At 32.6% G+C, this 57,671-nt stretch carries 64 protein-coding genes, 3 tRNA genes and 1 other RNA gene (1 of these 68 running past the window's edge); 19 read left to right on the top strand and 49 right to left on the bottom strand.

Features of this window, described 5'->3' with window-relative positions; genetic code table 11:
• The first annotated feature begins 154 nt into the window (after window positions 1–154).
• The 3 genes from Gromo_RS02610 (at window position 155) to Gromo_RS02600 (ending at window position 3,464) form a co-directional block, all read left to right on the top strand.
• Entirely contained in the window at window positions 155–1,762 is a 1,608-nt protein-coding gene (locus tag Gromo_RS02610; protein WP_231158904.1) for an NAD(P)H-dependent flavin oxidoreductase, read from the top strand.
• A gap of 292 nt (window positions 1,763–2,054) precedes the next feature.
• Window positions 2,055–3,116, top strand: a complete 1,062-nt coding sequence (locus tag Gromo_RS02605; protein WP_231158903.1) for an amino acid kinase family protein — start codon at window positions 2,055–2,057, stop codon at window positions 3,114–3,116.
• 30 nt (window positions 3,117–3,146) lie between these two features.
• Window positions 3,147–3,464 carry a ribosome-binding factor A gene (locus Gromo_RS02600; RefSeq protein WP_231158902.1) on the top strand — a complete coding sequence of 106 codons (318 nt, stop codon included), beginning with the start codon at window positions 3,147–3,149 and terminating at the stop codon, window positions 3,462–3,464.
• 24 nt (window positions 3,465–3,488) lie between these two features.
• Here Gromo_RS02600 and Gromo_RS02595 read toward each other — a convergent pair whose 3' ends face one another.
• Window positions 3,489–4,286, bottom strand: a complete 798-nt coding sequence (locus tag Gromo_RS02595) for an undecaprenyl-diphosphate phosphatase (protein WP_231158901.1) — start codon at window positions 4,284–4,286, stop codon at window positions 3,489–3,491.
• Window positions 4,287–4,318: 32 nt separating this feature from the next.
• Between Gromo_RS02595 and Gromo_RS02590 the strand changes: the two genes are divergently transcribed.
• Complete coding sequence (locus Gromo_RS02590) at window positions 4,319–5,008, top strand: glutathione S-transferase family protein (protein ID WP_231158900.1); 690 nt, start codon at window positions 4,319–4,321, stop codon at window positions 5,006–5,008.
• A gap of 12 nt (window positions 5,009–5,020) precedes the next feature.
• Here Gromo_RS02590 and Gromo_RS02585 read toward each other — a convergent pair whose 3' ends face one another.
• Window positions 5,021–5,299, bottom strand: a complete 279-nt coding sequence (locus Gromo_RS02585; RefSeq protein ID WP_231158899.1) for an HU family DNA-binding protein — start codon at window positions 5,297–5,299, stop codon at window positions 5,021–5,023.
• 195 nt (window positions 5,300–5,494) lie between these two features.
• Here Gromo_RS02585 and lipB point away from each other — a divergent pair, with 195 nt between their 5' ends.
• The 3 genes from lipB (at window position 5,495) to Gromo_RS02570 (ending at window position 8,207) form a co-directional block, all read left to right on the top strand.
• Window positions 5,495–6,064, top strand: coding sequence for a lipoyl(octanoyl) transferase LipB (gene lipB, locus Gromo_RS02580; RefSeq protein ID WP_231158898.1), 570 nt, complete (start codon window positions 5,495–5,497; stop codon window positions 6,062–6,064).
• 152 nt (window positions 6,065–6,216) lie between these two features.
• Window positions 6,217–7,497 carry an MFS transporter gene (locus Gromo_RS02575; RefSeq protein ID WP_231158897.1) on the top strand — a complete coding sequence of 427 codons (1,281 nt, stop codon included), beginning with the start codon at window positions 6,217–6,219 and terminating at the stop codon, window positions 7,495–7,497.
• A gap of 455 nt (window positions 7,498–7,952) precedes the next feature.
• Complete coding sequence (locus tag Gromo_RS02570; protein ID WP_231158896.1) at window positions 7,953–8,207, top strand: hypothetical protein; 255 nt, start codon at window positions 7,953–7,955, stop codon at window positions 8,205–8,207.
• A 396-nt stretch (window positions 8,208–8,603) separates the two neighbouring features.
• Here the strand turns inward: Gromo_RS02570 and Gromo_RS02565 are convergent, their stop codons facing one another.
• The 4 genes from Gromo_RS02565 to Gromo_RS02550 all read right to left on the bottom strand — a co-directional run bounded on the left by Gromo_RS02565 (window position 8,604) and on the right by Gromo_RS02550 (window position 12,381).
• Window positions 8,604–10,442 (bottom strand): polyribonucleotide nucleotidyltransferase, encoded by a 1,839-nt coding sequence (locus tag Gromo_RS02565; protein WP_231158895.1) that lies wholly within the window; start codon window positions 10,440–10,442, stop codon window positions 8,604–8,606.
• 225 nt (window positions 10,443–10,667) lie between these two features.
• On the bottom strand, window positions 10,668–10,937 hold the full coding sequence (rpsO, locus tag Gromo_RS02560; protein WP_231158894.1) for a 30S ribosomal protein S15: 270 nt from the start codon (window positions 10,935–10,937) through the stop codon (window positions 10,668–10,670).
• A gap of 8 nt (window positions 10,938–10,945) precedes the next feature.
• Window positions 10,946–11,164, bottom strand: coding sequence for a hypothetical protein (locus tag Gromo_RS02555; RefSeq protein ID WP_231158893.1), 219 nt, complete (start codon window positions 11,162–11,164; stop codon window positions 10,946–10,948).
• Between the two features lie 446 nt (window positions 11,165–11,610).
• Window positions 11,611–12,381 carry a response regulator transcription factor gene (locus tag Gromo_RS02550; protein WP_231158892.1) on the bottom strand — a complete coding sequence of 257 codons (771 nt, stop codon included), beginning with the start codon at window positions 12,379–12,381 and terminating at the stop codon, window positions 11,611–11,613.
• Between the two features lie 430 nt (window positions 12,382–12,811).
• Here Gromo_RS02550 and Gromo_RS02545 point away from each other — a divergent pair, with 430 nt between their 5' ends.
• On the top strand, window positions 12,812–14,140 hold the full coding sequence (locus Gromo_RS02545) for a trigger factor (RefSeq protein WP_231158891.1): 1,329 nt from the start codon (window positions 12,812–12,814) through the stop codon (window positions 14,138–14,140).
• A 166-nt stretch (window positions 14,141–14,306) separates the two neighbouring features.
• A tRNA-Ser gene (locus Gromo_RS02540) sits at window positions 14,307–14,393 on the top strand.
• Window positions 14,394–15,211: 818 nt separating this feature from the next.
• Here Gromo_RS02540 and Gromo_RS02535 read toward each other — a convergent pair.
• Entirely contained in the window at window positions 15,212–15,709 is a 498-nt protein-coding gene (locus Gromo_RS02535) for a hypothetical protein (protein WP_231158890.1), read from the bottom strand.
• Window positions 15,710–15,822: 113 nt separating this feature from the next.
• Between Gromo_RS02535 and Gromo_RS02530 the strand changes: the two genes are divergently transcribed.
• Window positions 15,823–16,131 carry an HU family DNA-binding protein gene (locus tag Gromo_RS02530; protein WP_231158889.1) on the top strand — a complete coding sequence of 103 codons (309 nt, stop codon included), beginning with the start codon at window positions 15,823–15,825 and terminating at the stop codon, window positions 16,129–16,131.
• A gap of 5 nt (window positions 16,132–16,136) precedes the next feature.
• On the opposite strand, the gene Gromo_RS02525 is transcribed toward Gromo_RS02530, so the two are convergent.
• Window positions 16,137–16,210 (bottom strand) — tRNA-Met (locus tag Gromo_RS02525).
• 170 nt (window positions 16,211–16,380) lie between these two features.
• Here Gromo_RS02525 and Gromo_RS02520 point away from each other — a divergent pair.
• The 5 genes from Gromo_RS02520 to Gromo_RS02500 all read left to right on the top strand — a co-directional run bounded on the left by Gromo_RS02520 (window position 16,381) and on the right by Gromo_RS02500 (window position 21,839).
• On the top strand, window positions 16,381–19,350 hold the full coding sequence (locus tag Gromo_RS02520) for a hypothetical protein (RefSeq protein ID WP_231158888.1): 2,970 nt from the start codon (window positions 16,381–16,383) through the stop codon (window positions 19,348–19,350).
• Window positions 19,351–19,377: 27 nt separating this feature from the next.
• Window positions 19,378–19,476: signal recognition particle sRNA small type (gene ffs / locus Gromo_RS02515), an RNA gene on the top strand.
• Between the two features lie 19 nt (window positions 19,477–19,495).
• Window positions 19,496–20,611, top strand: a complete 1,116-nt coding sequence (gene dnaX / locus Gromo_RS02510; RefSeq protein ID WP_231158887.1) for a DNA polymerase III subunit gamma/tau — start codon at window positions 19,496–19,498, stop codon at window positions 20,609–20,611.
• Window positions 20,612–20,679: 68 nt separating this feature from the next.
• The gene (locus Gromo_RS02505) at window positions 20,680–21,051 is read left to right on the top strand and encodes a hypothetical protein (RefSeq protein ID WP_231158886.1); all 372 of its coding nucleotides are present in this window, start codon (window positions 20,680–20,682) and stop codon (window positions 21,049–21,051) included.
• 101 nt (window positions 21,052–21,152) lie between these two features.
• Window positions 21,153–21,839: a ribonuclease D gene (locus Gromo_RS02500; RefSeq protein WP_338015379.1), complete on the top strand. Its 687-nt coding sequence runs from the start codon at window positions 21,153–21,155 to the stop codon at window positions 21,837–21,839.
• Window positions 21,840–22,067: 228 nt separating this feature from the next.
• Here Gromo_RS02500 and Gromo_RS02495 read toward each other — a convergent pair whose 3' ends face one another.
• The 7 genes from Gromo_RS02495 to Gromo_RS02465 form a co-directional block, all read right to left on the bottom strand.
• On the bottom strand, window positions 22,068–23,036 hold the full coding sequence (locus Gromo_RS02495; RefSeq protein WP_231158885.1) for a beta-ketoacyl-ACP synthase III: 969 nt from the start codon (window positions 23,034–23,036) through the stop codon (window positions 22,068–22,070).
• A 2-nt stretch (window positions 23,037–23,038) separates the two neighbouring features.
• Window positions 23,039–24,214 (bottom strand): cation:dicarboxylate symporter family transporter, encoded by a 1,176-nt coding sequence (locus Gromo_RS02490; RefSeq protein WP_231158884.1) that lies wholly within the window; start codon window positions 24,212–24,214, stop codon window positions 23,039–23,041.
• A 61-nt stretch (window positions 24,215–24,275) separates the two neighbouring features.
• Window positions 24,276–25,547 (bottom strand): aminotransferase class I/II-fold pyridoxal phosphate-dependent enzyme, encoded by a 1,272-nt coding sequence (locus Gromo_RS02485; RefSeq protein WP_231158883.1) that lies wholly within the window; start codon window positions 25,545–25,547, stop codon window positions 24,276–24,278.
• 98 nt (window positions 25,548–25,645) lie between these two features.
• Window positions 25,646–26,065, bottom strand: a complete 420-nt coding sequence (locus Gromo_RS02480; RefSeq protein ID WP_231158882.1) for an Hsp20 family protein — start codon at window positions 26,063–26,065, stop codon at window positions 25,646–25,648.
• Between the two features lie 612 nt (window positions 26,066–26,677).
• Window positions 26,678–27,874, bottom strand: a complete 1,197-nt coding sequence (locus Gromo_RS02475; protein ID WP_231158881.1) for an alanine racemase — start codon at window positions 27,872–27,874, stop codon at window positions 26,678–26,680.
• An 18-nt stretch (window positions 27,875–27,892) separates the two neighbouring features.
• Window positions 27,893–30,487: a DNA mismatch repair protein MutS gene (gene mutS / locus Gromo_RS02470; RefSeq protein ID WP_231158880.1), complete on the bottom strand. Its 2,595-nt coding sequence runs from the start codon at window positions 30,485–30,487 to the stop codon at window positions 27,893–27,895.
• A 73-nt stretch (window positions 30,488–30,560) separates the two neighbouring features.
• A tRNA-Glu gene (locus Gromo_RS02465) sits at window positions 30,561–30,633 on the bottom strand.
• A gap of 113 nt (window positions 30,634–30,746) precedes the next feature.
• Here Gromo_RS02465 and Gromo_RS02460 point away from each other — a divergent pair.
• A complete protein-coding gene (locus Gromo_RS02460; protein WP_231158879.1) occupies window positions 30,747–32,663 on the top strand; it encodes a single-stranded-DNA-specific exonuclease RecJ in 1,917 nt (638 codons plus the stop codon).
• A gap of 84 nt (window positions 32,664–32,747) precedes the next feature.
• Here the strand turns inward: Gromo_RS02460 and rpsI are convergent, their stop codons facing one another.
• From rpsI to Gromo_RS02425, 7 genes are all read right to left on the bottom strand, one after another.
• The gene (rpsI, locus tag Gromo_RS02455; RefSeq protein WP_231158878.1) at window positions 32,748–33,149 is read right to left on the bottom strand and encodes a 30S ribosomal protein S9; all 402 of its coding nucleotides are present in this window, start codon (window positions 33,147–33,149) and stop codon (window positions 32,748–32,750) included.
• The gene (gene rplM / locus Gromo_RS02450) at window positions 33,149–33,598 is read right to left on the bottom strand and encodes a 50S ribosomal protein L13 (protein WP_231158877.1); all 450 of its coding nucleotides are present in this window, start codon (window positions 33,596–33,598) and stop codon (window positions 33,149–33,151) included. The genes rpsI and rplM overlap by 1 nt, the downstream gene beginning before the upstream one ends.
• A 101-nt stretch (window positions 33,599–33,699) precedes the next feature.
• Window positions 33,700–35,460: an aspartate--tRNA ligase gene (gene aspS, locus Gromo_RS02445; protein WP_231158876.1), complete on the bottom strand. Its 1,761-nt coding sequence runs from the start codon at window positions 35,458–35,460 to the stop codon at window positions 33,700–33,702.
• Between the two features lie 45 nt (window positions 35,461–35,505).
• On the bottom strand, window positions 35,506–36,588 hold the full coding sequence (locus Gromo_RS02440; RefSeq protein ID WP_231158875.1) for an aspartate-semialdehyde dehydrogenase: 1,083 nt from the start codon (window positions 36,586–36,588) through the stop codon (window positions 35,506–35,508).
• Window positions 36,589–36,686: 98 nt separating this feature from the next.
• The gene (locus Gromo_RS02435; protein WP_231158874.1) at window positions 36,687–37,265 is read right to left on the bottom strand and encodes a hypothetical protein; all 579 of its coding nucleotides are present in this window, start codon (window positions 37,263–37,265) and stop codon (window positions 36,687–36,689) included.
• A 3-nt stretch (window positions 37,266–37,268) separates the two neighbouring features.
• Window positions 37,269–37,940 (bottom strand): hypothetical protein, encoded by a 672-nt coding sequence (locus Gromo_RS02430; RefSeq protein WP_231158873.1) that lies wholly within the window; start codon window positions 37,938–37,940, stop codon window positions 37,269–37,271.
• On the bottom strand, window positions 37,933–38,199 hold the full coding sequence (locus Gromo_RS02425; RefSeq protein ID WP_231158872.1) for a GapR family DNA-binding domain-containing protein: 267 nt from the start codon (window positions 38,197–38,199) through the stop codon (window positions 37,933–37,935). The genes Gromo_RS02430 and Gromo_RS02425 overlap by 8 nt, the downstream gene beginning before the upstream one ends.
• Before the next feature lie 89 nt (window positions 38,200–38,288).
• Here Gromo_RS02425 and Gromo_RS02420 point away from each other — a divergent pair, with 89 nt between their 5' ends.
• A complete protein-coding gene (locus Gromo_RS02420) occupies window positions 38,289–39,020 on the top strand; it encodes a pseudouridine synthase (RefSeq protein WP_231158871.1) in 732 nt (243 codons plus the stop codon).
• A 58-nt stretch (window positions 39,021–39,078) separates the two neighbouring features.
• On the opposite strand, the gene tyrS is transcribed toward Gromo_RS02420, so the two are convergent.
• Together tyrS and xseB are read right to left on the bottom strand one after the other, a co-directional pair.
• A complete protein-coding gene (tyrS, locus tag Gromo_RS02415) occupies window positions 39,079–40,317 on the bottom strand; it encodes a tyrosine--tRNA ligase (RefSeq protein WP_231158870.1) in 1,239 nt (412 codons plus the stop codon).
• Window positions 40,318–40,399: 82 nt separating this feature from the next.
• Window positions 40,400–40,648 carry an exodeoxyribonuclease VII small subunit gene (xseB, locus tag Gromo_RS02410; protein WP_231158869.1) on the bottom strand — a complete coding sequence of 83 codons (249 nt, stop codon included), beginning with the start codon at window positions 40,646–40,648 and terminating at the stop codon, window positions 40,400–40,402.
• A gap of 71 nt (window positions 40,649–40,719) precedes the next feature.
• On the opposite strand from xseB, the gene Gromo_RS02405 reads away from it, so the two are divergent.
• Window positions 40,720–41,556 carry a TatD family hydrolase gene (locus tag Gromo_RS02405; protein ID WP_231158868.1) on the top strand — a complete coding sequence of 279 codons (837 nt, stop codon included), beginning with the start codon at window positions 40,720–40,722 and terminating at the stop codon, window positions 41,554–41,556.
• Window positions 41,557–41,601: 45 nt separating this feature from the next.
• On the top strand, window positions 41,602–42,405 hold the full coding sequence (locus Gromo_RS02400; protein ID WP_231158867.1) for an MBL fold metallo-hydrolase: 804 nt from the start codon (window positions 41,602–41,604) through the stop codon (window positions 42,403–42,405).
• A gap of 163 nt (window positions 42,406–42,568) precedes the next feature.
• Here Gromo_RS02400 and Gromo_RS02395 read toward each other — a convergent pair whose 3' ends face one another.
• The 25 genes from Gromo_RS02395 to rpsG form a co-directional block, all read right to left on the bottom strand.
• Window positions 42,569–43,216, bottom strand: a complete 648-nt coding sequence (locus Gromo_RS02395) for an adenylate kinase family protein (protein ID WP_231158866.1) — start codon at window positions 43,214–43,216, stop codon at window positions 42,569–42,571.
• Between the two features lie 457 nt (window positions 43,217–43,673).
• A complete protein-coding gene (gene secY, locus Gromo_RS02390) occupies window positions 43,674–45,014 on the bottom strand; it encodes a preprotein translocase subunit SecY (protein ID WP_231158865.1) in 1,341 nt (446 codons plus the stop codon).
• 1 nt (window position 45,015) lies between these two features.
• Window positions 45,016–45,471: a 50S ribosomal protein L15 gene (gene rplO / locus Gromo_RS02385; RefSeq protein WP_231158864.1), complete on the bottom strand. Its 456-nt coding sequence runs from the start codon at window positions 45,469–45,471 to the stop codon at window positions 45,016–45,018.
• Entirely contained in the window at window positions 45,455–45,967 is a 513-nt protein-coding gene (gene rpsE / locus Gromo_RS02380; RefSeq protein ID WP_231158863.1) for a 30S ribosomal protein S5, read from the bottom strand. The genes rplO and rpsE overlap by 17 nt, the downstream gene beginning before the upstream one ends.
• Before the next feature lie 22 nt (window positions 45,968–45,989).
• Entirely contained in the window at window positions 45,990–46,376 is a 387-nt protein-coding gene (gene rplR / locus Gromo_RS02375) for a 50S ribosomal protein L18 (protein WP_231158862.1), read from the bottom strand.
• Window positions 46,373–46,969, bottom strand: a complete 597-nt coding sequence (locus tag Gromo_RS02370) for a 50S ribosomal protein L6 (RefSeq protein WP_231158861.1) — start codon at window positions 46,967–46,969, stop codon at window positions 46,373–46,375. Before Gromo_RS02370 ends, rplR begins: the two co-directional genes overlap by 4 nt.
• A complete protein-coding gene (gene rpsH, locus Gromo_RS02365) occupies window positions 46,959–47,342 on the bottom strand; it encodes a 30S ribosomal protein S8 (protein ID WP_231158860.1) in 384 nt (127 codons plus the stop codon). The genes Gromo_RS02370 and rpsH overlap by 11 nt, the downstream gene beginning before the upstream one ends.
• A 15-nt stretch (window positions 47,343–47,357) precedes the next feature.
• Window positions 47,358–47,663, bottom strand: a complete 306-nt coding sequence (gene rpsN, locus Gromo_RS02360) for a 30S ribosomal protein S14 (RefSeq protein ID WP_231158859.1) — start codon at window positions 47,661–47,663, stop codon at window positions 47,358–47,360.
• Entirely contained in the window at window positions 47,656–48,219 is a 564-nt protein-coding gene (gene rplE / locus Gromo_RS02355; RefSeq protein WP_231158858.1) for a 50S ribosomal protein L5, read from the bottom strand. Before rplE ends, rpsN begins: the two co-directional genes overlap by 8 nt.
• On the bottom strand, window positions 48,209–48,538 hold the full coding sequence (gene rplX, locus Gromo_RS02350; protein ID WP_231158857.1) for a 50S ribosomal protein L24: 330 nt from the start codon (window positions 48,536–48,538) through the stop codon (window positions 48,209–48,211). Before rplX ends, rplE begins: the two co-directional genes overlap by 11 nt.
• Entirely contained in the window at window positions 48,535–48,894 is a 360-nt protein-coding gene (gene rplN / locus Gromo_RS02345) for a 50S ribosomal protein L14 (protein ID WP_231158856.1), read from the bottom strand. Before rplN ends, rplX begins: the two co-directional genes overlap by 4 nt.
• The gene (gene rpsQ, locus Gromo_RS02340; protein WP_231158855.1) at window positions 48,891–49,139 is read right to left on the bottom strand and encodes a 30S ribosomal protein S17; all 249 of its coding nucleotides are present in this window, start codon (window positions 49,137–49,139) and stop codon (window positions 48,891–48,893) included. Before rpsQ ends, rplN begins: the two co-directional genes overlap by 4 nt.
• Window positions 49,132–49,314, bottom strand: coding sequence for a 50S ribosomal protein L29 (rpmC, locus tag Gromo_RS02335; RefSeq protein ID WP_231158854.1), 183 nt, complete (start codon window positions 49,312–49,314; stop codon window positions 49,132–49,134). The genes rpsQ and rpmC overlap by 8 nt, the downstream gene beginning before the upstream one ends.
• Before the next feature lie 11 nt (window positions 49,315–49,325).
• The gene (rplP, locus tag Gromo_RS02330) at window positions 49,326–49,778 is read right to left on the bottom strand and encodes a 50S ribosomal protein L16 (protein ID WP_231158853.1); all 453 of its coding nucleotides are present in this window, start codon (window positions 49,776–49,778) and stop codon (window positions 49,326–49,328) included.
• A 10-nt stretch (window positions 49,779–49,788) separates the two neighbouring features.
• Entirely contained in the window at window positions 49,789–50,466 is a 678-nt protein-coding gene (gene rpsC / locus Gromo_RS02325; RefSeq protein WP_231158852.1) for a 30S ribosomal protein S3, read from the bottom strand.
• Between the two features lies 1 nt (window position 50,467).
• Window positions 50,468–50,860, bottom strand: a complete 393-nt coding sequence (locus Gromo_RS02320) for an uL22m family ribosomal protein (RefSeq protein WP_231158851.1) — start codon at window positions 50,858–50,860, stop codon at window positions 50,468–50,470.
• Between the two features lie 12 nt (window positions 50,861–50,872).
• Window positions 50,873–51,148, bottom strand: coding sequence for a 30S ribosomal protein S19 (rpsS, locus tag Gromo_RS02315; protein WP_231158850.1), 276 nt, complete (start codon window positions 51,146–51,148; stop codon window positions 50,873–50,875).
• Between the two features lie 4 nt (window positions 51,149–51,152).
• Window positions 51,153–52,016 carry a 50S ribosomal protein L2 gene (gene rplB, locus Gromo_RS02310; RefSeq protein WP_231158849.1) on the bottom strand — a complete coding sequence of 288 codons (864 nt, stop codon included), beginning with the start codon at window positions 52,014–52,016 and terminating at the stop codon, window positions 51,153–51,155.
• A gap of 17 nt (window positions 52,017–52,033) precedes the next feature.
• Window positions 52,034–52,336 carry a 50S ribosomal protein L23 gene (gene rplW / locus Gromo_RS02305; RefSeq protein WP_231158848.1) on the bottom strand — a complete coding sequence of 101 codons (303 nt, stop codon included), beginning with the start codon at window positions 52,334–52,336 and terminating at the stop codon, window positions 52,034–52,036.
• Window positions 52,324–52,962 (bottom strand): 50S ribosomal protein L4, encoded by a 639-nt coding sequence (rplD, locus tag Gromo_RS02300; RefSeq protein ID WP_274381151.1) that lies wholly within the window; start codon window positions 52,960–52,962, stop codon window positions 52,324–52,326. The genes rplW and rplD overlap by 13 nt, the downstream gene beginning before the upstream one ends.
• On the bottom strand, window positions 52,959–53,429 hold the full coding sequence (locus Gromo_RS02295; RefSeq protein ID WP_231158847.1) for a large ribosomal subunit protein uL3: 471 nt from the start codon (window positions 53,427–53,429) through the stop codon (window positions 52,959–52,961). The genes rplD and Gromo_RS02295 overlap by 4 nt, the downstream gene beginning before the upstream one ends.
• A gap of 20 nt (window positions 53,430–53,449) precedes the next feature.
• The gene (rpsJ, locus tag Gromo_RS02290; RefSeq protein WP_231158846.1) at window positions 53,450–53,770 is read right to left on the bottom strand and encodes a 30S ribosomal protein S10; all 321 of its coding nucleotides are present in this window, start codon (window positions 53,768–53,770) and stop codon (window positions 53,450–53,452) included.
• A 7-nt stretch (window positions 53,771–53,777) separates the two neighbouring features.
• Window positions 53,778–55,007, bottom strand: a complete 1,230-nt coding sequence (tuf, locus tag Gromo_RS02285; protein ID WP_231158845.1) for an elongation factor Tu — start codon at window positions 55,005–55,007, stop codon at window positions 53,778–53,780.
• A gap of 277 nt (window positions 55,008–55,284) precedes the next feature.
• The gene (gene fusA, locus Gromo_RS02280; protein ID WP_231158844.1) at window positions 55,285–57,378 is read right to left on the bottom strand and encodes an elongation factor G; all 2,094 of its coding nucleotides are present in this window, start codon (window positions 57,376–57,378) and stop codon (window positions 55,285–55,287) included.
• A gap of 15 nt (window positions 57,379–57,393) precedes the next feature.
• Window positions 57,394–57,671: the 3' portion of a 30S ribosomal protein S7 gene (gene rpsG, locus Gromo_RS02275; protein ID WP_231158843.1), read on the bottom strand. The gene runs 220 nt beyond the window's last position; the window shows 278 of its 498 coding nt (coding positions 221–498); the start codon falls outside the window, past its right edge; its stop codon occupies window positions 57,394–57,396.

Below are 57,671 nucleotides of genomic sequence, written 5' to 3'. Positions count from 1 at the left end.
AGACAAAAATTTAATAGCAATCCATCGCATAAATACATCAAATAAGCATGATAAATCATAATCAAGATAACAGAAATCATGATAATTTATGAAGTATGAGTGCAAAATCATCAAAATATTGTACACTGAAACATATCTCTTCAAATCTCACGTAATGTTTCTTAAAGAAATATTAATCTCTGGATCAAAAGTACTTCCAATTATCGAGGGAGGTAAAGGCATTTCGATATCAAACGGAATAACCGCAGGATATTGGGCTGCAAAAAACGGGATTGGCACTTTTTCAGGAGTAAATGGCGATGTATACGATGAAATGGGTAATTTACTGAAACTGATATACAAAGGTAAAACCAGAAAAGAACGACATGAAGAATTAATCGCACACGGAATTAAAGCTGGGATAGCACAAGCAAAGATAGCTCACGATATATCAAACGGAAATGGAAGAATTCATATGAATGTATTGTGGGAGATGGCAGATGTAAAACGAGTCCTAAACGGTATTCTCACTGGCACAAAAGGATTAATTCACGGAATAACTTGTGGAGCAGGCATGCCTTACGAATTATCAAAAATCGCAGCACAGTTCAAAGTATTTTATTACCCCATAGTCTCATCAGCCAGAGCTTTTAATATACTTTGGCAAAGAGCTTATAAAGATGTATCAGAATGGCTGGGCGGAGTAGTATATGAAGATCCCTGGAAAGCAGGCGGACATAACGGATTGAGCCGCAAAGAAGATTCAAACATTCCTCAAGATCCATATGAAAGAGTAGCAGAATTAAGAGAATCAATGAAAAATGCAAACTTAGATTCAATTCCCATAATAATGGCAGGCAATGTTTGGCGACTTAAGGAATGGGAAAGTTGGATTGATAATGCCGCAATAGGTCAAATCGGATTTCAATTTGGTACGAGACCATTATTAACAAAAGAGAGCCCAATTCCAGATTTATGGAAAAGACGATTATTGGAAGTGCGCAAAGGAGAAACTTTACTGCACAAATTTAGCCCTACAGGATTTCACTCTTCTGCAGTCTACAACGATTTTTTAAAGAATTTAGTTTCACGATCTAGCCGTCAAATTGCTTTTTTATCAGAAAAATCTGATGAATTCTGCAACAAAATAAATATAGGCCTCAACGACGTTTTTATAACTGATGTCGACTACATTAAATCTCAAGAATGGGCAAGCAAAGGCTTTACAAAAATCATGAAAACTCCAGATAAAACAATCATATTCACAACTCCAAGTGATGCAACTCAAATAAGAAGAGACCAAATATCATGCATGGGATGCTTAAGTCAATGCAAATTCAGCAATTGGAGTCAAGAAGGCGAAGCTCATACAACTGGATTAATTCCAGATCCGAGATCGTTTTGCATTCAAAAAACATTGCAATATATAGTACACGCGGACGAGGTTTGCATAAACGGATTTAGCATAAAAAAATCTCCACAAGAAATCGCAAATCACATAAAAAATGCAGAAACCTTCATGAGTCAGCAAGGTAACAACGTAGAAACACATCCACTCATCGATTTGCATTACGAATTAGCCTCTTCAAAAACTGTAAATGTATCATTAGAAGAGTCGTACAATTGTGATACATCTGCTTTTGATGACAATCTTATGTTTTCTGGACATTCTGTTTATAGATTTTCCGAAGACGAATTGTACTATAAAATACAAGATGGAAAAAAAATAGTAAATATTCCTACCATAAGCGAACTGGTTGATACCATTTTGATGGGCAATTAACATAAGCTTACTGAAATTTGTACAAATCGCCTAAAAGATCGGTTTGTCAAAATCATTTTCTCATTATCTAAAACTCTTTTCAACTTTACAATGAAGAGTCTTTTATAGAAGTACCATACTACATTAGTCAACACATACAATATTCTCAATAAATCTGACCATAAGATAATGATATAATCAGCAAAAAACATAATTTACATCTACACAACAACTAAGTCAAAAAATAATCATCACCATCTGTAGATTCTTCCTCATCATTTATATAATCAATATGACTAGAAAGTATTAGATTATGATCGTAATGAAATTTGGTGGCTCAGTTTTAGGAACATACAGAGATTTATCAACATCATTGGAAAGTTTGTATAATATAATACTACCTTATTTGCTCATAAAAAAGGACAAACGCGAACCAAAGGTCATCATTGTTCTATCAGCATTTAAAGAAATAACAAGAAAATTGAGCAATATAAACTCTAGCCTTAATTTCAATCCAAAATCATCAGATGAAATCCTTTCATATGGGGAGATATTAACATGCTCAGTTGTGCAAAAATATTTAGAACAAATGAATATAAGTGTAAAATCTTTTCATTCTCACTTCTTGAAGTGCACAGATCTTAATTTAATATTGACAGATAGTAAACATTCGTTCGCTAACATTTTACATATTGACAATCGAAGCATAGAATCAGCTGATAGCGATGTAGTACTAATTCCAGGATTTATAGGGAAAGATGAAAAAAATACCATCACAACTCTCGGGTTTGAAGGATCTGATATAACAGCAATCACAGTTGCAATATCTATAAAATCAACGCAATGTATATTCTTCAAAGATGTTGGAGGAGCATACACAACAAATCCATCTAGCATAAAATCAGCACGATTATTCGAAATATTGACATATAAAGAAGCAATTGCAATGAGTAAAATAGGTTGTAGATTATTGCATACAAAATGTATCAAAATTGCTCAAAAACATAATATAAGTATATTGATTAAAGATATTTTAGAAACTAAAACTACAACAATCAATGCAAATAAAAACAACTCATTCAAATTTTTTTGTATACAATCAAATATTTTTGATAAATCGTTTAATTCAGTTGAAGATCACAAAATTAATATATCTATCCACAAGATACACAAAAAATATCTACTAAGTATGGTAGAAAAATATGGACTCAAAATGCAAAATGCTTTTGAAGAAGATGAATTTTTCTTTCTAATGTCGTCCGTGAGCAAGGTAAATGTTCAAGAAACTACAGACATAATTCGTGAAATAAATGATGAGTTAATTTCCATGATATTCAATAATACAATTGGAATAGATTTCACATATTCATCGTAGTATCATTACTGGAGCTGAACTACTTTTCATATGTTAAACGATATAAAATCAATAAGACAAAGCAAATTTGCTAGCCAAATTGCTAAAGCTGTAGCAAACGGGTTCATTGCATACGATATATGTGATATATCAGTAATAGATGCAAAAGTAAGTAAAGATTTGAAGTATTGCAACATAATAGTAACAGGCAAAAATATGAATAGCCAAGAAACAATAAAAAAAGCTAATTCATTTATACTCAATATTAATAATTACATAAAGTCAAAAGTGTACTTCAAAAGTATGCCAAAAATAAGGTTCTGTCCCTATGATGAGAAATTTCAAATCAATAGTGGATTACTATATTAATTTTTTCACTAAATTTAGCAAAAGTCAGGAACAACATGTAATACCATACATCAGCAAAGACAAGCCAACTCTATAAAAAGTCAGCAACAACATACCATAGCGATATGTAAGAAGATTAATTGCAAATCTCATCACAAATAATCCAACTGCAAAAGCACTTAACACACACACAATATGTGAAAGAATATCATTATAATCAAATTCACTCATTGAAAATATTATAGATCCAAAAACAGCTGGAATAGAAAATAATAGTCCGTATCTTATACTAGTCTTCAGATCATAATTCATTAACCTCATAGCAATCATACACATACCAAGGCGACTCATACCTGGAAATATCGATAACACCTGAAATGTACCGACTACAAATGCATGAAATATACTCAAAGACCCTTCTTTGGATTTGCAAAATCTATTCACCAAAAATACAACGATTGCAAATATTGCATTCAGTGCAGCCATGGTCTTTAAATCGTAATCTGCTCTATTTATGAACATAGCACCAATGCAAATTGGGAAAGTTGCTGCAAACATAATATCAATTTGAGATATATTAAAAAAATGCTTAAAATCAATCATTCCTCTAATTAAATCCAAAAATCCGTTTATTGATTGAAAAATATACGATCGAAAAAACACAAGTAACGCGAACATCGTTCCGCAATGAGCAGAAATAATAATTGCATCATCTCCATAATTTACAAGATCCTTAAATAAATTTAAATGCATCGAAGAACTAATAGGAAAAAACTCAGCTAATCCTTGAATGATACCTATAATTATTGCCAAAATACCGCGTTCTGTGATATCCATATTCATGAATTAAATAACTATGGAATGGTACATATACAATGAACAGATTTTCAAGCGAAAGAGAACAAAATGCTTCATCATACATACTCCATCATAATATTTTATGCCCATTTTCGAGGTATATAAGAATAATGCTTGCAGAATGCAATGTGAATTTTAAAAGTCATGTTCAGGGTAACACATTTGAGCACTCACAAATGGATCTGTCACCAATATTGATTGTAAACAAATATGATGAAGCAATCGACATTCCAGGAACTTATGCAATAATCGAATACCTACAGCAAGAATATAATATTTTTTCCACAGATATAAAGCGATCGTCAAATGCAAGAGCAATCTGTGAAATATTCAATAATCAATTTTATTACGAAATTCTAATACCGATTATAAATGAAAAAGTTATAAAGTTCTATAAAGATAGAACAGCTCCAGATTCGAGAATTCTATTTGCAAAACAAATTGAAGGAGATGCATTTTTTAAGATTCTCAACGAAATTCTTGAAAATAAAAACTGCTTATCAAATGACAAGCTTTCTGTTGCAGATTTTTGCGTTGCATCTCATATATCTTGCCTAGATTACTTTGGCATGATACCTTGGAATAAGTGGACATTATTAAGAAGATGGTACTCGAGAATAAAATCTAGACCATCTTTTAGCAGAATATTACTAGACAAAATACCATTAATCAACTCAGCAAAGCATTATGCAATTCTTGATTTTTAACACACGCTTTTACTATTTCTCATTAAAAACTTTCTGTATTTTTCCAGCTTTAAAAAATGGAACGTTTTTTTCCATCACTTGAACAATTTGTTTCGTTCTTGGATTGACTATAACGCGCGATTTTCTGTTTTTCGTGAAAAATCTACCAAAGCCACGAATTTCCACTTGCTGACCATGTGATAAAGCGTATTTAATCGCATTAAACACTTCCACTACTCTGTCATCTATATCTTTCATGGAAAAGTTTTTAAACCTAAATTTCATCATTTTGACTAAATCCGACTTATTCATAATAATCGTAAGAAATACACATAATGTAGTATTATCGATAAGATACTAACTTTCTATGAATGAACAATCTAAATTAATATTATTAAATATTCTTTTTTTGGCAGATTCAAACTAATATTGTAAATTATACTGCCTAAGAGAATGTATATCATAAGATCAGATTACTCAAATTCTATTGAAATTATGGGAAAAACAATGAATTTAGTACTAGATGGAGGCAGAGATAAAATACTATTTTTTGAATATGAAGAGTGCTACACAATCGGTAGAAGCGGATCAGAAGAAGATATATTAAAATCAACATCAATTCCAGTTTTTCACTCTTCTAGAGGAGGAAAAACAACATACCACGGTCCTGGACAACTGATTGTTTATCCAATTATTAATCTCAAAAAAAATAACTTATACATATCTGATTATGTAAAATTATTACAAGAATCAATAATCAACACATTAAATGAAATTGGAATCGAAGCTCAAGTAAAAAACTCTGTCGGAGTATGGACAAACGAAAAAAAAATTGCATCAATTGGCTTGCGAGTAAAAAAAGATGTAGCATATCACGGCGCGTCCATTAACATATCATGTAATCTATCTCCATTTCATAACATCTTAACTTGTGGAGAACAAAATGCAAAAGTAACCTCTTGCCTAGAGATGGGATCTTCAATTACACTCAACGATTTTGCAACAAAATTTTATAATAAACTTAAATATTCACTTGATATAAACATATCATCACTTCACTCACTTGCACTAGTTTAAAATTAGACATCGAAGAATAGAACTTGCACAATTTCGCTCAAGAAAATAAAAACTCTGTAGCATACAAATATAAAAAAATCAAATTGAAGCAATACATCTATGCGAAATAATCAACGTCAAGTAATATCAATTGTTGAAAACTAAAACTAATAATGCACAACAAATCTGTTGAAGCAAATAAAAATAATTCTATGATGCAAATACTTATATCTTGCATGATCGGAAATGCCATAGAATGGTACGATTTTGCACTTTATGGATTTTTCGCTCCAACATTTGGGAAATTGTTCTTTCCTGAATCTGATACAGTAGCATCATTGATGGCCTCATTAGGAATATTCGCAATGGGATTTGTAATGCGACCAATCGGCGCTGTATTTTTCGGTCATATAGGTGACAAGCTTGGAAGATCAAAATCTCTTATAATATCTATGTATATGATGGCAATACCAACTGCAGCCATATCTGTACTACCCACATACGAAATGGTTGGATGGCTAGCACCTCTATTGTTAACAATCATAAGATTAATGCAAGGGTTTTCGATGGGTGGAGAATTCACTGGATCAATGATTTTTGTATCAGAACATTCTCCCAATAACAAAAGAGGACTATACGGAAGTTGGATAATTTTTAGCGTTGTATTCGGAACGTTGATCGGTTCATGTATTTCAAGTCTATTATTTTTTCTTCTATCAAATCACCAGATCATGTCGTGGGGATGGAGAATTCCTTTCGTAATAAGCATAATGGGAGGCTTAATTGGTAAAAAACTAAGACAGCAAGTGAGCGAATCCAAAGAATTCATATCTATGAAAAAATCAAATACTCCACTTCTTGATGTTATGAAAAATTATAAAAAAAATGTCGGAATCGTAATGTTGATTGATATGACTGTCGCTATCGGGTTTTTTATAATCACTCTTTTTGTACCATCATACTTACAAACAATTGTAGGAATCGAATCAAAAATCTCATTATTAATAAATACTATCGGAATGACATGCTTTGCAATCACAGTACCAATAATTGGACAATTCCTCGACAAATTTTCTAAAATCAAAATAATGATGATATCATGCGTGCTATTCTTTATATTTTCATACATCTCATTTTGCTATTTTTTTGACACTTCAATGGTAAAAGTATGCATCGCATATTGTTTTCTAACCATAAACATGGGTATATATTACGCACCTCTTTCATCATTACTATCTGAAATATTTCCTCTAAATATTCGCTACTCTGGAGTTTCCATATCACACAACTTGAGCATGACGATTTTTGGAGGAACAGCACCTGTTCTCATGGCAATGTTTAGCAAATATAATATTTTAGCACCAAGCTTTTACTTAATGTTTGCAGGAGTGGTTTCATTTATCGGCTTAATAGCATTAAAAAATAACAAAGTACAATATACTTTGCAAAGTTAATAATATTTTTGATAGATTGAATTGATTAATATCAATTTTCATTGCGATAGTTAATAAATATTCGATCAAAAGAATTGCAACAATATCTTTATCTTTTTAAAACCAACAAATGTTAGTAGAAATTAATGCTATATCATTACAAAAAAAACTATCCATTTAAATCGCTAGCTAAAAGTCAATGATTTCAAATTTATATCATAAACAAATTTGAAGCAAAATACTCCCATAATTATATCTTTTCGACTGCCTTTTGAAAAACACACCAGATGTTAAATAGATATATTAACATGTCAAACTATTATTTTTATTTATAAAGTAAATCAATGACAGCTAATAATATTACAAATAGCCCTCTTGTGATATGAAAAATTTCAGTTCAATGGTAAAAAAAATTTTCAAAACTTGCATTCATAAAAGGAAATTGACATAAAATTACAATATATAAACATAAAACAATGAAAAGTTACTCTCGCCAAAAATTTCTTCAAGATATACACAAAGTTTTTTCTGAATCATTAACATCGGGTCAGCTCAATATTAGCCTCAAAGCACTTGAACTAATATCAAAATACGTAGATCAAGACACATGCATCGAATTTGAAGATATTTCTATCGAAGACCTTGATCAAATAATCGACTCTATCCAAAGAGCAATAGACAAATTGCAAATAAAAAATACGAAGCAAACCCATGAAACTGAATTAAAGTAAGAATATAACGCCAGAAATCAACTCTCGCCAAAAATTTCTTCAAGATATACACAAAGTTTTTTCTGAATCATTAACATCTCGTGATGTTAGATCAAACCATTTATATGTAATATAAACAACCTGATAATCGCAAAAAATACAATCAGAGGAAGAAAATTTCTTCCATAATCATACAACTCAAAAAATCCGGGTATTTTTCATAAAACAAAAGTAATCTATTGATAGAAATAAATCAATCTTTGAGAGATATGGAAAAATCAATTTCACACAAATCAATACTTCCACATCAAGAAGTTAATTCACAAAGACCTTCACTGCACACCATCTGCAATCAATATATCATCAATCAACATCTTTGCATTACTTCCACATCAAGAAGTTAATTCACAAAGACCTTCACTGCACACCATCTGCAATCAATATATCATCAATCAACATCTTTGCATTACTTCTTGAGAGAGGATGCCCAAAAATAATCACATCTCCATTCAATGGAGTAATCTTACACCCAGTCTTGATACAAATATCTCTCAAAATCTTACGATTAATCAATTCCTTAAGTTTTTCTCTTCCGACTGTTATTCTGGTTATGACAGCATTTTCATCAAAATCCTCGATATAGCCTATTATCGCATCCATTACTCCTAGAATGCTTTTCAATCCAATAACACCATATTTCATGGCTTCAATTATAACCTCAAGAGGAATCGGCTTCTTGACATCTAACTGAATTGCATTAATACCATTTTCAGTCCCAGTAATCTTAAAGTCCATATCTCCTAAATCATCTTCAACACTATTGATATCAGAAATAATAACATACTCATCTTCATTACTTACAACACCTATGGCAATTCCAGCAACGTTTGATTTTATAGGAACATTTGCATTTCTTAGAGCACAAATTGCTCCACAAACACTGGCCATAGAAGATGATCCATCAGACTCTGTAATATCAGATACCACTCGAATGGAGTATGGAAATTCAGAGAATTCAGGTAAAACAGATGAAATTGCTTTTTTAGCTAAAGCTCCATGCCCAATTTCTCTCCTACCAGGAGAAGCAGATTTACTCACTTCTCCGACTGCAAATTGAGGAAAATTATAGTGAAACATAAAATTTTCTCTTCTTTCTAGACCAAATTCCTCAACAACTTGGCAATCATCAGGAGATCCCAATACGACTGATACAAATGCTTGAGTAAATCCCCTAGAAAATAGCGCACTACCATGAGAATTTTTCAATAATCCCATATCACACGAAATATTTCTAATATCATTCACTCCCCTACCATCTATTCTTCGATTATGAGACAAAATCAGAGTCCTCATAGAAATTTTCTTAAAATCAGTAATAGCAACATTAATCACACTTAAAGGATAATCTTCACGAAATTTATCTACTATTTCATCACAAATCCTTTCTTGATCAACATCATTCAACTCATACCAAGATTTATCATAAAGCTTCTCGTATAAATCACAAAGCTTGGGCATTAAATCTTCATACAAATCAAGATGATCTTCAATTTCGACATCTCTTGAGTAACGCACAGCAAAGCTATCTCTGTTATCAATAAATGTTGTTACAAAATCATTAATAAATTGATAGATATCATCTATCTTATTCATGGCAAATTCAATCGCTTTCACAACTTGTTGCTGAGGAACTTCGCACAATCTAGCTTCTAACATCACAATGCCATCTTCATTTCCAGCAACAACCATATCCATCTCGTTCGTAGCAGTAGTAGTAAAATGACCATTTAGTAGACCAACTCTACACGGAGCAACAAAATCCACAACAGGAACAGGTGAGATATGAATAGCAATCTCAGCTGCAATTATCGACAATATCTCTACATCATCACCTTGCTCAAAATCCTTCAATTCACAAACAATCTGTGTTTCATTACGAAACATTTTATGTATAGTAGGACGAATGATTCTATCAATTGTTCTGGAGATCAATATCTCAGAATTCGATTGTCGCCCCTCCCTTTTCAAAAAACCACCAGGAATACGACCAAAAGCGTAATCTTTCTCCTGATATGTCACTTTAAGTGGAATAAACTGAATATCTTCCACTCTATCTTTCCCAACAGAAACCGTACACAAAACAGATGACCTACCATAAGTAGCATATACTGACGCAACATTCCTAGCTATCCTCGCAGTCTCAACTGATAAAACCTTTCCGTTGTACTCCATTTCTTTTCTCAAAATCTTCAACACGATCATAAAATTTAGACACTTAACGAGTATACAACAAATAAGAGAAATTACTAGAATATTCAGCTATATAAATATAAAATCAACAAGAGTAATTGATATAAATAACAAAAATAAAAAAAACCATAATCTATTGTTGTAAGCAAATAAATTCTTCGTTCAAAAAACAACTTAAGCAGATAAAAACAACTAAAAAGCCATTATTAACACTCAAACGTAAAAATGAAACTAATTTCTTATACCCAACTTCTTTATCAGATTAGTATATGAATCAAACCTTTCTCGCTTCAGATATTTCAACAATCTTCTTCTTTTACTAACTTTCTTCACCAATCCATACATAGAGTGATTATCCTTTTTATGGACAGACAAATGAGCTGTCAAATCCTTAATTTCCTTAGTAAAAATAGCAATCTGCACTTCAGGTGAGCCTGTATCAAACTCACTTAACTTAAAAGAACTTATCACATCAACCTTCCACTGTGTACAAGAAACCATAATACCTCCTATCTTTCAACAAAAACACTTAATGACCGCAAGATAGGTTCACTCGCCACACGTCGAACAACAATAAAAACATTATTCAGACACAAAAGCTCAGGATATCTCACTAACAAATTTAAAGGAATGCTCTGTCCATACAACAAACTCAGTGCATAAGAATCACTAACATTCAGCTTATGTTTACCTATCATGATACTATCAAATGGCAAAACGAACAACACCTCATTATCAGGCAGATATCATAAATAGTCCATATCAAAAAGCATGATTTACATCAAAAAAATGTATTTTAGATCTGAAAATTCCTTAATCACTAGTATTTCCAATAAGTCTTACATATAATGGTGATATAAATCCAAGAAATACACTTGACAAAAAATTGATATTTGATAAATCGGCATTAAATAATTCATATCATCATAATTTACTTTCTTAAAAAACCAAAAGTCCAAATTAAAAGAGATTTCTTATACAAAAACATACTCTGACATTGAAGTTAAATATATTGCAACTCGTGTATCTTAACAGAACAAAATCAAGCAAAATCAGCATAATACACAAATACAATCACAAAACGAATGAGAATATAATCACACGATGTTATAACTGATCAAAATTCAATCATTTCACTTCACATATTGCTAACACTAACAATCACCAGCCATTCTTATCGTTGTACATCAAGATTCTGCAACACTTCATTTGAGACATTAGAATTTGCTGACCTAACAGAATCATTAGATAGAACGTAACCACGCCCCCAAACTGTTTGTATTATCTCCGCAGCATCATTTCCAGCAATTACCGACAACTTCTTTCTAAGCTTGCATATAAAAACATCTATTATCTTCGCTTCTGGTTCGTCAATTCCACCATACAACATATTCAATAGCATGTCTTTAGACAAAACCTTTCCCATATAGACCGATAGATACTGCAGTATACTATACTCAGTCCATGTAAGCTTAATTTCCTTACCATCGCCAGATTGATGTCCATCTGGAACAAATCTCACCATTCTAGCGCCCATATCAACAACAATATTCTTATGAATTTTTATTATTAAACTAGAATGACCTTTTGATCTTCGAATAACACTTTGAACTCTAGCAATCAATTCATTTCTATTAAACGGCTTTGTCAAATAATCATCCGCGCCATACTCTAATCCCTTCACCTTGTTAGCAGGATCAATTAGTCCAGACAAAATCAAAACAGGAGTGTTAATACACTGCGTGCGAAGTTTTTTGAGAACATCATATCCATCCATATCAGGCAACATTAAATCTAATATGATCAGGTCGTAATTGTATATTGATGCAATTTCCAAACTGTCAAGACCAAGATTAACTGTATCACACAAATATCCCTCAGACTTCAGCATCAGTTGGACCAACATCACGGTTGGATTATCATCTTCGATAAATAAAATCCTCATTAACTATAGAATAAACATCGTTGTCTACCAGTATATTATGATTTGTTTAAATATTCCATAGTTTTTATTAATTTGTTTCTCCTTCTTACTAGATTTTTTCTTAAAGCACTTGATAAATTACTGTCTTTTATTTGTTTTTTTATTATCGAAGATTTAATTTTTACATACATTTCATTTTTTACTGTATCGGTAGTAATTTGTTTACTATTTTTTTTAAAACGTGTACTATTCGCACAGCATATTATGTTAATAAACTGCAGAGTAAAATACGCAAGCATCTTTGCATAAGATTAATGAATCTGTAATTGTAACATTCAATAAAAATCAACTCAATCAAATAAAATTTAATTTACGAATAAATTTCAGCAATTTACTTCAAGCTAAACAAGAAGTAAAATACGGAAATATTTTTTAGAATGGAACACTTAGTATGAAAGTTTTGGAACTAAAAAAAGATAAGCTAAGCAGAATATACTTATGCTCTGAAAATCAATCGGCTCTTAATCAAGCAGTAGACTTGTATCTATTACAGATGTCATCCAGAATTCCTGGATTTAGAAAAGTTAAAAGTTTATCATCTTTATCCACAGAAATTAAGCAAGCTAGAATTAAGGCTCTGAGAGAGAAATTGGCTAGTAACATTTCAAGCATATGTCTAGAAAAATTACATGATATATTTGTCAGCTCTATAAAAGATTGTTGCATTGATGAACCAGCTTATGATCCTGAGATATCTCTAAAAACCCAAAATGATAGTGAAGTCATTTTTGAAGCTTCATTTGAAACTTTTGCGAATGATATGAATGAACAAATAAAAATTCCATGTGTCAAAAAGTATATAGCTAAAATCAACGAACAAGATACTCAAGAAATCATGGAAAAAGAGGCAAAAAACCAAAATGTATTTGAGAAAGCAGAAGAAGGTTATGAAATGAAAGAAGATGATACTGCCATAATAGACATGTCAGTGGTAATAAATGGCAAAGAGAATGAGTTATTAACTAAATTTCATACTGAAAAAGGCAATTTTGTAAAAGATATTCAAGAAAAATTAATTGGAGCAAAGAAAGGACAAGAAATACTTATTGACATTGCAATCCCTCCGGATTTTCTAGACAAAATCTTCAAAGCAGGTCTACCACATGTATCAAAAATGAAAAAATTTATGAGCAAACCACTGCAATATAAAATATTTGTTCATGAAATTAGAAAGCGGAAGGTTTTTAAAATTGATGATGAATTTGCAACTCATCTTGGGTTTGAGAAACTTGAAGATCTCATCAAAAACATTGAAACAAAATTATCAAAAAGAGCAGAACAAATCTCAAATACACTTGTTGAAACAGAAGTTATTAATTATTTAAATGAAAACCTAACTTTTGACGTACCTTCTAAACTGCTTCAGCACGAAAAAGAGTTCTACAAAAATAAAACACAAGCAAACAAGTCCAAAGATAATGAAAATTCCCAAAATGAGCTCGATCAGAATGATGAGAAAAAAATAGATATAGACAAAATTGCATTGCAAAATGTCAGATTCAACACTCTAATGCAAAGGTACATAAACAAACATGCACAAATAACTCAGCAAGAAATGCGAATTATGAATTACATCACAAAAGGAAAATATAACAACAATCAGATTTACCATATGATAAGTCGAGATAAATTTATGCAGTATTTGATTTCCAATATTGAAAAATTCGATGAAGAAGAAGTCTCTTTCAATAAGATTAGTGATCTTGCAAGTCAGAAGTAGCAACGTTCAATCTTAATAAATCAAAAAAAACTACAAAACCTTCATATATTATATAAAAATATCATTATAAAATGCAGAGCATTAAAATTGAAAAAACACACTTCAAAAATACCTTTCATTCATAAAAATGTTGAGTGATTACATAAAATTATATACAATGATGGACGGGCAGATGACTGAGTGGTTGAAAGTGCTGGTCTTGAAAACCAGAAAGGAGTATTCTCCTTCGTGGGTTCGAATCCCACTCTGCCCTATTTTGTAGACATCAGGAACATTGATATTGAAACATATCAGAAAACTTGGCATTGAATCACATCAGGAAATTTAATAAATTTCTACAATAAAATGGTCATATAAAACACAGAGCTACACAAAATATCGACTCAGATTTGCAAACATAACCATCACTTTTATTAATAAACATCCTTTAAAGGAGATTATTCATGTTAATTACATTCAAACCGTATATAAAACACAGAGCTACACAAAATATCGACTCAGATTTGCAAACATAACCATCACTTTTATTAATAAACATCCTTTAAAGGAGATTATTCATGTTAATTACATTCAAACCGTATATAAAACACAGAGCTACACAAAATATCGACTCAGATTTGCAAACATAACCATCACTTTTATTAATAAACATCCTTTAAAGGAGATTATTCATGTTAATTACATTCAAACCGTATATAAAACACAGAACATACTGTCGTAAAATTATCACATATTAAAAGCAAATCTTTCACCTTCATTAAATTTCATAAGATAAGATTGACTGAAAGTTTTACACCAAAAAATTTCATTCATTTAGTCAAAACAAACTTAAACTGTGCATTTCATTCATTTAGTCAAAACAAACTTAAACTGTGCATTTCATTCATTTAGTCAAAACAAACTTAAACTGTGCATTTCATTCATTTAGTCAAAACAAACTTAAACTGTGCATTTCATTCATTTAGTCAAAACAAACTTAAACTGTGCATTTCATTCATTTAGTCAAAACAAACTTAAACTGTAAATGAAGTGCGATTATTACAAGCTTCATCACAGGAAGTGTCATTCAAATTAGAATGCAGACACGTAAATCAGCTCCCACTGACTATCAGTCTTTTTTCGAGTAAATGACCAATCTTCAATACTCTTATAAGTACGACTAGCATCACGTAACTCATTTATGAATGTAGTTTCAATAAAAAAGCTATCATCATTTTTTGTAATTGACTTAATTCGATATGATATTTGCTTAAGTAAAGTAGCTCTTTTACTGTACATGGACATCTTAGCAGATATGCTCCGTTTAACAGAATCTTTTATTAGAATTTCATTCATATATTCCATATCTCCAAGTGAAAAAGCTTGCCATACCTTAGTTACAAGGTCTGAAGCATAGAGCAAAAACTTTTCTTGATCTATTAACTTTAATTCATTATCTTCAAGATTTGGTTCGATTTTTATGTTACTGGCACGCTTAACTAAATTGGTAGAATAATGAAATTTTGTTGATTTGAAAAATATTTTCAAAAGCACAAGAGATAAAATAAACAAAAATAGTATATCCAACATGGATATTAAAAAAAACAACTTCTCATTCATGATACATCATTTTATTGTTAATTTTAATCTTAAATTAAATTCGAAAGTAATAGATTCTATACATCATCTTTTTTTATAAAAAAATGTCAAAATCAATCACCAGAGCCGATTTAATAAAAATTTTAGTCAATAAATTCAACCTATCAAAAGAAGAGGCTTCCGTTTTTCTAAAAGAAATAATATTTTCAGTTTGCGCAGCACTAAAAGATAGTGGGTCTCTAAATATCTCATCATTTGGAAAATTCGTGATAAGTCATCGACCAGAGAGAAGTGGAACTAATCCAAAAACAGGAGATAAAATAAGACTTGAAGAAAAGAAAATCTTAAAATTCAAACCATCAGTAAATCTAAAGCACAAAGTAAATAGACAAAGCCTGACCTTAGTCAGATAAAGTACTAGCGGAGGAGGGATTTGAACCCCCGACAAACGGATTATGATTCCGCTGCTCTAACCAACTGAGCTACCCCGCCTTAGTGAGATTCTATTACCGATTGGGCATTTTGTAAATATTCACCTACTTGATATCCTTTAATTTAGCAAAATTTGCACCAATATCACTTATCTAACTACATTTTCTAGAGTATCATTATCATAGACTTGATTGCTCATTCAATTGATAAAGCATAGATTAATATATACAATGATATCTCTTGCTATATCATTCGTTTTTCCATGGCCTTTTATCGACATTCCTTACGTAAATAGGGAATTTTTTGATGATAAATTAATAATATACTGCTCTGGCATATCTATCAAAAAAAATTGGTTTGACGACATAACTATATACATCAAGGACTTATCATTAAATCGAAGATTCAACCAAAATGGCCCACACACAGAAGAAGATACAAGACACAACACAATTGCAAGATTAAAGAACATTAAAGCATCTATATCCTGCACAAAATTAAAGTTTTTTAAAAAAGATAAAATCGATATCAGCAACATATTTCATTTTATTAGAAAAATCAAATCACATGAATTAATATTCATTAACAGATTACAAATAACTAATCTTGAATATAAGCGCTTAAAAGAAAAAAATGGCAATTCCATTTTCATATCTAGCATGAAAATTGATAAAAAATTAATTTTAGCAAATGGATTTTTCAATAAAAAAATCATAAATACAAGTATATTGGATGAAAAAATGAAAGAGATAATCAAAATAGATCTTAATTTTGACTTATCAAAATTATCGACCTTTTTTAACATAGAATCAAAGGATTTTGCCCTCAAAGGGATAGTGAACAAAATCAACAGCACCTTATTTTTCCAAAATATATACGCCAGAATAAATGACATAATCTTTATAATACAGTCTAAAAATCCACAATCTGGTATGACAAGTGGAGAAAATCCACAAAATACAACTTTTTTCAGAGTAGAGAATTTCAATCTAAACAAATTGAAAAGTGATATATGTGATATTTTTTATATCAATAAAGAGTTAGTAAGTAATATTTTACAAAACATGCAATTTCCATTTGAAACTTTACAGTTTAAATCATTGAACGGTTACTTTAATCTACAAAACGATTTTAAGATCTCAAACCTCCAATTCTCGTATGAGATGTTAGAAATTTTCTTCAAGGTTAACAACTTAAATATTTTCGTTCAAGGAAATGGAAAATTTTACGATCACACACTAAAACACCAGATATCTCGAGCCTATTTTTGCGCACAAAAACTAAACTGCGGAGAAATTCACTTATCTGATTTCAATTTGGAAGAATTTAACTTTGATAAAACTTGCTTAAATTTATATACAAATCTATCACAGAAAACCGCTATAAATATAGCAAAAAAATTCCTTACAAAATATAACTTTAGCATAAACATTTTAAACAGAATTCATGGACAAGAGAAACTCAGGCTAAATCTTAAAATGGATCTAAATAATCAAAGTCTAGCAATACAAGGATTTTGCTCAAAGATTGAATTTAATATACTTGATGCCATGTTTCCTCTTAACGATATCGAATTTTTATTGAGATTAAAGGACTATAACAAACCTTTAAATCAAGAAATATACTTATTGTGCAACTCAAACAAAGTAAAATTTTTAAAGATTTTTTCTAAAAATGATGACATCGCTCAAATGAATGTACAACTCAATATGGAAGATTTAGCAAAATTAAGATTAAATTTCGTTCAATATTTTGACAAAAATTCGATCATTCGCGGAGTTCTTTCCTTTAAAAATCGCGAGTGGATAGGAAGAATCGATTTCAACGATTCAAAATTTTTCATTCCTTACGCAAATATAAAAAAGAAACTTTTTGACGAATTTTATATTGATATCTCATCGACAAATGCATTTAAAATATTGACAGTTCATGCTTCATGGATAGACAAAATAGACGACATATTTATCGAACTTTTTCCTCATTCAAACACTGAAATTTCACAGCAAAATCATAGAGAAATCAGGAAAAATCATCAGATTCCAAAGGATTATTTAAAGATAAGGAATACTTCTCCATATCAAATTATTAGCGGAACAATATCATTCAATGATAATTTTGACTCTTATGAGGCTTTCTTAAAAACATATATTTTTGATAACAACCTGGAAAGGAGCAGAGTACCTGTAGATATTCATTTCATTTCCAAAAACAATAAATATCTAAATTTAAAAATTCCTTTTGCAGATTACAACTTTGTACTTAGAATGCTATCTTTTGGAGAATGCTCCAATTTCAATATAAACTTCTTTGATTATAAAAATACTGAGAAAGACAAGCCGACATTTATCAGTTTAAATTGCAAAAAAATACTTTCTCCTAGAGGAGAGATAAAAGATTTATATATTAAAATGATGTACGACGGTCGTTTCAAGAAAATTACCAATTTATATGGCAATTTTGATGGAACAGTAATTTCTCAAGAAAGTACAAAGTATCCTTGGTGGAAGAAAATTTTTAAATTAAAGACAAATCATAAAATCACAAAAGATAAGAGTTTTAACGGATATATATTCATGGATAATGATGATACGATAAATATTTACTCAACAAAAGCCGGAGCAATACTGCAATTTATGACAGAATTTGATTCTTTCTTTAGCGGAATTCTTCTAATGAAAATTTACAAAAATGCTAAAAATAAAGTTAGCATTGAAGCAGAAATATATGACGCAAAACTCAATTTACTCAATAACAATCTGTTAATAAATTTCATAAGCCACATAGTGTCTGGCTTCAGTATTCAGCATTTCTTTCGATCGTACGTAAAAACAAACTGCAAAGTCAAATTAAATTTAAAAGAAGATAATGTGTACGAAATTGAAAACTTTGCAATAAATTTCCTAGATATTTGCATCACAGGAGAAGGATTAATCAACACAAATACAAGGAAATTTTTAAAATGGAAAGGAGATATCATTCCATTTTATGGCGTGTCATTCATGATCGGTCAGGTACCTCTCTTAAATATAATAAGCCACAAAGGTAAAGGAATCATAAGCATGGCATATCGTATATCAGGATCAATTGATAATCCATCAAAGAAAGTTCAACCATCAAGCATATTTCTATTTCACTTTATGAAGCAAAAATTTAAAAAAGTAAAAAATCAATACAGAATAAAATCTCAAACGAGTATTTAAAAAGAATAAAATAAAGTGTATGATCGATTTGGGTTGTTTCGGGGTGTTTTTCTCTTTTTAATGGTTCAGATTCGGAAGAAAGCAGACAAGAAATTGAAGAACAGGTCCGTAAAATAGCCCGTTTATTTGATAAAGAGAGGGTTCAATGAGTAGCTTGTTTTTAAAATATCGTCCCGATTGCATAGAGAAGGTTGTTGGTCAAAATATAGTAATTGAAATTATCAAAAATGGTATAAGATCAAAAATGTTACCCAGTGCGTTTATTTTTTCTGGCATTAGAGGTACTGGTAAAACCACTCTAGCACGCATTTTGGCAAGAGCTTTCAACTGCTTGAATGTAAATGGACAAACTTTACCATGTAATCAATGCAAAGCCTGTTTGGATAAGTCAAGTGTTGATATAATTGAAATAGACGCCGCGAGCAATACAGGAGTTGATGATGTTCGCAAAATCATAGATAGCAGCTACTATTCTCCTACTCATTTAACATATAAGGTGTTCATAATTGATGAAGTGCATATGCTATCTAAAAGTGCATTCAATGCTTTGCTCAAAATAATCGAAGAACCCCCAATTCACGTAAAATTCATCTTTGCGACTACAGAATTAAACAAAGTTCCATCTACGATAATATCCAGATGCATGGACTTTGAACTTGAGATTATAAAACCAAATGACATGCTAATTCATCTTAAAGAAATATGCAGTTTGGAAGGAAAAAAAGTAAGTGAAGATGCTCTGAAAATAATATGCAAACGATCGGAAGGATCAATGAGAGATGCACTATCTATGCTAGAACAAATAATTTTGTCAACAACATCAGATACAATCGATACTTCAAACATAAATCAAGTGTTTTTGATCGATTATGCGCTTGTAATGGGAATTTTTCGCTGTATATTGGAAGGTGATATGCAAAATCTTCTTCAAATATTTGATGAAACAAAAGAAAGGTTTAGTCCAATTCAAGTAATTCATGATCTGCTTGATATAATGTCTTACGCTGTAAAGGCAAAAGCTGATGATAGCAAAATTGGATCATATGAAACACCACATGAATGGAGCAAAGATTACGACCAACTTTTACAAAAATATAAACTTGACGATTTATTAAGAATCTGGAGCATGCTTCTAAGCGGTGAAAAAGACATAAAAACAGCTTCTGATGCGACTTCTGCGTTTGAGATAATTCTAATAAGAATACTATACTTAGAATCAAATTCTATAAGTTTCAAAGATAATAAGAGTGTTTTTTTTTAAACAAAAACACCAATAATACTATTAATGAAAACACCAGTTACGAAACAGCGAGCAAAAAGCCTTCTATTATGATCTTAAACGAACGAATAGTCCTCAATGAGAAGTCCAGATTTGAAGAAATCGTAATCCTTGTGAGAGAGTCTCGTGAACCAATATTATACTCATTTATACTTAATGACTTTTTCTTAATTGAATTTAAATATGGACATATAATATTTTTCTGCGAAAAAAATCAACAAATTATCGACAAATTTAAGCTGTTTCTAATAGAAAAAACTGGAATTGCTTGGAGCTTTGAATTATCTGAATTGAAAAACACGTATAACTTTGCTTTTGAATCATGGATTTTTTACAATTCTTCCAAAGAAAATAACCTTAAAGATATTCTCTCAGAATTGAAGACAAATTTTTCAGAACTGCAAGTATATGATTTGGATTAATATTTATTCTAAGTTAAACACAAATCAAGGCTTATGAAGCCCAATAAAATAGACATTTCACTAGCAAGAATTGCGAAATAATACATTAAAATGTATAATTCATGCAAATTAATTCATATATCATGTCCAGAACTTTCAATCACCACTTTATTCATCACGATAACATCAAAGTATATAAGGAAGACTTGCCCAACGATTTCAGTTTTTCTGGAGATTCAGTTGCAATAGACACTGAGGCCATGGGATTAAACCATATACGTGATCGACTTTGCCTTGTACAGCTCTGTTTTGGAGATGATATGGCTTATTTGATTCAGATTGCTCCTAATGTCAATCAACCTAAAAATCTAATAAGGTTATTGGAAGATTCGAAAATTCAAAAAATATTTCATTATGCAAGGTTTGATATCGCTATTTTGTACAAAACATTTGGAATACTTTGTCAGAATGTATATTGCACAAAAATTGCCTCATATCTAGCTCTGACATACACTGATCGTCATGGATTGAAAGAAGTTTGTAGGCAATTATTAGGAATCGAACTATCAAAGACTGAATCATCTTCATACTGGGGTGCAAGTGAATTATCTCCAGAACAGAAGGAATATGCAGCTAAAGACGTTTTGTATTTGCATAAATTGAGAGCAGAGTTAAATAAAATTCTTAAGAGAGAAAATAGATTAGAGTTACTACAGAAATGCTTGGATTTCCTCCCTCATCGAGTAGAATTGGATATACGTGGATGGGAAGAACACGATATATTCTCTCATTCAATAAAAAAAGATTAAGTCTAAACTATAATAATTTCAAGTAAATGCAGAGACTATAGTGTAAATTGAAATAAACTGTTTCAACCATTGCCAAGATACGAGAATATTATAAAAGACTCTATTTAGAAGATATATGATGAGAGATTTAGTCAATCGAAAGAACTCGTTAGAACATAATCTTTACCAAACAGTCAAATCATTATGACGCAAAAGCAAAACTGCCTTTATGTTCGCAAAAATCAACAATCAAATTTTAGCCAAAATTGCTCCCCAAGAGAAACCAGCACCAAAAGACTCAAACAAGACAATATCACCCTTTTTTACCTTGCCTTGGCGAAATGCTTGGTCAAATGCAAGCGGCACAGATGCAGCAGATGTGTTAGCATGCATATCTCCAGTATATATGATTTTTGATTGATCAATATTAACATTATTTGCAACAGCATTAATGATCCGTTTATTAGCTTGATGAGGAATAAACCAATCAATTTCATTTATATGAGTAGATGATTTCTCCAAGATTTCAACAATCACAGAACTCAATTTTTCAACAGCATGACGAAAAACTAACCTGCCATTCATCTCAACATACCCAGAATAACCAGTAGTACTAGGCCCACCAGATGTTTTTAGAGCATCGTACCATTTACCATCCGTATGAAGAACACTCTCAATAATATGACCACCACTCATTTCTTCACTTGCTTGCAATATCATTGCACCAGCTCCATCAGAAAAAAGCACTGCTGTAGATCTGTCCAAAGGATTTAGAATACGACTGAATGTCTCAGCTCCTATAACTACCACAGTACTTGCCATTCCATGCCTTATATACATATCAGCAGTAGTGAGAGCAAATATAAAACCACTACATACAGCCTGAAGATCAAAAGCATATGCATTATTCGCTCCTATAGCAGCCTGCACAATAGAAGAAGTAGCTGGAAAAGTATGATCTGGAGTTGAAGTTGCAAGAAGAATCATATCTATCGACATAGGATCAATACACGCCATTTGAATCGCATTTTTTGCGGCATGAACTGCCAAATGAGAAGTATATTCAAACTCATCAGCAACACAACGTTGCAATATTCCTGTCCTTTCTACAATCCAATCATGAGTAGTATCAAATACACTTTCCAAATCTTTATTTGTAACGACATTTTGTGGCAAATAACCACCACAAGCAATAATTTTACTCCTTAAAACACTCACAATCAATCACATCCCTTTACAATTAGTTTACCGAAAAATCTATTAAATGCTATACCAAAAGTGCCTTGTCCCATAGCGTTCGCAGCAGTAGTAAATGAATCAAAAACTAAACTCATAGACATTATGAGGTCGCACATTTCATCAGTAAATCCACAATAATTCGATATAACGGGCATAACACACATTATAGTCCCTGCTGGAATGCAACAATTTGAGTATTTGTATAGTGAATAAAAAATAGAAGCAATAAAATACTGAGAAAATGATAACATCGGCATTCCAAATACAGACAAGATGAAAAATATAAGGGTAGGGATAGTAAAACAATCTCCCAAAGTTGATGGCATCATTACTCCTGGAATAAGCGATATAATGTCATCTGGAACTTTATTCTTTTTTAATCCTTCGCATGTTTTTGGAAACGCTAAACTTGAAGACATAGTAGTAAAAGCAATCGTAACAGCAGGCATCATATTTAGCATATTACGAGCTGCCTCCTTAAATCCATTGCATATTACTAATACGATATATACAAAAAGTAGTGGAGAAAAAATAATAATAGAAAGCACTGTTAAATTTGAACCAAACATAGGTAAAACAAATCCAGACAAGTTTAAATTAGATATAAAACCAAGTACAAAAAGAGAAATCATTGGACCTAGAACTCTTTGTAAAAAGAAAAATGAAGCATTATTCATGAATTTCGATATTTTTATCGATTTTTCAAGAAAAAATTGCCTGCTTATTAGCCAAACAATTACAGCTAAAGCAACAGCAGTTCCATTTCCAACCAATACAGGAATATCAAAACTCCAAGCAGAATCATGAATGAGCATGTCGGATAAGCCATTCACAGCATCTCCTGCTTCAAAGGCATTAGTAAACCTCGCAACAGGATACAAAAACCAAAATCCAAAGAAATTAATCAAAAATGTCATCACTCCAAGCAAAATTATAATTTTTATTCCATTACTACCTATATTCACAAGTGCAGAGAACAAAATTCCGAACATTATGAATGGTAGACACGCCATTATGAACTTCTTTATGATCAAACTCAACGCCCATAAGTGAGATACACTCATAGGACAAGCATAAAATTGCAACAATAATCCCAATATAACAGCCATCAGCATAGCCCATTTTGAAGTCAATGCATCAGTAATTGCAATAAACATACATTTTTACGAGTAATTTAAATGGTAGATCTTATCAGAACTAATAGTACTTGTCACTAAATCAATTAGCATATATTCTTGAGACAATGAATCTTATACGATCAGCTACTTCATGAATAAATTTCAAGTCACAGCTCAGTGCAATTCTAATATATGCATTCATTCTCAAATCAAAATTACTTCCAGGAATGGAAATTATCTTAGCCTCTTTCATTAAAATATTTGCAAAGTCAATGTCAGTTAGATTAACTGGAACTCTCTGCCAAAGAAATAAACCTCCTTCACGAGCAATCTTTCTCAAATCGATATTTGAATCAAAACAATAGCTCCACAAAAATCTGCAGTAATTATACAATTTCCTCGACTCAAAAACATGTTCATCATCATTCAATGCAGTCGAAGCCATTTTTTGAATAAATTGAGGCACTCCGTCATCATGCATATTCTTTATCTGATATAATGCAGAAATTATATTTTCATCACCAGCAGCAAATCCCACTCTAAATGAACTCATTCGACTTCTTTTTGATAAAGAAAAAAATGCAATGACGTTATTCGTAGTGAAATTCAAAATAGAGTAGCATCGCTGATCAATTAAGTCTCTTAATTGACATATAATTTTCTCAATACCATTATCAAAATCATAATTCACAAGATTATCATATACATATACAACATCTGATGAAAAATAATAAAAATCCACATATGCTTCATCAGAAGCAATAACAATCTCATGCATATCCGCCCACTCAATTAATCTATGTATATTGTATTTGTCAGCAACGACTCCAGTAGGAGAATTAGGATAATTTATCCACAATAACTTAGATTTTTTTGCTATATCAGATGGAATTTTCTCAAAATCTATAAAGAAATCATTCTCAGCAGATAAAGGTGCAGCATAAACGTTCAAACCCAAAAAAGCAGCTCCCTGTCTAAAAGCTGGATAACCAGGAGTCGGACAAATTACAGTATCACCAGAATCCGCAATAGTCCTTGCAAAAATAAACTCATCTGTCTTAGATCCATTAGTGATATTAATCTGACTATATCTCAAATCGATATCAAAATTCCTCTTCAAATATCCAATACAAGATTCAAGAAAAAACTCTTCCCCTTTATTGCCAGGATATCCAATAAGATTGTTGCTTTTAATATAATTTCCAATATCCGCAAAAATAAAATCAGGTATTCCTACAAATTTTGCTGGATCTAAAACACCGCAATCATATACTCTTTCATTAGATTCCTTAATAACATCATCTATCTCATCAAAAATATTCCTCTTGACTGATCGATCAGAAAGAATTTTAGAAAATGTCGTAGTAAACATATCAGCAAGAGTAGATATTATCTAGCATATTGTGATAAAAAGTCCAAGTCAACACAAAAAATAGCTTTTGATAAAAAACCAATATATAAACACAAGTTTCACTCCAGCTTTAGCAGATCTGATTCAGAAATTATTGGTATAGCCTTGATATTTTGCCTTGAAAGGTTTCGAATAACGTCTACACACAACAAACCATCTCTAAAAAAACTGTGACGAACGACCATTGACTCACTTAGCTGAAATATCTTCTCAAAACCCTTGCTAGATATGCCTTTATGCAAAAAAATCCTATCCACCTCTTTTCGAGCAACAGCCTTAACTATCAAATAAGTTCCTTGAATATAAACTTGTAAATCCTCTTTTTTAACTCCAGCAACGGCAAGACTAACTCTATAATACTCCTTATCAACTAAATCAGACTGCAATTTCTCAATATCATAAGGAGGAAAACTTGACTCTTCCAAGCTATAAAGTAATCTCTTATTCTCATTATCAAAACTATCGTATTTAGTGTACATGCTAGCACAAGCAACACATCGTAGCTCTAATGATAAATCATTAAATACTGAAATTTCAACATAAATTAAATGAATATTCGTTTGACCTCATTCCATATCTAAAGTAGGATTCTTAAAATGTTCTACGACATATGATTTTTAGGAGATTTGGATTAATTATCGTTTTCTTACTGTGCTTATGCACGATATACCTGCACTGCTTTTTTACTCAAAGTGGATTGTCAAATCTATCTAAGATAAAATTAGAGTTATATAAAAAACAGAATGAGCTATCAATCATTCAAGAAAAAATAAGCAACATCAACAGGCAAATATATCTCATCATGAATCAATCAGACGATGATTTTATAGAAGAAGTAGTTGGCAACATATTACATTATCACAATCCAGATTATAGCATAATCGTATATAATTAAATTTCATTCTCAGTAGCATAAATCTCTACAAAATAAGAACAAAATTGCAAAAAAATTACAGCCAACTTAATAAAAAAGTTTAAATATTCTTTAGCTAAACAAATACAACTCATGTAAACAATGGATTTTACTTAATATTTATAAGATCATAAGATACTAATTTGCCTTTACTAAACAAATAAAAATAATTTCTTTTTTACAAAAAAACTCGCTTAACATTAATAGAACCGTGGCCCAAAGCGTCAAACACTTGATAATGACCATCTCTTATCGCTGTATATCTTATATCGACATTAGGACCGCATATCTCAACGTATAAATCGTTTCTATAATATCCATCATCATCTTTTAAACCATCTTCAATATTTGAGACGTCAATTATAGAGCAATTCAAATTAATAGCAATCACACGCGCATTATAACCACAAATAAAAACATCCGTCCCGATAAAATTTTTCATATACCCATCTCCATATCCTATGTTAATAATTGCAATTCTAGTCTTAGACAAAGCAATATTCACAGAATAACCAATATTTTGGCCAGGCTCAACATCGACAATTGCACTCACACGAACATATACCTCAAAAGCAAGTTTTAATTCACTAATGAAATCAGCAGATGGGACAGCACCAATCAGGCCACATCCTGGTTTTATGAAATTTTCCTTATATCGATCAAATTTAGGTACAGAATTCACATTACCATACAAAACTAGCACACCATCAGTTGCAGAAAAAGAGAAAGGCCTAGGTGGTAAAATATCAAGCATCTTGTAAAACGCATTTATCTGATTTGTTGTGCAAAAATAATCATCACTTTCTTGACATTCGTCTTTTAGAGCATAAAAGTGACTGATGTACATCTCAATATCTGAATTACTCACAATGCTTTTATCAGAACTTATTTTTAATGCATCTAAATAAGAAATACCATGCCGAGTCATTCCACTATCTAAGTGAATAACACACTTTCCACGAATCGAAGACATTTTTGCAAAATTATTCCACATTTTTAGTTGATTTAAGCTATTAATACAAGGAATAAGATTATAATTTTTTATAAACTCTTCTTGTCCACTCATTAATCCATTCAAAATCATTATCTTTGCATCAAAAATTCTATAAGAAGAAAATATATTCTGAGCTTCAATCCCTTCTCGCAATGAAGCCACAAAATAGTACCTACACCCCTCTTCATATAACATGTAAAGAATTCTAATCAAATCCGCACCATATAGACTATTCTTTATCGTCACAGCACAACAATCGTTAGAATGATTTCCAGTACATTCTTGAAATTTTTTTTTCAAAATTCTGTAATTATGCATTATAGAATCATTCCTCCATATATTTAATATGTCATATTCTTCAAAATTTGATATAGAAATCACTTCAACCTCCACCAAAAATCAACCTATAGATAAATCAGTCAATATTTCTTCAGCTCGAGAAATCACATCTTCCGGAATGCTAGCCAATTTCGCAACATATATTCCATAAGAATTTTCAGCATTCCCTTTCGCTAATTTATACAAAAATAACATCCTTTCGTTTGCAATTTTTATTTTCATATTGTACGAAGCAACTTCTACCATGTGCGGAATCTCATGATAATGAGTCGCAAATAATGTCCTACACTGAATCTGATAAAGCAATTTTTCTAAACACGCAACAGCAATCGCCAGACCATCCTGTGTTGAAGTTCCTCTACCTAGCTCATCCAATATTACAAAACTCCTTGGAGTCGCATTTCTCAAAATCAGTGCAGTCTCTATCATTTCAACCATAAAAGTTGATCGACCTCTTGCTATGTCATCAGATGCTCCAATTCGACTAAAAATCTTATCAATACAACCAATTTTTGCATATTTTGCAGGAACAAATGATCCAGATTGTGCAATAATAGCAATTAACGCATTTTGCCTGAGAAAAGTACTCTTCCCCGCCATATTTGGACCAGTAAGCAACCACATTTTTTCGTTATAAGTCAAAATACAATCATTTGGAATAAATAAATCGCTACTATTTTGCATAATCATATCAACTACCGGATGCTTTCCATCATGAACAATAAAATCTTCTGACATATCAACTATAGGACGGATGTATCCATATTTTTTCGCAATCACAGCTAAAGATGCAAAGACATCGATTTGAGAAATTGCACTAGCAGTAAGATGTATAGCATCTTGAATCTTAACTATATTATTAATCATTTCTTGAACAATTTTGGTTTCTATTTCCTTAGCTTTACACTGTGCATTTTCTATATTATCCTCAATCACTGATAGCTCTTCACTAACATAGCGAATCGTATTAGTGGTAGATTGTCGACGAATAAACGAGTGCAGAGCTTTCATCTCCTGAGATTGAGGAATTTCTATGTAATATCCAATAATATTATTCCTTTTTATCTTAAGATTTGAAATTCCAGACTCATTCACGTACTTATGTTGCAAATTAAGCATAAGTTTCTCAGAATCATCACGAAGCAAGCGTATATCATCCAATTCGTGGCAAAATCCACTTAATATGAAATCTCCATCATTCAATGAAATAGGAATATTGTCCATTCTTATACTATTCATGTTTTCATTGCAAAAACTGTCATAATCTCCTAATTGAAAGAATAAATTCTTAAGCAAATTGCATACTTTCTTACTACTTTTGTCAGCCAGTTCATCTTCAAGCAAAACTTCACTTATAGATGAAATTATACTGTCATTACTCTTGCAAGACTCTTTTGCTGATACATTATTATTATTATCATTTTCTTTTTCAGAATTGAGAATATCTGCAAAGCATGATCTTAATCTATTAACTTCAATCAGAGCAACTTTCAACATTGATATATCTTTTAATGACCATCTATGCAAGCAAATTCTTGATAATATCCTAGATATATCAGGCAGATTTTTAAGTACATTCCTAACATTTTCGCAAATATTATTATGAGATAGAAAAAAACTGATACAATCAAGTCGCTCATTTATTTTATCTATATCACGTAAAGGAGAAGACAAGTTCATCTTCAAAAGCCTAGATCCTCCTTTCGTTATCGTTGAATCAAGAACATAAAACAAACTAGCATTTTTCAATCCAGAATTTGTGTCGATTATATCCAAACTGTTTCTTGTAAATGCATCTATCTCAACAAAATCTTTGTTAGAAATTTTGATTGGAGCAGAAATATAAGGAGTTTTGTCAACTTGAGTAAATCTTATATAATCAAATAAAACTCCTGAAGCCATAATCTCATTTGAACTGAATACGCCAAAACCATCAAGCACAGAAACATTATAAAAACTCAACAATGTCCTGTAAGCATTATTGTAATCAAACAGCTGATCTGACATCGATCTAATAAAACAGCGCCAATCCAAGCGCCAACTCTTCATAATATCCGCAAATAATAAATTGCTAAATAATGAATTTTCAACCAGCACCTCCTTTGGTTGCATTCTAAATAAAGATGATAGCAAATTATTAAAACTCACAGATTCAACAAAAAAATCACCAACTGAAACATCAACAAATGCCAATCCAATTGTATTTGAAGATTTATTAAAAGACATAGACAAAATAAAATTATATTCACTTGGCTCTAGCAAAATATCATCAGTTGCAGTTCCTTGAGTAATAATTCTCACAACTTGTCTTCGCATAGGACCTTTGATAGGCTTCGTAGCAGGCATATCCATCTGCTCACATATTGCAACTTTGTAACCCAATTTTACTAATTTTGATATATAAGAATCACTAGCATGCGCAGGCATTCCGCACATTGGAACTCCACCCCTAGATTTGTCTCTTTGCGTCAAAGTCAGACCGAGTAAATTCGAAACCAAAATAGCATCATCGAAAAATAATTCGTAAAAATCACCTAACCGAAAAAATAGCAGACAATCCTTATGACCTTCCTTTAATTCCAAATACTGACGCATAATGGGAGTAAGATGAGAATGTTCTTCATTACAATCTTCACCAGGAATTTTATCTATCATTTATACAAGCAAAAAAACCACATAGATTCAAGTATATTACCTATAACAAAAATTGCATAGCCAGAAAAACTAACATCCCCAAGGGGATTCGAACCCCTGTTGTTGCCGTGAAAGGGCAATGTCCTAGGCCTCTAGACGATGGGGACATGCTGTGATTCTATAACATAAAATAAAAATATCAATACAATAGATAAAATACATCATTGCACATTATCGTGCGAAGGTTCAAAATGCAATACTCACAAAAAAACTACAATAAATGATTATTTTGCAAGAAAATTTATCAATAAAAAATAAAATTTGGATCATTTCAGACATAAATACAAGAGATTTAGAATTCGTAAAGCAAAAATTCAATCTCAGTAAAATATCAGCAGAAATATTGATCAACAGATCTGAAAATTCTGATGATACATACGAAACAATTCTTGATCCGAAAATCAAAAATCTACTTCCAAATCCATTGAATTTTCATGACATGAAGAAATCAGCAAATGCAGTCATAAATCACATATTGGAAAAATTACCAATAGGTATAATAAGCGATTACGATGTTGATGGAGCCACATCAGCTGCATTAATCTACAAATTTTTAAATCTTGTCTATCACTTAATACATAAAAAAGAAGAAAACAAAATCATATGTAAAATTCCTCATAGAGTAAAAGATGGATACGGACCATCAAAATCCATATTTGATGAATTTGCAAATGAAGAAATCACTCTCGTACTTACATTAGATTGCGGAACAACAGCATTTGAATCAATTGAATATGCAAAAGAAATCGGAATTAAAGTAATAGTTATTGATCATCATATAACAAAAAACAAATCACTAAAAGCATTTGGATTAATCAATCCTCATGATCCTCTCACTCCAAATGATATTTTCAGTAAAACCAAAGATATGGCAGCAGTTGGAATTACATTCATATTTTGTAGTGCAATAATAAAAATTCTAAAAAACGAACACTCAGGCATAATCAATATCCTATCAAAAGAATTAATAAACATGCTAGATATAGTCGCAATAGGCACAATATGCGATATGATGCCAATCAAGGGTCTCAATAGAGCAATTATCAAAAACGGAATTAATATAATTAGAAAGCAAAAAAATATTGGAATAAAATTCCTATGTCAAGCAAATGAGATAAATACTCTTCAGGCAGAAGATATAGGTTATATTCTCGGTCCACAAATAAATGCAGGTGGAAGAATTGGCCAAAATCAATATTTAGGATTTAAACTACTGACAACGAACAGCGAAATCGATGCTTTGAGAATATCACATGAGCTAAATGTACTAAATTCTATGAGAAAAGATATAAATTATGATACTCAAAATGAAATAGAAATATTAATATATAATGAAAATTTGATGAATCAAAATTTCATTCTCGTTCATGGTAGCTGGCATCTCGGTATAATAGGCATTGCAGCCAGCAGACTCAAGGAAAAATTTCATAAACCTAGTTTTGTTCTATCAAATCATGAAGAAATTTCAAATAATTCCCTAAACTCAATTCAAATAAATCATGAATCAGAACGCAATTTGAATATAAACACAAAATCAAATTCACTCCAAATAGATACGATCAACCACAATTCCGAAACTTTGAAAGGATCAGGACGCTCAGTTGAAGGACTGCACATCGGCCACTTAATCGATAAAGCAATCAATATGGGTATTTTGGAAAATGGAGGTGGCCATGCAATGGCATGCGGATTTAGCATCAAAAGAAAAAATTTACAAAAATTTCATGAATTTCTTAAGGAAGAATTAACATATTACTCTTGGCAAGCGGATTCTCTAAAGATAGACTCTGTAATATCATGTAGCGCAATCAACAAAAACATATTAACAGAAATAGATGTCTGCGCACCATATGGAAATGGTAATGCAAGGCCGCTATTTTTGATCGATAGAGTTTTTATTAAAAACATATTAATAATTAAAGAAAAACACGCAAAAATAAATCTCTCAGATTTAAGAGAAAACATAAATGCAATGATGTTCAATATTGATAAAAGAACAATAGAATTCATTGAAAACACAAAATCGTTTGGCAATTTAGTGTCATGCGTCGTATCCATCTCAGAATGGAGAGGAAATGTATCATGCAAAATCGAAGATATAACTGAATCTACCAATTGCAAAATCGAAGATAACTGAATCCATCAACTGCAAAATCGAATGAGTAAAAAATATAAAACCCTATTATGAGAAATACACTGTAAAAAACTCCCAATAACCAAATCAACGCTTGGAGAATTGAGTTGCCTTTCTAGCTTTATGTCGACCGTACTTCTTTGGCTCAACAACCCTAGAATCTCTCGTCAAAAATCCGTTAACTCTTAAATCATGCTTCAAAGCTGGGTCATAATAAGCCAAAGCCCTTCCAATTCCATGCCTTATAGCCCCAGATTGGCCAGTAAAACCACCACCCTTCACCGTACAAAAAACGTCAATTTTACCGTCAAGATGCAATCTCTTAAAAGGCTCTAAAACAGAAAAAACAGATCTTGAAGGAAAATATGAATTCAAATCCCTGCTATTAACAGAAAATTTACCAGTACCAGAGCAAATCCAAACTCTAGCAACCGCATCCTTTCTCTTCCCAGTTGAGTAAAATTTCCCTGGAACACCATATTTATCCATCAAAACCTCCTTCCATTCTTTGCATTCATAGATAAAATATCAATAGTCTCCGGAACCTGACCATGATGAGGGTGATTATCTGATGCATATAAATAAAGATTTGCCATCTGCCTATCACGCAACTTATTTTTTGGCATCATTCTTTCAACCGCTTTCCTAAGCAATCTATCTGAATAATTGCTAGATAAAATCTGCTTCGGACTTCTGGATTTAATTCCACCAGGGAAACCTGTATGCCAGTAAAATCTACTATCATCCATTTTTTTACCAGTCAAAACGACCTTATCAACATTTGTCACAACAATATTGTTTCCAGAATCAATATGAGGAGTAAATGAAGGAATATGCTTTCCACGCAGTCGCATAGCAATTATGCTAGCTAATCTTCCCAAGATGAGACCAGTAGCATCAATATGAATCCATTTCTTATTAACTTCACTTACTTTCATAGAATATGTGCGCTGCAAGTGCATTATAATTACAAATAAAACTAAGAGTAATCTTACTACTAGATACAAAATCCTGTCAATTACTTAATCAAAAAAAACACTCAATCAATAATCTTCAAGCCTAATAAATTCAGCGCACTTTCATCCACTACTGAAGGAGCGTTCATCATTAAATCTCTTGCGCTTTGATTAAGTGGAAAAGCTATAACTTCTCGAATATTTGAGGTATCAGCTAATAACATTACCATTCTATCAATTCCAGGCGCAATTCCTCCATGAGGGGGTACTCCAAATCTAAATGCGTTCAACATAGCTCCAAATTTATCTCTTACATACTCTTCATCATAACCAACTATAGAAAACGCCTTGTACATAATGTCAGGAACATGATTTCGAATTGCTCCACTTGATAATTCAATTCCATTACAACATAGATCGTACTGATATGCCTTAATTTGTAAAGGATTTTCATTAATCAACGAGTCCATTCCTCCTTGAGGCATAGAAAATGGATTATGAGAAAAAATCACACGACCATCAGAATCTTTTTCATAAAAAGGAAAATCAATAATCCAACAGAACTCAAACGAATCTTTTTTTAACAAATCAAAATGAGCGGCCAATTTATCCCTAACTAAGCCACATTTCTTGTCTATATCTTCTCCACAAACAAAAAACATCGCTCCACTTCTTTCACTTGAATATTTATCAAAAACACTTTGCAGATAAGATATTTCAATTTGAGATAGCTTTCCAGCAATGGGTCCTTTAGCCTCATTGTCATCAAATGATATATATCCCAATCCAGGTAAGCCAATTTCTTTTGCCCATGAATTTAATTCATCCAAAGTTTTCCTAGTAATGCCTTGCACTCCAACAGAAATGGACTTAATCGAAGCGCTAGAAGGAATATCCCTAAAAAGAGAAAAATCAGATGTACGAAAAATCTCAGTTACATCATGAATCATCAAAGGATTCCTCAAATCTGGCTTATCTGATCCATAAAAATTCATAGCATCACTATAGGTGATTCTCTTAAACGGATATGAAATCGAGTAAGTAGAAAAGTTCTTAAAAATATCGTATATTATCGGTTCAATAATTTTAAAAATATCTTCCTGAGTAACAAACGCCATTTCTATATCTAGCTGATAAAACTCTCCAGGTGCACGATCAGCCCTACTATCCTCATCTCGAAAACACGGAGCAATTTGAAAATACCTATCCACTCCAGATGCCATCAACAATTGCTTGAATTGCTGAGGAGCTTGTGGTAAAGCATAAAACATACCCTTGTGCAATCTGCTTGGCACTAAATAATCTCTAGCACCTTCAGGAGAAGAAGCAGTGAGTATAGGTGTTTGAATTTCCATAAAACCATCTTTTTGCATACGCTCTCTGATGAATTTTATGACATTTGATCTCAAATTTATTAATTCACGTACCCAAGTTCTTCTCAAATCAAGAAATCTATACTTTAGACGATTTTCTTCAGAAGTACCATCATCTGAACTGACACTAAATGGCAAAACATCAGCTTTTGAAAGCAAATGAATAGAATGAATCACAATCTCCACTTCACCAGTAGCAATACTTGGATTTATTAGATTCGATTCTCTTAATAATACTTCACCAATAATAGACACTACACTTTCTAAGGAAAATTCTTCAACTATATTAAGAATGCTGTGCAATGAAGATACACATTGAACTATTCCAGTTTCATCTCGAATATCTAGAAAAACCACTTTACCGTGATTCCTTATCTTGTTAATCCATCCAGAAATTTTTACAACTTGCTTAGTTAAATTCTGTCTAATATCACCACACCTGTGAGATCTATATTCATTTTGCAATAGCATTAAGTTATCATGAAAAAATCACGACATTGTACAATAAATTAAAGATTACGACAATTCTGGCTTAAAATTGAATTTACACTCTGCAATTTGCACAGCATTTAGAGCAGCCCCTTTTTGCAAATTATCACAACAGACCCACATTGAAAATCCACGCTTAAGCGTAAAATCTCTTCTCAGTCTGCTAACCAAAACATTAGACGTATTCAAACAATCCTTTAGACTATCGCCAGATTCAGAATGATTCAATTGAACTCCATCTTGTTGTGATATCAAATCCTTAATAATTGAAATAAAATCATCATCGTAAAGATGATTGGTCTTATAGATCGAATTATCAATCACTAGCATATCGTAAAAATTATCATATAATTCAACATTAACAGACATGCCATGACCAATCATCGATGGCACTCGAACGCAAGTAACACATATAGGCAAATCAACACCTAGGATCTTCTGTAATTCGTATACGATTTTTCTCTCTTCTGAAAATACACCATCAGAAACATTGCTTAATCCAATATTAGGAATAACATTAAATCCAAATTCGTTAGTGGATGCAGCAATGCAAGACCTCATATCTTCAACAGATGTTGATACTTCTTTCATAATAGAATCAGTATCAGTACGAAATTTACTCATCGATCTCATTCCAGCACCTGAAAAAGACTGATATGTGCTAATAATCACTCTTTTAATAAACATCTTAAATGGATTTAATGCAAGAGCAAGTGGAATTACAACGCAATTTGGACTAGAAACAATTCTAGCATCATTTATCAAGAATTCATTAATTTCCGGAATAATTAAATCAACCTTATCTCTAAAATATTCAGTTTTATCAATCACAATTGTACATTTGTTGGATATTTCAGAAACGTATATCTCAGATACAGACTCTGAAGCACAAGAGAAAAGCACATCCATACTGATATTTTCACATAAAAATTCATCAATACTTATTACTGGAACATTAATATTTTTAAAATTAATCAATTCCCCAGCCCGAGATCCAGATCCAACAAAAAAGCACTTTGATACTGGAAATTTTCTTTTTTCAATAGTCCGAATTATCTCAGATCCAACTAACCCAGTAGCTCCAAGTACTCCAATAATTTTACTATACATAGAAATATTTATAAATATTCATCAAATCATACCACTTGAATCAAAAATTTCCATCAAAGGAATATAATTTAGATATAGGAAAAATCTTAAGTAGCAAATCATTTCACTCGCTTCATGGCTTTTATCAATTTTGGCATCTCAACATCAACTCTAGAATTAACCCTTTTCAATAAAACAACAATGGTATCTTCAACCTCGATCAACTCGAATTTCTCACTTAAATTCTTGAAATCTAGACTGACGGAATCAGATATAGAAAATGCCCCAACTCTATCACCTTCTGAATTAATCAAATCAAGACATACACTCATCTTCAAAAGATAGAAAGAAATATTGTCGCTAAAAAACCCATCATTCTTAACTTTTTTATTAACAGATACTCTAATATGGATTACACAAGAAAAATCACCGTTCTTTTTTCCATAAAGGAACCTCTCTCTTGCCCATTGCTCAGCGTGAGCGAAGAAACAAACCTTATTGATTAAATGAGAATCAGATAAATCATCGCAAATAATATCTACAGAACGCACAGGCAAACACTGTCTTTTTGGAATAAAATCAGACACTCTGCCAGTATCTCGAGTTGAACAGCCAAATAAGCTAAAACAAAGCAAAACAGCGAAAGTAAAAAAAACAGATCTAAATTTAATAACAGACATCATATATATCATAAGCATAAATCATCTACGTTGATGAGGCTTTTTCGGTTGACTATCCATACTAGCAGCTGCAATAGCCAATGCACCAACTGCAATTACTGCCCCTGCGGTGGCAGTATTAACTTGTTTATTATATTCATTAATCAAATTCTTAATTTCTTTATCACATAACTTATCTACCTTGCGCAACAAAACTCTTATCATAGAATCAAATTCTTCCCTTTCCTCTTGATCAGTTATATCTCCAATATCAAATTCAACCTTTTCATTTATCACGAAATTAAAAATCTCATTGCTTTTATTATCAAACAGAGACACGCTAACTTTCGCTTTCATGTTATATGATGACATATTTCCAGATACTCTACCATAATATTGCTTGCCAAAAGATTCGTACTGCTTCTGAGTCTTATTGGCAAACAAAGTAATGCAGACACTAAGATGATAATTTGCTTTAGAATCTTCATAACAAAATTTTTCTCTCGCCCACAACTTAAATGGTCGACAAATATCTATTTTTTTAGCAAAATCGGACTCTGATGCATTTTCACAAATAATATCAACTGACTTCACCTTAAAAGAATCGCCTGATTTAGATACATAATTATTAGGATTAGCCATACACCCTGAAAAAAAAACACACAAAAAAAATACAAAACAAGCTTGCAATATAGAATCAAGACACTTATTCATCAAGTCCTCCCTTTATAGCACTCATATACACATGAAACATCTCTTCATTTTTCTCTTTTTCTATTTTTTCATTTTTATCCATTCTTAATTCTTTCACGACAGCTTTGACAATTCTAGCATCAAATCCAGCATCACTAATTTCCTTATATATTTCCTTGAGATCAATAGATAACTTTTCATTCTCATCCTTTATGTTATTAATTCTACGGACAAAATCCTTTAGATAAGGAATTGTAGAACTGCTCAGTTCGGAGAACATACATTATAGAAAAAAATAATTTTAATTATCTCATTGTAGATAAAAATTGTCGAGCAAAATATAATCAAACATAACAAGAATTTACAAATGTGCAAATTAGAATCGCAAAATTTATATCCAATATGGGAATATGCTCAAGAAGAGATGCAGAGAAACTAATTGCATTAGGTAAAGTAAAGATAAATAATAAAGTCATTTCATCACCAGTCCATTTCGTCCTTGAAAGCGATGTAATCTCAGTAAATGAAGGAGAAATTTCAACCATAACACCAAAAATGTGGATATATTACAAACCTACTATGGTTATCACATCTCATAAAGATGAAAGGAAAACAGTATTCAAAGAAGTCAAAAAATACATAAAAGAACACGTAATATCAATAGGCAGACTTGACTATATGTCAGAAGGTCTGCTGATTTTGACAAATAGCCCTCAAATCGCTCATTTTATGGAGAATCCGAGGAACAAAATTCCAAGGACATACATGGTACTTTTGAACAAAAGTATTAATAAATATGAGATATCACAAATACAAAATGGTTTAAAAATCGATAAAATGGAATACAAACCATGCATATTAAATTACCAAAATTCATTTCAACAACATGAAGGACATTGGATAAAAATCACCCTATATGAAGGAAAAAATCGAGAGATAAGAAGAATTTTCTCATATATGAAATGCAAAATTTTAAAACTCATACGAATATCTTACGGAGATATATCACTTGATGAAATAAAACCAGGAAATGTCATGCAAATCAAACAATCAATCGTTAATAATTTACTAACAATATCTAAACCAAAAACAGACAAATGAAACTATTTCACTGCAACATTATCAAAAATTATTCAGACTTAATTATCTTTCTTATTTTTTATAAAATTTTCACTAAAATTCTCTTGTTTTTACCAACATTTATCACGAAATTTTCACTAAATTTATCTAAATTACTATCATCAAACACTTGTGCTCCATCAATCTTGATAGCTCCACTTTTGATCAAATTCTTAGCCTCCGTATTTGAAGATACAACCTCAGATTTTCTCAAGATTTCAACCAAACTCATTCTATTTTGCATAAAAACAGTAGCTGTAAAAGCCATATCACCACTAATGGCGTCCTCTCCATGTAAAATCTTAGTCGCTTCATTTGCAAGCCTAATCTTAGCCTGATTTATATCAGATCCAGTCAAACTCTCCATCTTTTTGATCTCTTCGATTGGCAAAAACGTGTATAAACGCAAGAATTTAAATACATCATCATCACTACAATCTCGCCAAAATTGCCAATAATCATAAGGAGATTTCATTTCTGGATTAAGCCAAATAGCTCCATTAGCAGTTTTTCCCATCTTATCTCCATTTGAATTGGTAATCAAGTTCGCTGTCAATCCAAAAGCCATTCCACCTATCTTTCTTCTAACCAAATCTGCTCCGTGAATTATGTTAGCCCATTGATCTGATCCTCCAAACTGAACCGCGCAATTAACTGATTCATACAAATGGAGAAAATCATAAGATTGCATAACCAAGTAATTAAATTCAAGAAAAGATAAATTCAAATTGTTCGATAATTTCTGCCTTACGATATCTATGTTAACCATTTTATTAATAGAAAAGCATGTGCCAATATTACGCAACATGTCTATATATTTAACATCTTCAAACCAATCTAAATTATTCACAATTTGAGGATTTTCAAAAAAACGAGAAAAAATCGAGCTTATCGATCTCATATTCTCATAAATTTCTTCATCAGATAAAATAGGTCGAGCATCTTTACGATAAGATGGATCTCCTATTTTGGTCGTAGCTCCACCCAAAAGAATTATAGATTTGTGACCACATATTTCAAACCACTTTAAAATCATGATCATCAGAAGATTACCTACATGCAAACTTCTAGCAGTCATATCAAATCCACAATAACCAACAGCCTCAGAGCCTTTAGCACATAAATAATTATCTAAAGCTTCAACATTTGAGCATTGATAGATAAATCCACGATCAAACATCTCTTTCATAAAGCGAGATCTTACACTCGAACCATCTGTGATTTTACATTCATAATGCTCTCCATTTAAATCTTCATCTCTATCATTTAAAACGACCATTTTTTTTAGCAGATAAATATTTGCATCAGTATAACTGTTTTATCAAAAAAAACATCATTAAAATGAATTTTTGGCAAATGGATTAGTCTTTATTATAAATTTCAAAAATCTTCTCCATAAGCTCTTTTGCTTCGTTTAACTTTTCGTTACAAATTTGTTTTAATTCCAGACCACGCTTATAAGCATTAATAGCATCTCTCAAGGGAAGATCGCCTTTATCAAGAATCTCTATAATTTTCTCTAGATCACTGAGTGCCTCTTCAAAAGACTGTTCTTGTTTAATGTTGTCATTCTCATTTTCATCAAAAAAATCTTTTTCATCGAGATACATACGACATCAATATTGATTTATTAAATGATAACATCATAATCTTCTATAGAATATATCAAATTCTCAAAAAAATGTCACAAAACTCGATTAATACTTCAGTCGATCAATCAATCAAAATAATCGACAGCCATTGTCATATTCACTTCGAAAACTTTACCGAAGACTTAGATAATATTATTCAAAATGCAAAATACAACTCCGTTATTAAAATGATTACTGTAGGGACAGAAATTGATTCACATGAAAAAATACTACCAATAATCGATAAATACGATAATGTATTTGGCACAGTCGGAATACATCCATCTAGTACACAAAAAATTTTCAGAGAATATGGTAAAAACTTTGAAGACATTATTTATGAATACCTTATTGAATACGGACAACACAAGAAAATAGTTGGACTTGGAGAAACTGGCTTAGATTTATATGTAGAAAGCAATTGCGATCTTATTAATCAAGAAAAATCATTCATCGCACATATAGAAGCATCAAAAACACTTCAACTCCCAATTATAATTCATACAAGATCTGCTGAAGCAGACACCATTCGCATCTTAAAGCAAAATACAGCAAATTCAGGAGTTTTTCACTGTTTTACAGGTTCACAGCCACTTGCTAATCAAGCAATCGATATGGGTTTCTTTATATCATTTTCAGGAATATGCACTTTTAAAAGCACTCATGAAATAAGAGATATTATTAGAAACACTCCTTTAAATAGGATATTAGTTGAAACTGATTCACCTTACCTTTCACCAGAACCTGTAAGAAAAATCAAGCGAAATGAACCAGCGCACTCTCTACATATTTTGGAAAAAATATCAGAAATTCATCAAATTTCACTAAATGAAGCTGCTGATAGAATATTTCATAATACGCATCAGCTATTTAAAAAATTAAATTGAGCGAATTTGGATTCGATAGTAGACTAGTAAAAAGTTAAACAAAGCATGCATTCATTTAAAATAACCATTCTAGGATGCGGATCTTCTTCTGGAGTACCTAGAGCAAATGGAGATTGGGGAAAGTGCAATCCAAATAATGCAAAAAATCGTAGACAAAGGTCATCTCTGCTCGTTCAATATAATAATAAAAACGTTATTATAGATACTACACCAGATTTTCGAAATCAAATGATAGGAAACAATGTAAAACACTTAGATGCAATTTTGTATACTCATCCTCATGCTGATCACGTATTTGGCATTCACGATACAAGCTTCATGCAAAATAAAGCAAATATACCTATATACGGCTCTCGCAACACATTGAGCAATTTGATTCTTCAATTCCCATACTTATTCTTGCATCAAAGTGCAATAGAGATAATTACAAATTTTACAAAATCATTTTGCGATTATGCTAAAAAATCCTTTATAGATTGCCACATTATCGAAAAAGAATTTGAACTTTTTCAAGAGAAAGTCATATGTTTTGATCAATATCATGGCGATTGCATATCAACAGGGTTTAGATTTAAAAATTTTGCCTACTGCACTGATGTTTTTGAATTTTCAGATCATGCAATCAATAATCTTTTTAGCTTGGATTTGCTTATAATTTCTTGCACAAATTACGTTTCTCATAATAATAAACATGCCAGTTTTGAGAAAGTAATGAATTGGAGGGAGAAATTTAACTCAAAATTAACAATATTAACTCATATGGGAGTGGATATGGATTATGATGAGATTTCATCCATCATTCCGAATAATGTCCTTCTTGCATATGATAAAATGGAAATTTTCGTATGATATTAGTTCAAAAAGTATTAAATATATATTAAATTCAAAATATTTATACAATAAAAAAATTTTCAACTATCAAGATCGTGGATTTAAAGATTTTTCAAAATTTACTTATAACAAAAGTCTTAATATTAACGAAAAGATCTTAAAAAGATTAATATAACAACTATTATGTATTTTGCAAAACACTCAATATGTTTGCAGACACATCTTCTACATTCCCACAACCGTCTATTATATTAATCTGAATGCCATTTCCGGAATAATAATCAACTATTTTTTGACGCATATCAAAATACCCATCGATTCTACTCTGTAAAGCTTTTAAATTATCATCGCTACGTTTAACCAAATTTTCTTTACACAGCTCGCAAAAATCTTTTGAATAATTCCTTAATGAGTAAGATGCATTACAATTTTTGCATATCAATCTGTTCAAAATTCGATTTTGCACATCAGTTATACTAACTGAAATTTCTATTACATAATCTATCGATCCTAATCCCATCTCTTTCATGGATTCATCTAATATAACCGCCTCATTCAATGTACGCACAACTCCATCAAACAAAATCCCTTTGAATTCATTGATATTTTTGGACAACCCTTTTTTTAAGAGTATTACAAACATTTCATCATTCAAAAGACTCCCTGAGTTCAAAATTTCACTAATTTTTGCACCCAATGGAGTTGGCATAGACGCTTCAATTCTAGCTAATGCACCCATCATCAGACAATAAAGATTAAATTTTTTACACAAAATTAAAGATTGAGTTCCTTTGCCAGATCCAGGAGCCCCTAAAAGAACGATGTTCATCGTACAAATGTTTTATAAAAAATATATGTATTTTTATATCAATAAAATCAAATAAAATCAAATAAATGAAAATATCAAAAACCATAAAGATAACATAATATCTGATAAAATCACACAAAAAAAAGCTTTCGGCACAAGATAAATAACTAAGATACTTTACAATTTTTTCATATCACTTTGCTCAAATTTTTCGATTTTTATATATTATAGTAAAAAATTTCGATTACATGATCGTATCAATCTTAATAGCATCCATTTTATGTTAATGTAATATAAGATTTTTTATATCATATAAAAGTTTCGATTTTATCATGTGCAAGCAGCGCATATGATTAGAGTAACGAAAATACTCACTTCCATATTAATTAGAATAAGTCAATATAACATCTCAGATATAACATAACTTCTATCAAAGCTAAATCATCTTTTACAATAAAATTTTCTCAAAAACTACCAACTAATTTCTTAACCATGGTTTATTTACAATATGTGCGTACTTAGAGCCCAAAAGATAAGATGCAACTTGTGTCATAACCTCAATGCTGACACCAACAATAATAAGCATGCTAGTACCACCAAGATAAAATTGTAAAGAAACTATTGATAAAATCAATTCAGGTATAATACAAATAGCAGATATATAAAATGCACCTATAAATGTCAATCTATTTAAAATATGATCCAAATATTCCTTAGTTTTATCACCAGCCCTCATACCATCAATAGATGCTCCACTTTTGCGCATTTCATTAGCAATCTGCTCAGTATTAAATATAATAGGAGCATAAAAAAATGAAAAAAAGACTATCAACGATATATATAAAACTATAAAAACCGGATGCCCATGAGACAAAATCCTCAACATAAATGAAACAAACCACATATCAGAAGAGCCGAAAAATTGAATCAAAATCTGAGGTATACCCAACAAAGCACCTGCAAATATCGGTGGCAACACTCCAGACATATTTACCTTGATTGGAATGTAAGAAGATCTATTAACCGAACCTTGAACATTATGTCTAGCATGAAAAAATGGCACTTTTCTAATGGCTTTTTCAAAGAAAACTATAAATAATATGATAAAAATCACTGAAACAAGAACTGCAATCATAATAAAGCTAGAAACAGCACCAATTTTACCCAATTCAATTGTTCTATAAGCAGATTGTGGCAAATTTGAAACTATTCCAGCGTATATTATCATAGAAGATCCATTACCTATTCCTCTAGCTGATATACGTTCACCCAACCAGACCAAAAATAACGTACCAGATACAAGACTGATAACTGATGTGAATTTAAAAAAGAAGCCAGGATAAGGAACTGCCATCATACCAGAGTGTGAAGACAAAACTTCAAGTCCATTTGCAACAGCAAAAGACTGGAACAAACCTATAAAAACAGCTCCATAGCGGGTATATTGATTAATTTTTCTCTGACCAACCTCACCACCAGATTTTTTCAAATCCTTTAAATAAGGAGACACCACCGAAAACAATTGTACTATTATGCTAGAAGATATGTAGGGCATCAGACCCAAGGCCATGATAGACATATTGGAGACTGCTCCACCTGAAAACATATCAAACATACCCAACAAACCGGCACCGCTACTACGGACCAATTCCAATACAACATCAGACCTTACGCCAGGAAGAGGAATATGAACACCAATTCTACATATTAAAAGTATAAATAAAGTATAAAAAACCCTACGGAACAAATCAGAAACATTAGACTCATTTAGGTGAGCATAAGGATCAAATTTCTTAGCATTCAATCTAGATACAGACATTTCAACCAACCAAATTTACACTACCGCCAGATCTAATGATCATCTCTTTCGCGCCAGTACTACAATGATGAACATTAAACTTCAACGAAGAAACAAGACCATAATTACCAATAATTCTGAGCTTACTCTTTTCACCAACCAGACCTATTGATCTCAAAATCGAAATGTCAATCACATCGGAAGAAATCCTCTTTGAATCAATTAACCCTTGAATAGAACGCAAAGTAATGGCAAAATCATCCTTTTTGACATGACTAACAAATCCTCTCTTAGGCAGCCTCATATGAATAGGCGTCTGGCCACCCTCAAATCCCTTAACAGCAACGCCAGAGCGAGCTTTTTGACCTTTATGACCAAATCCAGCCGTCTTTCCCTTTCCAGAACCTATACCACGGCCAATTCTTTTCCTTTTTTTTCCCACTCCATAAGATTTTGGCAAATTATTCAACAGACTCATCATTACCTCCATGAAATTTCTTACCCCTCATTTTCTTCATGAAAGTAGGGGATTTTATAGAAACAAGAGCATTCAGAACAGCTTTAGCAACATTTAACGGGTTATGACTACCAATACACTTCGCCACAACATCTTTCACCCCAAGAGCTTCAAAAATACACCGAGACACTCTGGAAGAGCGTATTCCACTACCAGCAGGCGCTGGCTGAACAAACACAGAAGAAGCACCACTTTTACCCAAAAAACTATAATACACGGTTCTTTTTTCTTTTAACGGAATAAATATCATAGAATTCGCCGCATAATCCGTAGCTTTTCTAGTAGCATCAGCAACTTCTTTAGCTTTCCCAAATCCAACACCAACACGACCGTTTCCATCTCCAACAACAACAAAACTCGAAAAAGAAAAATTCGCACCACCCTTAACAACTTTTGTAGTCCTGTTAACAGATATAACATAACGCTTAGTATCTTCACTTAATTTAGATCTCGCCATAAAAAACTCCCTCCTCTAAAACTCAACTATTTACGGACGATTTCTGCTTACGCAAAATCAACCCAGCACTAATAGCAGAATCAACAAAAGATTTTACTCTACCATGATAAGAATAACAACCTCTATCAAAATATAAATCTGGCGAACCAATCGCCTGATAAAGCTCACTAAACTTTTTACCGAGTTTTTCAGCAGCTTCAACAGTAGATCCAGAGCCAGAAAACCATTTCTGCAAAGTTGAAACACACAACAGGGTCTTACCTTGAGAATCATCTATAAGTTGAACCTCTATATGACGGTTGGATCTAAAAATAGAAAGCCTGAGACTATCACCAGACACCTGTTTCAACTTTTTCCTAACCCTTACTGATCTAAGCTTTCTAGCAAAATACACAGAATTAATCGTCATTTCTTCTTAGCCTCCTTTACAGTTGCAGATTTTTTCTTAACTTCCTTCAAAATTATAGAATGACCCTCTTCAAAAATACCACGACCTTTGTAAGGCTCAGGCTTTCTAAGAGATTTTATTTTATGAACAATATCACCTAGAAGCACACAATCAATAGAATGCAAAGAAAAAGCAGTTTGAGAAATTAAAGAAACAGAAATACCTTTTGGCAGAGGGAAAACAACCTGATGGCTATAACCAATATTCATCACAAGATTTCCATCACTACTTGAAACTTTAAAACCGACTCCAGATAGCTTTAATGTCTTAAAAAACCCATCCTTCACACCAATTATCATATTATTAACAACGCTACGAACAGTTCCAGCGATGCTAACAAAATTCTCAGAAACTTCACTAACAAATACTTTTGACTGATCTTTATAAAATCGAACTCCATTAGGAATTTTAAAAAAAAGATCCCCCTTAGGCCCTTTCACAGAAAGAACAGAATCAGCACTTATAGAAACATCCACTCCATCAATATTTAGAAAATTACAAGCAACTCTAGACTGAGATGGCTTAAAAGAAACGTCAGAACAATCAAAAAACATAACACAAAACCTCTCCACCAACTTTATGATCATAAAAAGCCTCAAATTGAGACATTACACCCTTAGAAGTAGACAATATATACAAACCACGCCTATCATCAAACAAAGATCTGCAACCAGCGTACATCCTACAACCAGGCAAAGAAACTTTCTTTATTATAGAAATAACGGGATTTTTCTCAAAATACCTCAATTGCACCCTAAGCATTTCTCTCACGCCAGATTTAATAAAACTATAATCAGCAATATAACCTTGCTTACGCATAACATCAAGAATATTTCGATTTAATTTTGAAAAAATTACATCAACAGTTTTATGACGAGCGATGCAAGCGTTTCTTATTCTCGTCAACATATCAGCAACAATATCCATCTTATACCTCCAAAATCAAGCCTTTACAACACCATTTAATAAACCAAACGAAGCAAGCTTTCTAAGCATAATCCTCGATATTCCACCAAACCTCTTTCTATACACACCTCTCGATCTACCAGTAATAGCACAACGATTTACCAAACAAATCTTAGAAGAATATCTAGGCAATTTTGCCATTTTCATCGAAGCAGCATACCTATCTGACAAAGGCAAAGATTTATCCATAATTATTGACTTCAGTGCAGACCTCTTCTTGTCATATTTTTTCACCAAAGTGGCACGATAATTATTCTTTTCAATAGAAGAAACTTTAGCCATTTACCCTCCAAGAAATAAAAGGGATTCCCAAAGATTGAAGCATATGCATCACTTGAACATCATTAGAAGAATTAGTAACTATAGTAACCGATATACCAGGCTTGTCAAGTAAATGACTATTTGCTTCCAAAAAAACATGACGATCAGGGAGGCCAAAAGAATAATTACCATTACCATCAAACCCACTTGATGAAAAACCTTTAAAATCACGGACTCTAGGCAATGCATAATAAATCAATTTTTCGAGAAAATTATACATTCTGTTGCCACGCAAAGTAACCATGACACCTATATTCATACCCTCTCTAATACCAAAACCTGCAATAGAACGCCTGGCCTTGCATATCATAGGACTTTGCCCAGATATCATTCTCAAATCTTGTGAAACATTTTCAAATACATCTTTGCCCAGCTTAGGAGACACACCAACTGTTAACGAAACTTTGACTATCTTTGGAACCTGAAACAAATTTCCATAACCAAATTTTTCTCTTAAAGCTGGCACAGTAACAGTTTCGTATATATTCCTCAAATAAGAAGAAACATTATCGGACATACTTCACCTCCTCAGAATTTTTCTTAAAAAACCTCACTTTCACCTTCTTTCCATTATAATCCTTAAATCTAAAACCAACTCTAGAAAGCGAACCATCCTGCATAATATGCATAACATTGGATTTATGAATAAATGACTCAGAGCGAATAACTTCTCCAGGATTCCCATCAGAAGGCTTCTTATGTTTTACTCGCATACAAGCTCCAGAAACCATAACCATATTGGACGACCTATCAACCTTCATCACGTTACCCCTATAACCCTTGTAAGAACCATAGATAACTTCAACAAAATCACCAACCACAACTTTCCAACTCATATCACCTCCATCGCCCTTGAAGCAACTTTATCCACTTTAACCAATCTTGAAATTGGCTTAAGAACACGAGTCCCAACCATAGCACCTTGAGCTGAAACAATCACCGCCGCATTAGTGTCAAATCTCACAAAAACTCCACCAAATCTAGGAATGCGATTCTTTGTACTAACTATAGCAACCTTAACAACCGCTCCTTTCTTTACTGATGAATCAGGAGTGACTTCCTGAACTGAAGCAACAATTATATCGCCAACTTTTGCGAACTTCCTTCGAGATCCACCTAAAACCTTAATACATTTAACAATTTTAGCGCCTGTATTATCGATCACAGATAAACAACTTTCCATTCTAATCATGACAAAACTCCATCATTATAAACTACACACCATTTCTTGGTCTTTGAAAACGGCCTTGATTCAACTATATTTACCACTGAATGCAAAGCATAATCTACATTTCTTGGATTATGAACGGGATATTTCTTAGAAACACTCATAACCTTTTTATACAAAGGGTGAGGCCGAACATCTGTTACCAAAACATAAATGGTCTTATCTCCATTGGACCTTACAACAACTCCACTTAAGACTTTCTTAGACATTCCCACCTCCAACAAGAGATTTATGAATAGATCTCGCAATATCACGCCTCAATTTCTTAAAAACGTGAGAAGGAGGAGCTTCACCCACAACAGACTTACATCTCAAAAAATACATCTGCAACTTCAAGCTCATAACCTCAGAATCAATATTAACATTACTAAACTTTAACCCCATATGATTACCTCCTAAACCAACATTCCACTATCCAAAATACTAACAACTTTGGCACATACAGACAATTTATTCGCCGCCATCTCAAGAGCAGCTTTAGCAGAATCAAACTCAACGCCATCTATCTCAAATATAATTGTACCAGGCTTAACTCTACACACCCACCTATCAATATCACCTTTTCCCTTACCCATACGCACTTCTGCAGGCTTTCCAGAAACAGCGATATCAGGAAAAATCCTTATCCACAAACGACCAGAGCGAGCAATTTTTTTTACAGCCATTCTGGCAGACTCTATTTCTCTAGAAGTGACTCTCCCAGGCGTAAGAGCTTTTAATCCATAACACCCACTAACACCAGACTTTACAGAGCCTACTCCATAACTCAAGGTCGCTCCTTTTGTATTAATTCCGTGAATTCGGCCTTTCATAAATTTTCTATATTTTGTCTTCTTTGGAAAAAACATATCACCACCCCTAACTCAACCTTCTATCGTACGCTGAAGGATTATACGAACTAACATCAGAGAAATAAACCCAAACTTTAACTCCAATCGTACCATACGCAGTCTTAGCAACAGATTCCGAGTAGTTTATATCAGCTCGAAGAGTATGTAAAGGCACAGAGCCATACGAAACCTTTTCAGAACGAGCAATATCAGCTCCACCAAGACGCCCGGAACAAATTATCTTTATACCACGAGCTCCAGCTTTCACAGCCAACTGCATAGCCCTCTTCATAACTCGCCGAAAAGATGCACGCTTCTCCAATTGACGAGCAATTCCAGCAGAAATTGCAACAACATCAAGATCTGGAGTCGAAATTTCAATAACACTAATGCTAATATCATCACCTGGAGCATAAAAACTCACAACAGGAAGAAGCTTTTTATGTAAAGATTCGATTTGAGATCCCTTTTTACCCAAAAGCATAGACGCCCTACTTGACCTAATAGTTATGACAAGTTTTTTAGGCATCTTCTCTATAAAAATATCTGAAACAACGCCAGAAGGAAAATGCTGAATAACAATATCACGAATTCTCAAGTCACGAGCCAAAAACTTAGAATAATCAACCTTACTAACAAACCACCTTGAATTCCAAGTATGATTCACACCCAATCTAAAACTAATTGGATTTACCTTTTGTCCCATATCAAACCTCCGTACCTCCAATAACAACTCTCATATAGCACTGAATCTTAGTTCGAGTACCAGTTTTTCCACGCCCCTTAAACTCAACCCTCTTAGCACAAGTTCCTCTTCCGACAGTAGCCTCAACTATATATAAATCCCCACGATAATCTCTATTTTGCAAAGAGTTCGATGCAGCAGATTTAACCAATTTATATAGATAAGAAGCAGCTCTTCTAGGACACCTCCCAAGTAAAGAAAGAGCATTCTTTACAGGCAACCCACGAACTAACGACATAACTTCATTGGCCTTTCTAGGAGACATAAAAACCCCTCTCAAGACTGCCTTTCCCAAGACAGGCAATTTATACAATAAAACCTTCTCAGGCTTTTCAACAACAGAATTTACACTCATCAAAACCCTCCATCATTTAGCCTTTCTAGTCGCTTTTTTATCACCAGAATGGCCTCTTTTAAAATTTCTAGTAGGCGAAAACTCACCCAATTTATGCCCAATCATACTTTCATTCACATGAACAGGGACATGAGACTTACCATTATGGACCATAAATGTCAAACCGACAAAAGATGGAATAATTGTAGACCTTCTAGACCACGTCTTAATCACTTTATCACCACCTCTTTTTAAACGCCTCAACAAAGAAACATCCACAAAAGGCCCTTTCCAAACAGAACGAGACATAAAATCACCCCCTCTTCAACAACTTATTGAGCTTTGGCTTCTTACTAGATCTAGTCTTAGTACCCTTTCTCAAACCACTTCTACTACAAGGATGACGACCACCTGAAGATTTACCTTCACCACCACCCAACGGGTGATCAACTGGATTCATTGCAACTGCCCTAACTCTAGGACGAATCCCCATCCAACGTTTACGACCAGCTTTAGACAAATATGTATTTTTGTTATCAGAATTAGATAACACTCCAATCGTAACCATACAATCCTTCTGAATCATCTTAGACTCTCCAGAAGAGAGCTTAATCATCACAAAATCACCTTCATTAGCCACAACCACAGCAAAAGAACCAGCAGCACGAGCAATTTGTCCACCTTTTCCAACTTTTAACTCAACGTTATGAACATGCAAACCGATAGGAACTCGATAAATTGGCATTGAATTTCCTGGAGATATAGACACAGAATTATCAACCGAAGAAATAATACGATCCCCAATACTGATACCAGCCGGAGCTAAAATATAAGCAAATCTTGATTTTTTTCTAACATCAGAATCACTCAAAGTGTCAACCTCATATTCAATAAGAGCAATGTAAGAGGTTCTATGAGGATCATACTCTATCCTCTTAACGAGAGCAGAAACATCTGCCATAGATCTCCTAATAAAATCAACAATTCTCAGAACTTTTCTGTGACCACCACCTATATATTTCGCTGTCAGTCTACCAAGTGAATTTCTTCCACCAGTCTTATTAACACCAAAAGACAAAGATTTCATCGGCCCTTCACGCCAAATATCTTTTTTATTGACCAAAACCAAACCTCTTTGACTAGAAGTTGTGGGATTAAAAATTTTCAATGCACACATAATCTCTCCAACACAAATTAAAACCTAGTTCCAGACACATCTATTTGCTTCCCACCAAAAAAAGCAATAGCCTTCTTAAATCTACTTGGCCGAGAAGTCAAAGCAACGGGAGATTGTCTTTTGCGAAGATTTACTTTTTCCTTACAACGCATAACATTCAACTTTGTGACTGATTCTCCATATATAAGACTAAGAGCATTCTTTATTTGAACCTTATTAGCAAAATCATTCACCAAGAATGTATAATAAAACCTAGACTCTCTAGCAATAGCCTTTTCTCCACCTAAGCAAGAGATTACCACATTCATTATAGACGACATGCAACCCTCCCAACCAACAAATCTAAACTGCATTTAGTAAATACCACATTTTTAAACTTTAATAAATCAAAAACAGTCAAAAAATTTATGTGAACAAAATTAACAAATGAAAAATTCCTAACCTTTTTAATAAAATCCACTGGAAAATTATCATCAAAAACAATCAAACAGCCATCACAAAACGTAGTACCAAAAGACTTTTTATCAAAATTAGTAACACCTAAAATAAAATCAAAATCGTTTAACACATAAACCTGAGAATTAGAAAAAACATAACGCGCAGCATGAAGAAACGCTAACTCTCGTTCTTTTTTAGAAAAGTTAATAGCAAAAGTTTTCGAATATTTATATCCACCAAAAACGACCGCACCTCCGCGCCAAATAGAAGACCTTATCGATCCATGCCTAGCACGACCTGTACCCTTTTGTTTATAAGGCTTCTTACCACCACCACTAACATCTGCATAACTTTTAGTTTTTGAAACTCCCAAATGGCTCCTATATTCATTTAATCTGACAGCAGAAGACAAATGCCTCATATCAATAGCAAAAGGTTCATCAAAAACAGGAAAATCGACAAAATCATCACAATTTCCAGTAACAAAATCAACAACTCTTAATTTCATTTTTGCACCTCAATCTTTACTCGACCATACTTCTTAATAGCAGGCCTCAACTTCAAAGAAGAAGAGGGAAAGCCAGGCACAGCACCCTTAATCACAAACATACAATCATCAAATACAGATAAAAATTCCAAACTTTGAACTGTTACATTTTCACAACCATAATGACCAGCCATCTTCTTATTCTTAAAAACACGACCAGGATCTTGACGACAACCAGTCGAACCATGACTTCTATGAGACAAAGAAACACCATGAGTAGCACGCAATCCATGAAAATTATGACGCTTCATACTACCAGTAAAACCCCGCCCCTTAGTCTTACCTCTTATATCAAAAAACTTGTACTCCTTCAAAAAATCTATCTGATCAGCACCTAGTGCAGAAAGATCCAAGATAGTACAAGGAATAAAAACTCCATAATCAGACAAAAACCTCGTCATTCCAACTTTTTTTGCAACTAAATACATAAAAACCTCCACAATAAAAATCAATACTCACTCTTAATTTGAATCATTTCAATAAAAACACCAGACGGAACAGGAATATCCATCATAGCATTAATAGTTTTAGAAGAAGAACCAAGCACATCAATCAATCTTTTATGAGTGACTATTTTAAAATGCTCTCTAGACTTTTTATCGACATGCGGACCACGAAGAACGCAAAATCTTTCCGTAGAATTAGGCAAAGGAACAGGCCCCCTTATCATAGCACCATTATCAAAAACAACTTCAGATATCATAGACGCAGCGCTATCCAATAAACGATAATCATAAGATTTAAGAATTAAACGAAATTTTTGCTCCATAACAAACCTACTTAACTATCTCAGAAACTACACCAGAACCTACAGTTCTACCACCTTCACGAATAGCAAAACGCATTCCCTTTTCCATCGCAACAGGAGAAATTAATCTCACACACAAATGCACATTATCTCCAGGCATGACCATAGCCTTGGGGTCGCCCGAAGATCCAGAAGAAATATCAGCATCAGTCAAAATAGCAAATATTTCACCAGTAACATCCGTAGTTCTAAAATAAAACTGAGGACGATAATCTACGAAAAAAGGACTATGACGACCACCCTCTTCCTTAGTCAAAACATAACAAGCCGCACGAAATTCAAAATGTGGAGAAACACTATTAGGCTTACAAACAACTTGACCTCTCTCAACATCTTCCTTGCCAATACCTCGCAATAAAAGACCAACATTGTCTCCAGCACGACCTTCATCCAATTCTTTTCGAAACATTTCAACACCAGTCACCGTTGAAGATTTGGATTTTTCAGCCTCACATAAACCAACAATCTGCACAGGCTCACCAACCTTCACAATCCCCCTCTCAATTCTACCAGTAACAACCGTTCCTCTGCCAGGGATTGAAAAGACATCCTCAACAGGCATAAGAAAAGGAGCATCAATTGGCCTTTCCGGAACAGGAATAGTCTCATCTACAGCAGACAATAATTTCGAAACAGATTCTAAATAAATTTCATCACCCTCAAGCGCTTTTAGAGCAGATCCACGAATTATAGGAGTAGCATCACCATCAAAATCATAAGAAGACAAAAGCTCTCGAATTTCACTTTCAACAAGCTCTATCATGTCATCATCATCAACCATATCACATTTATTCAAAAAAACCACAATCGCTGGAACACCAACCTGACGAGCCAATAATATATGCTCTCGAGTTTGGGGCATAGGACCATCAGTCGCCGCAACAACCAATATAGCTCCATCCATTTGCGCCGCACCAGTTATCATATTCTTGATGTAATCAGCGTGACCAGGACAATCAACATGAGCATAATGACGATTCTTAGTTTCATACTCAACATGAGCAGTATTGATAGTAATACCCCTAGCTTTCTCTTCAGGAGCAGAGTCAATATCAGCATACTTTCTAGCCTCACCCATTCCAAATTTAGAACAATAATGAGTAATAGCAGCAGTTAAAGTCGTCTTTCCATGATCAACGTGACCAATAGTACCAATGTTAACGTGAGGCTTGTTACGCTCAAACTTCCCAGTAGCCATAATTCCTAATCTCCAACAAAAAACACAAAACAGTTACGCTTTTATACAACAAATTAAGCGTTTTATCAATCCAAATAATGCTTTTTATAACAAATAAAAACAATTTTTTTATCAAAACAAAAGATGACATCATGAAATGCCACAAAAACAAAAAAAACAAGTAGTTAAAAACTAAATAAATCAGAATTAACAAAATACAATAGCTATAATAGAAAAAACTTACAAAAAAAATAAACTTAATAGCATAAAACAAAAAAAATCGCACACCATCACAAAATCACTTAGTGTCAACTGCCTCTCTCAATTTAACCAATACACCCTCAGGAGTCTTAGAATAATCAGCAAAAGTCATAGAATAACTGGCCCTGCCTTGAGTCATACCTCTAAGTTGCGTGATGTAACCAAACATTTCACTCAACGGGACTCGAGCAAAAACAACACTAACTCCAGCATAAGGAGAAGAATTAGATGAAATTATTCCACGCCTACTACTCAAATCACCCATAACAGAGCCAACAAACTCATCCGGAGTAGTAACTTCAACATTCATTATAGGCTCGAGCAAAATCATTCCGGACTCCTCCATAGCCTCCTTAAATGCATATCTAGCAGCAATCTGAAAGGCATTTGCACTTGAATCAACCGAATGAGTGTCTCCATCAATTAACTCAACTTTAATATTAACCACAGGATAACCAAGCAATCGACCATTTTCCATAGCTTCTACTATACCTTTTTCCACAGAAGCGATGTACTCTTTTGGAATAACTCCACCAACAATCTTATCAACAAAAACAAATTCATCATCACTTGTCGGAGAAACCACAATCGTCAATTTAGCATATTGACCAGCCCCTCCAGTTTGTTTTTTATGCAAATATTCCTTAGTAACAGAATTAACAATCGTCTCTTTATACGAAACTTTGGGAGAAGAGATTTTAACCTCACAACCAAATTCTCTCTTCAATCTATCAACAATAATATCTAGATGCAACTCACCCATACCAACAATCACAGTGCCAGAACCATCAGATTTAACACTAAGAGAAGGATCCTCAGCAAGCAATTTCGACAAGCCATCAGACATCTTGGTCTGATCTGCATCACTCATAGGAGTAATTTTTTGCTCAATAACACCTTGCATTTTTTCAATACTTTCAAGTAGCAATGGATTTGAAATATCACACAAAGTGTGACCAGTTGAAGATTTCCTCAAACCTATTGCAGCAACTATATCACCAGCACTGGCAGAATTTACGTCTTCACGAGAGTTCGCATGCAACAAGACTAATCGACCAATTCTTTCTTCATCACCAGTCGAAGAATTTAAGACTTTCATTCCAGAAGAAATTTTTCCAGAATAGATTCTTATGTAAGTCAAAACACCAAACTGATCGTTTGTAACCTTAAAAACCAATCCACAGAAAGGCAAATCACACAAATTATCTCGATCACTACTTAAATACTTCTCTGCATCATTTGGAAAAATTTTATCTCTAGGAACATCAACAGGAGAAGGCAAATACATAACTACTGCATCCAAAACCTGCTGAACTCCTTTATTTTTCAGAGCAGATCCACACAACACAGGAGAAATCGCCATTTTTAAAGTACCAATTCTTATACACTTAACGATATCATCATTTGACAAGTCACCATCAGCAAAATATTTATCCATACACTCATCATCGTACTCTGCGATAGCATCAACCATCTCATGTCGCTTCTTTTTAGCCTCATTTAACATGTCTGAAGGAATATCGAGAATTTCAAACATCTCTCCTTTTGCATCCAAACCACCCCATTTATAGAATTTCATAGCAATCAAATCTATCATTCCAACAAAATCAGACTCTGAGCCAACCGGCATTTGCAATGGGACAGGTGTCATTCTCAATCTATCCCTTATCATATTCACACATCTGTCGAAATTTGCACCCTGACGATCAAGCTTATTAACAAAACATATTCTCGGTACTCGATATTTATTAGCTTGCCTCCAAACAGTTTCAGATTGAGGCTCAACACCAGCAACTCCATCAAATACTGTCACAGCACCATCCAAAACACGTAAAGACCTCTCCACCTCTATAGTAAAATCGACGTGACCAGGAGTATCTATAATATTTATTCTGTGCTTAACATCATTTAAAGACCAAAAACAAGTAGTAGCAGCGGAAGTAATCGTAATACCTCTCTCTTGCTCCTGAATCATCCAATCCATGGTTGCTTTACCATCGTGCACTTCACCAATTTTGTGACTTTTTCCAGTAAAATACAAAACTCTCTCCGTAAAAGTTGTCTTACCCGCATCAATATGGGCCATAATTCCAATATTTCTGTACTTATCAATAAAAACGTTATTAGACATACAATTCTCCAAAAATTACCAACGAAATCGCGCAAAAGCCCTGTTAGCTTCTGCCATTTTCGTAGTATCTTCTCTCTTTTTAATAGCAGATCCTCTATTAAAATACGCATCTAGCAATTCTATCGAAAGCCTTTTCATCATTGGCATTCCACCTCTTTTGCGAGCAAATCCAATAATCCAACGGATTGCAAGCGCTTCAGATCTGCGAACATCAACAAGAACTGGAACTTGATATGTAGCTCCACCAACTCTTTTGGACTTAACTTCAATCGTAGGTCTGACATTTCTAATGG

The sequence above is a fragment of the Candidatus Gromoviella agglomerans genome (genome assembly GCF_021065005.1).
In the GTDB taxonomy this organism is placed as follows: Bacteria; Pseudomonadota; Alphaproteobacteria; order CAJXXZ01.
The sequence above is the reverse complement of the archived record's forward strand: the minus strand, read 5'-3'. Positions and strand labels throughout refer to the sequence as shown.

Excerpts from the sequence above, each read along its gene's own strand:
- rplR (WP_231158862.1), bottom strand. The coding sequence starts at position 46,376 with ATGACGATTAATTCTGTGTATTTTGCTAGAAAGCTTAGATCAGTAAGG.
- rplP (WP_231158853.1), bottom strand. The coding sequence starts at position 49,778 with ATGTTTTTTCCAAAGAAGACAAAATATAGAAAATTTATGAAAGGCCGA.
- rplN (WP_231158856.1), bottom strand. The coding sequence starts at position 48,894 with ATGATTAGAATGGAAAGTTGTTTATCTGTGATCGATAATACAGGCGCT.
- rplW (WP_231158848.1), bottom strand. The coding sequence starts at position 52,336 with ATGTCGTCTATAATGAATGTGGTAATCTCTTGCTTAGGTGGAGAAAAG.
- rpmC (WP_231158854.1), bottom strand. The coding sequence starts at position 49,314 with ATGGGGTTAAAGTTTAGTAATGTTAATATTGATTCTGAGGTTATGAGC.
- Gromo_RS02550 (WP_231158892.1), bottom strand. The coding sequence starts at position 12,381 with ATGAGGATTTTATTTATCGAAGATGATAATCCAACCGTGATGTTGGTC.
- rpsJ (WP_231158846.1), bottom strand. The coding sequence starts at position 53,770 with ATGGAGCAAAAATTTCGTTTAATTCTTAAATCTTATGATTATCGTTTA.
- Gromo_RS02405 (WP_231158868.1), top strand. The coding sequence starts at position 40,720 with ATGTCACAAAACTCGATTAATACTTCAGTCGATCAATCAATCAAAATA.
- Gromo_RS02295 (WP_231158847.1), bottom strand. The coding sequence starts at position 53,429 with ATGTATTTAGTTGCAAAAAAAGTTGGAATGACGAGGTTTTTGTCTGAT.
- tyrS (WP_231158870.1), bottom strand. The coding sequence starts at position 40,317 with ATGGTCGTTTTAAATGATAGAGATGAAGATTTAAATGGAGAGCATTAT.
- Gromo_RS02505 (WP_231158886.1), top strand. The coding sequence starts at position 20,680 with ATGATCTTAAACGAACGAATAGTCCTCAATGAGAAGTCCAGATTTGAA.
- Gromo_RS02320 (WP_231158851.1), bottom strand. The coding sequence starts at position 50,860 with ATGAGTGTAAATTCTGTTGTTGAAAAGCCTGAGAAGGTTTTATTGTAT.
- Gromo_RS02440 (WP_231158875.1), bottom strand. The coding sequence starts at position 36,588 with ATGTATAGTAAAATTATTGGAGTACTTGGAGCTACTGGGTTAGTTGGA.
- Gromo_RS02430 (WP_231158873.1), bottom strand. The coding sequence starts at position 37,940 with ATGAATAAGTGTCTTGATTCTATATTGCAAGCTTGTTTTGTATTTTTT.
- Gromo_RS02395 (WP_231158866.1), bottom strand. The coding sequence starts at position 43,216 with ATGAACATCGTTCTTTTAGGGGCTCCTGGATCTGGCAAAGGAACTCAA.
- Gromo_RS02480 (WP_231158882.1), bottom strand. The coding sequence starts at position 26,065 with ATGTACACTAAATACGATAGTTTTGATAATGAGAATAAGAGATTACTT.
- Gromo_RS02595 (WP_231158901.1), bottom strand. The coding sequence starts at position 4,286 with ATGAATATGGATATCACAGAACGCGGTATTTTGGCAATAATTATAGGT.
- rplB (WP_231158849.1), bottom strand. The coding sequence starts at position 52,016 with ATGTGTGCATTGAAAATTTTTAATCCCACAACTTCTAGTCAAAGAGGT.
- rplO (WP_231158864.1), bottom strand. The coding sequence starts at position 45,471 with ATGAGTCTGTTGAATAATTTGCCAAAATCTTATGGAGTGGGAAAAAAA.
- Gromo_RS02370 (WP_231158861.1), bottom strand. The coding sequence starts at position 46,969 with ATGTTTTTTGATTGTTCTGACGTTTCTTTTAAGCCATCTCAGTCTAGA.
- Gromo_RS02425 (WP_231158872.1), bottom strand. The coding sequence starts at position 38,199 with ATGTTCTCCGAACTGAGCAGTTCTACAATTCCTTATCTAAAGGATTTT.
- Gromo_RS02590 (WP_231158900.1), top strand. The coding sequence starts at position 4,319 with ATGAACAGATTTTCAAGCGAAAGAGAACAAAATGCTTCATCATACATA.
- rpsE (WP_231158863.1), bottom strand. The coding sequence starts at position 45,967 with ATGGCGAGATCTAAATTAAGTGAAGATACTAAGCGTTATGTTATATCT.
- xseB (WP_231158869.1), bottom strand. The coding sequence starts at position 40,648 with ATGTATCTCGATGAAAAAGATTTTTTTGATGAAAATGAGAATGACAAC.
- Gromo_RS02520 (WP_231158888.1), top strand. The coding sequence starts at position 16,381 with ATGATATCTCTTGCTATATCATTCGTTTTTCCATGGCCTTTTATCGAC.
- rpsC (WP_231158852.1), bottom strand. The coding sequence starts at position 50,466 with ATGGGACAAAAGGTAAATCCAATTAGTTTTAGATTGGGTGTGAATCAT.
- rplX (WP_231158857.1), bottom strand. The coding sequence starts at position 48,538 with ATGAGTTGGAAAGTTGTGGTTGGTGATTTTGTTGAAGTTATCTATGGT.
- Gromo_RS02435 (WP_231158874.1), bottom strand. The coding sequence starts at position 37,265 with ATGCTTATGATATATATGATGTCTGTTATTAAATTTAGATCTGTTTTT.
- Gromo_RS02460 (WP_231158879.1), top strand. The coding sequence starts at position 30,747 with ATGATTATTTTGCAAGAAAATTTATCAATAAAAAATAAAATTTGGATC.
- tuf (WP_231158845.1), bottom strand. The coding sequence starts at position 55,007 with ATGGCTACTGGGAAGTTTGAGCGTAACAAGCCTCACGTTAACATTGGT.
- Gromo_RS02605 (WP_231158903.1), top strand. The coding sequence starts at position 2,055 with ATGATCGTAATGAAATTTGGTGGCTCAGTTTTAGGAACATACAGAGAT.
- Gromo_RS02490 (WP_231158884.1), bottom strand. The coding sequence starts at position 24,214 with ATGTTTATTGCAATTACTGATGCATTGACTTCAAAATGGGCTATGCTG.
- Gromo_RS02530 (WP_231158889.1), top strand. The coding sequence starts at position 15,823 with ATGTCAAAATCAATCACCAGAGCCGATTTAATAAAAATTTTAGTCAAT.
- aspS (WP_231158876.1), bottom strand. The coding sequence starts at position 35,460 with ATGCTATTGCAAAATGAATATAGATCTCACAGGTGTGGTGATATTAGA.
- Gromo_RS02570 (WP_231158896.1), top strand. The coding sequence starts at position 7,953 with ATGAAAAGTTACTCTCGCCAAAAATTTCTTCAAGATATACACAAAGTT.
- Gromo_RS02500 (WP_338015379.1), top strand. The coding sequence starts at position 21,153 with ATGCAAATTAATTCATATATCATGTCCAGAACTTTCAATCACCACTTT.
- Gromo_RS02585 (WP_231158899.1), bottom strand. The coding sequence starts at position 5,299 with ATGAATAAGTCGGATTTAGTCAAAATGATGAAATTTAGGTTTAAAAAC.
- rpsS (WP_231158850.1), bottom strand. The coding sequence starts at position 51,148 with ATGTCTCGTTCTGTTTGGAAAGGGCCTTTTGTGGATGTTTCTTTGTTG.
- rpsH (WP_231158860.1), bottom strand. The coding sequence starts at position 47,342 with ATGGATATTGTTGCTGATATGTTGACGAGAATAAGAAACGCTTGCATC.
- lipB (WP_231158898.1), top strand. The coding sequence starts at position 5,495 with ATGAATTTAGTACTAGATGGAGGCAGAGATAAAATACTATTTTTTGAA.
- secY (WP_231158865.1), bottom strand. The coding sequence starts at position 45,014 with ATGTCTGTATCTAGATTGAATGCTAAGAAATTTGATCCTTATGCTCAC.
- rpsN (WP_231158859.1), bottom strand. The coding sequence starts at position 47,663 with ATGGCTAAAGTTTCTTCTATTGAAAAGAATAATTATCGTGCCACTTTG.
- rpsQ (WP_231158855.1), bottom strand. The coding sequence starts at position 49,139 with ATGTCTAAGAAAGTCTTAAGTGGAGTTGTTGTAAGGTCCAATGGAGAT.
- rplD (WP_274381151.1), bottom strand. The coding sequence starts at position 52,962 with ATGAAATTAAGAGTTGTTGATTTTGTTACTGGAAATTGTGATGATTTT.
- Gromo_RS02485 (WP_231158883.1), bottom strand. The coding sequence starts at position 25,547 with ATGTTTACTACGACATTTTCTAAAATTCTTTCTGATCGATCAGTCAAG.
- mutS (WP_231158880.1), bottom strand. The coding sequence starts at position 30,487 with ATGATAGATAAAATTCCTGGTGAAGATTGTAATGAAGAACATTCTCAT.
- Gromo_RS02610 (WP_231158904.1), top strand. The coding sequence starts at position 155 with ATGTTTCTTAAAGAAATATTAATCTCTGGATCAAAAGTACTTCCAATT.
- rplM (WP_231158877.1), bottom strand. The coding sequence starts at position 33,598 with ATGAAAGTAAGTGAAGTTAATAAGAAATGGATTCATATTGATGCTACT.
- Gromo_RS02575 (WP_231158897.1), top strand. The coding sequence starts at position 6,217 with ATGCACAACAAATCTGTTGAAGCAAATAAAAATAATTCTATGATGCAA.
- Gromo_RS02400 (WP_231158867.1), top strand. The coding sequence starts at position 41,602 with ATGCATTCATTTAAAATAACCATTCTAGGATGCGGATCTTCTTCTGGA.
- dnaX (WP_231158887.1), top strand. The coding sequence starts at position 19,496 with ATGAGTAGCTTGTTTTTAAAATATCGTCCCGATTGCATAGAGAAGGTT.
- fusA (WP_231158844.1), bottom strand. The coding sequence starts at position 57,378 with ATGTCTAATAACGTTTTTATTGATAAGTACAGAAATATTGGAATTATG.
- rpsI (WP_231158878.1), bottom strand. The coding sequence starts at position 33,149 with ATGGATAAATATGGTGTTCCAGGGAAATTTTACTCAACTGGGAAGAGA.
- rplE (WP_231158858.1), bottom strand. The coding sequence starts at position 48,219 with ATGTCCGATAATGTTTCTTCTTATTTGAGGAATATATACGAAACTGTT.
- Gromo_RS02535 (WP_231158890.1), bottom strand. The coding sequence starts at position 15,709 with ATGTTGGATATACTATTTTTGTTTATTTTATCTCTTGTGCTTTTGAAA.
- Gromo_RS02600 (WP_231158902.1), top strand. The coding sequence starts at position 3,147 with ATGTTAAACGATATAAAATCAATAAGACAAAGCAAATTTGCTAGCCAA.
- Gromo_RS02545 (WP_231158891.1), top strand. The coding sequence starts at position 12,812 with ATGAAAGTTTTGGAACTAAAAAAAGATAAGCTAAGCAGAATATACTTA.
- rpsO (WP_231158894.1), bottom strand. The coding sequence starts at position 10,937 with ATGGTTTCTTGTACACAGTGGAAGGTTGATGTGATAAGTTCTTTTAAG.